Consider the following 57671-nt stretch of genomic DNA (forward strand, 5'->3'; position numbering starts at 1 on the left):
CGTGCAAGCGCTATCATCGCCGGATCGCCGTGGTGAGACAGAGTGCCCACTCGCGCAGAACGCCAAGAGAGGTGAGACAAAGTGTCGAGCACAACCGCGGTGAAGTATGGCCAATGGAACAAACTGTACCTTGGAGGAGAGTGGAGGCCTGGGACGAGCAGCAGGACGGTGACGGTTCGCAATCCGTACAATCAGGAGGTCCTCGCGGAGCTTCCGCTGGCATCGGTGCAAGATATCGATCTGGCTTATCGAAAAGCCCAGGCGGCACAGCAAGCGTGGGCTGAGGCGAGTGCATTCACGCGCGCCGAGGCGATGGAGCGCGCGGCCGCCATTCTCACGCAGAGGAAGGCCGAGATCGTGCGCTACCTGGTCGAGGAGACGGGAAGTTCCCATCTGAAGGCGAGCATCGAGGTGGATGCTTCCATCGGCGATATCAAACTGGCCGCCGAGTATGCGCACAAAATGACCGCTGTCATCCTTCCCTCGGCCATTCCGGGCAAGGAAAATCGCGTGTATCGCACCCCCGTCGGAGTCGTGGGCGCTATCACGCCGTGGAATTGGCCGTTTTACCTCAGCATCCGCGTGGTGGCCCCGGCCCTTGCGACGGGGAACGCCATCGTCCTCAAGGCGGATTCTCAGACGCCCATCACTGGCGGGCTTCTCGTGGCTGAGTTGTTTGAACAGGCGGGGCTTCCACCCGGGCTGTTGAGCGTGGTGGTAGCCGATCTCGACGAGATTGGCGACGCGATGGTCGAACATCCGATTCCGCGGGTGATCTCGTTCACTGGATCCACGGCTGCAGGCCGACATATCGCTGAGGTCGCGGCGCGATCGCTGCGCAAGGTAGCGCTCGAGCTCGGCGGGAACAACGTGTTCATCGTGCTGGACGATGCGGACGTCGACCGGGCGGTCGCCGCAGCTGTGTTCGGGAAATATCTGCACCAAGGCCAGATCTGCATTGCGACGAATCGCATGATTGTCCACCGCAAGGTGTACGATGAGTTTGTCGAGAAGTTCAAGGCAGCTACCGAAAAGGTGAAGGTCGGCGATCCGGCAGACTCCGAGACGGTGATTTGTCCCCTCATCAACGAGCGCCAGGCGAAACGGATCATGGGCCTCATCGACGAGAGCGTAAAGATGGGGGCGCGCCTCGTTTTGGAGGGGAAGCTCGAAGGCCAGCTCATGTACCCCTACATCCTGGCCGATGTGACGAACGACATGCCTATCGCGAAAAACGAGATCTTTGGTCCGGTGGCGGCGATTCTGCCTGTGGACAGCGAGGAAGAGGCCGTGAACGTGGCAAACGACTCGGACTATGGACTGTCGGGCGCGGTGTTCACGGGAGATCTCGAGCGTGGCATTCGCGTCGCCCAGCGCATCGTCACAGGGATGATCCATGTCAATGACCAGACGGTCAACGTGGAATCCAACGTACCGTTTGGGGGAGAAAAGGCTTCCGGCATCGGCCGTTATTGCGGCGAATGGGGCATCGAGGAGTTCACGACGCTGAAGTGGATTTCTGTGCAGAAGGAGCCCAGGGAGTATCCGTTTTCGTAAACCTGTGTGACAGGATGACGAAGCGGTAGAACGCGGACCGATGCTGTCGTGATGGCGCCAAGGCCGCCAGAAAAAAAGCCCTCATGTTTCTCGCGGCGTGGGGAAACCTCAAGGGCGATCACGAGGAGGTGTCCGACATGGATCTTCAGCGCGCGAAGGAAATCGCTTCGTCGCCCGTGATGGCCCACGTCACACACGAGGGCCATCAGGTGTACATTCAGTCGGTGGATGAGGAAACCCAGAAGGCCAGAGTGTATCATCTCAAGAACCCGGACCATCGCTACGAGGTACACGTGCGCGATTTGACGGAGCAACACGTGGTGCATTGACCTTCTGCGGAGCGCCGGCGTAGACTTAACAGCCGGCGCTCATCGCTTTGCATGGCCATCAGCTTAGCGCAGGAGAGATTTCACACGCTCCATCTCCTGCACGAGTTCCTGCACCCTTTTCGCTGCAGGCATGGGCTTGGCCATGGGGTAGCCCTGTCCCGCCCACAGCGACATTCGTTCGGCATCTCCCAACACAGCCGCGCGGCGGCGAATCGGCTGAGTCAGGGTGTTCTGAAGCGGGTACGGCGGAACCTGTATCCCTGCTCGTTCCACCGCTTCCATGAAGGCGTTGCGAATGCCTCGCGCAGGTCTGCCTGAGAAACTCCGCGTCAAAGCCGTGCCGCGATCCCGCCACTCCATGACGGCTCGTTTGTACGCCGGGTGGGCGCCGCTCTCGTCCGTCACCAGGAAACTTGTCCCCATTTGCACCGCGATTGCACCCAACGCGAGGCACGCGACAATGCCTCGGCCGTCCATGACGCCGCCCGCCGCGATGACCGGAATGCGGACGCGATCGACCACTTGAGGCACGAGCGCCATCGTCCCGATGAGCCGGGTTTCGTCGATGGGCAGGAAGGAGCCCCGGTGGCCACCGGCCTCATATCCTTGCGCGATCACGGCATCACAGCCTGCTTGCTCGAGCGCCGCGGCTTCCTCCGGCGTGGTGGCCGTGCCGATGACGCACGCGCCCGCTGCTTTCCACCACCGTATGGTGTCGGCGTCAGGACAGCCAAATGTAAAGCTTAGGATGGGCACGCGCTCTTCTAGGATGACGTCCACCTGAGCTTCGAACGCGGCGAGCGTTGGCATATGAGGGTCGATGCCGTCGATCTCGTCCGCCAGTGCCGGATCGTCCAACCACTCGCGCAGCCATGTCTTCATCGCCATGATAGTATGGTTCGCGTCTCCCTTGGGGTCCTCCGGGATAAACACGTTGACACCGAACGGGGCGTCCGTCAACGCCCGCACGCGGCGAATGGCTGCCCGCGTCTCTTCGGGGGACAGGTACCCCACGCCGAGGAAGCCGAGACCTCCCGCGTCGCTCACGGCCGCGACCAGTTCGGGTGTCGACGGGCCTCCGGCCATCGGTGCGGCGAAAATCGGGTGGCGCACGCCCAGAGCCCGAAGCCACTCGTTCGTTTGAGCCATGGAATCCCTCCTTCGCCCTGTGAGGCGCATGGAACCAGATGGTGTTCAGTGTATACCTCTCCGGCCGGCGGGGCAAAATGTGAGCACAGGAGGTTGATGTGCCGCGAGAACGGACGCATTGGCGTGGTTCGGTGGCGTGTCAACAGCCTTTGCAAAAGGGGCGGCCGAGAGGCTGCTCCTTTTGTCTGTGCACGGCCATCGCGCTCTGGTGCTAATCTTGCAACCTTCTCTACTTGTCGAAGAGTTCTGTCTGTTCTATGATGAGGGCGATCCGCCGCGTGAGCGGAACTCGGACAGACAAGGAGTGGAGAGCGTGGCAGAAGCACAGGTAGGCGTGATAGGTCTTGCGGTCATGGGCAAAAACCTGGCCCTGAATATCGAGAGCCGAGGCTTCACGGTTGCTGTGTACAACCGCACGGCCTCGAGAACACAGGAACTTGCGGAAGAGGCGAAAGACAAGAAGATGATACCGACCTACTCGCTTCAGGATTTCGTCGCCTCGCTTGAGCGCCCGCGGCGCATCATCCTGATGGTCCAGGCTGGACGCCCCGTGGACGAGGCGATTTCGCAACTCGTGCCGCTGCTCGAGCTCGGAGACGTGATTGTCGACGGGGGGAATTCGTACTTCGAGGACACGCGGCGGCGGCACAGGGAGCTCGAGGAAAAGGGCATTCTCTTCATCGGTACAGGCATTTCCGGCGGCGAAGAAGGGGCGCTGAAGGGACCTGCCATCATGCCGGGCGGCAGCCGGGACGCGTACGCGCTCGTCGAGCCCATTTTGACGGCCATCGCCGCGAAGGTGGGCGAGGATCCTTGCTGCACCTACATCGGCCCAGACGGCGCAGGCCACTATGTGAAGATGGTCCACAACGGCATCGAATACGGCGACATGCAGCTCATTTGCGAGGCGTATCACCTGCTGAGCGAGGTCCTCGGCCTGTCCGCCGACGAGCTCCACCACGTCTTTTCGGAGTGGAACAAAGGCGAACTCGACAGTTACCTGATCGAAATCACCGCGGACATCTTCTCGAAGCGCGATCCGGAGACTGGGCGGCCCATGGTCGACGTCATCCTCGACACGGCCGGACAAAAAGGAACTGGCAAGTGGACGAGCCAAAGCGCCCTCGATCTCGGCGTGCCCCTCACGATGATTACCGAAAGCGTCTTCGCCCGCTTTTTGTCGGCCATGAAGGAGGAACGCGTGGCCGCGAGCAGGGTGCTTCCCGGCCCCGAGCGGCCTCGGGAATCGCTCGATCGCGACGCGTTCATCGAGGATGTCCGCCGCGCGCTTTACGCGAGCAAGATCTGTTCGTACGCGCAAGGCTTCGCCCAACTGCGCCAAGCGTCGCAGGAGTACGGGTGGAATCTCAATCTCGGCGCCATCGCGATGATCTTCCGCGGCGGCTGCATCATCCGGGCCCGCTTCTTGCACAACATCAAGGAGGCTTACGACCGGAATCCTGATCTTCCAAACTTGCTTCTGGATCCTTACTTCCGGGCGTTCATTGCGTCGTACCAGGATTCATGGCGCCGCGTCGTGGCGACTGCCGTCGCTTACGGCGTGCCTGTTCCTGCGTTTGCGAGCGCGCTCGCGTACTACGACAGCTATCGCTCGGAGCGGCTGCCCGCCAACCTGCTGCAGGCGCAGCGAGATTACTTCGGTGCACACACGTTTCGCCGGACCGATCGCGATGGCGTGTTCCACTTCCACTGGCTGAGCGGCGAGCCCATGTTGACGGAAGTCTGAGCCTGCTCTTTCCACTCCGTGGATACACATCGGCCCGGTCCCTGTGGGTCTGCAAAAAAATCACCCACAGGGGCTTGCGTTTTCTCGAGAACCGTGATACATTACTCAACGTCGACTTCGTCAGTGACGCGATGAGCGGAGACGAGCGACAGAGACGCGTGCCCGTAGCTCAGTTGGATAGAGCGTTTGACTACGAATCAAAAGGTCGGGAGTTCGAATCTCTCCGGGCACGCCATGTGATTCCCGGAGTGGCGGAATTGGCAGACGCACACGACTCAAAATCGTGCGGGAAACCGTGCCGGTTCGAGTCCGGCCTCCGGGACCAACGCTTGACGGGGAGACCATGTGGGGCTATAGCTCAGTTGGGAGAGCGCCAGAATCGCACTCTGGAGGCCAGCGGTTCGAATCCGCTTAGCTCCACCACATTCCTCGATAGCTCAGCGGTAGAGCATCCGGCTGTTAACCGGAGGGTCGTAGGTTCGAATCCTACTCGGGGAGCCAACGCACTCCCCGTCAAGCGAGGCAATCTTCACATGTGGATACCCGCAATTGAGTGAGATGGGCGGTTAGCTCAGCGGGAGAGCACTCGCCTCACACGCGAGGGGTCGGCAGTTCGATCCTGCCACCGCCCACCATTTTTATGGGCTCATAGCTCAGTCGGCTAGAGCGCACGACTGATAATCGTGAGGTCGGTGGTTCGAGTCCACCTGGGCCCACCACATACCTACGAGAGAAACCCCGAAACTGCTTGCTATAAGCGGATTTTCGGGGTTTCTCTATACATCGTAGTGACAAGGAAGTTACAAGTCTCAATCAGACAAGGAATGCAAGCGGCGCGCTTGCATCATGGTCTTCAGTTTTTCCATCGCTTCACGTTGCATTGCGTCAGTGACATGAGCATAAATGTCGGCTGTGATGGTGATTGAACCGTGGCCTAGTCGTTCGCTCACGATCTTCAGATCCACGCCACTCTCGAGCAGCCACGTTGCGTGGGTATGTCGAAGTCCGTGAAATGAAACTGGCGGGAGTTGAAGCTCCTTTCTTGCGGTTTGAATTGCGTTATTCCAACTGTTTGGGGAAGGTAATGGCGTTGCAGGAAGACGAACAACAAATGGTAGTTAGGTTAAAACAGTGGACACAGCGAATCGAGAATGTAAGAATAAGTCGATTCGAGGTGAGCCACGTGACACAAAAGTACGACAACGACTTTAAACTCCATGCTGTTCAACTCGCTTTGGAAGGCCACAAGCCAGCAAGTGAAATCGCACGCGATCTCGGGATATCTGTGAAGAGTTTGTACGGGTGGATCGCGAAGTATCGCGAAGATCCTGAAACCCCGTTCGTCGGAAGCGGAAACCTGAGACCAGAAGCGAAAGCGATGCGCGATCTGGAGTGGGAAAATCGCCAATTGCGAGAGGAGAATGAGATCCTAAAAAAAGCCATGCGCATCTTCACCAACGACCGGAAGTAGTGTATGCCTGGATCCACAAGCACCGCTCCGAATTTCCGGTTCAGAAGATGTGCAAAGTCCTCGGTGTATCTCGGAGCGGCTACTACGCATGGCGCGGACGGCCCGAAAGTCTTCGGGCCAAGCGCAGGAAGCGACGGATTCGTCGCATTCATGAACTGTTCCTGCAATCTCGTCGATTGTATGGGAGTCCAAAGATCACAGCGCTCCTACGTCGGGACGGGGAACGCATCGCACAAAAGACGGTAGCGCGTCTCATGCGAGAGCACGGGCTTCGGAGTCGTACCGTACGCAAGTACAAAGCGACAACCGATTCGAAGCATCGTCATCCCGTGCATGAGAACGTCCTCAATCAACGCTTTGTGGCAGAACGGCCAGGACAGGTCTATATGGCAGATATCACGTACATTCCGACAGATGAAGGCTGGGTGTATCTTGCCAGCGTTGAAGATCTGTACAGCCGTAAGATTGTGGGTTGGAACGCAGGTGCGAGGATGTCCAAAGAGCTCTGCATCCGCGCGTTGGAGCAAGCACACAAACACAGGCAGCAACGCGACGGCGTTGTCCTGCACCATTCGGATCGTGGAAGCCAGTACGCGTCGCATGAGTATCAGAACCGGCTCAGAGCCTATGGGATGACGGCAAGCATGAGTCGGAAAGGGAATTGTTATGACAATGCTTGTATGGAATCATTCCACAGCGTGCTCAAGCGAGAACTCGTGTACCTAGAGAGATTCCGGACGCGAGCTGAGGCCATCCGACGGATCTTCGAGTACATCGAAATCTGGTACAACCGACAACGGATCCACGGTGCAGTTGGGTATCGGACGCCCGATGACGTCGAGCGCCAATACTTCGAGGCGAAGTTGAAAGGTGTCGGTGCAGATGGCCAAGTGAGTGCTTGACGTGGAGAGGCGGGCATGATAGCCTGGCCGGTCTTCCAAGGGCGAGCGTGGCTCGGCTGCGGTCAAACGCGACATCATGCCCGCGGAGGCTCCATGTCAAGCACGGCCGAGGCAGCGCATCGCGCAGGAAATCTTGTACATTCTCGGTTTTGATGTGTCCACTGTATTGACTCAATACCACTTCGGTATGAGCGGTTATCTCGTCCTCAACCCCGTATTCGCAAAATAACACCGCTCCCATTCGTCCGGGGTATGGTATCCGATGGATGCGTGGATTCGCTTTCGGTTGTACCAGACTTCGATGTACTCAAAAATCCGCTGGATGGCCTCCGCACGCGTTTTGAATCGCTCCAGATAGATGAGTTCCCGCTTGAGAACGCTGTGAAAGGATTCCATGCAGGCATTGTCATAACAGTTTCCCTTTCGACTCATGCTTGGCACCATACCATACGCTCGTAGGCGATCTTGATACTCGTGCGACGCGTATTGGCTACCGCGATCCGAATGATGGAGCGTGACACATCCTTCTCTGCGCCGTCCTCGTCGATAGGCCTGATCAAGTGCGTCCAAGCAAAGTTCTTTCGTCATGCGTGCATCCGCACGCCATCCGACGATCTTTCGAGTATACAAGTCCTCCACGCTCGCCAGATACACCCACCCCTCGTCGGTCGGGATGTACGTGATATCGGCCATGTACACCTGACCGGGGTGCTCCGTCACAAAGCGTTGGTCGAGCACGTTCTTGTGCACAGGATACGTGTGTTGTGACGCCGTGGTGGCCTTGTGCTTGCGCACCGTCCGGCTTCGGAGGCCGTGCTCTTTCATCCAACGCGCCACGGTCTTTTGAGCAATGCGTTCTCCTTCTCGACGAAGAAGTGCCGTAATCTTCGGACTGCCGTACAAGCGCCTGGACTCCACAAACAACTCGTGAATCCGTCGAATCAAGCGCTTGCGTCGCTTCGCACGTTGGCTTTCCGGGCGTTTGCACCAGGCGTAATACCCGCTCCGAGAAACCCGTAGGAGTTGGCACATCTTCTGAACCGAAAGCTCGGAGCGGTGTGCATGGATCCAAGCGAAGGCTACTTCCGGTCGTGCGTGAAGATGCGCACAGCTTTTTTTAGGATCTCGTTCTCCTCGCGCAAACGTCGGTTTTCCCGCTCCAAATCGCGTTGGGCTTGTGCATCCGGGCGCAGGTGTCCACTTCCAACAAAGGGGTGATCGGGATCCTCACGATACTTGGCGATCCACCCATACAAGCTCTTCGGGGAAATCCCGAGATCACGAGCCACTTCGCTCGCCGGTCTGTCACTCTCGAGCGCCAACTCTACTGCGTGCAGTTTAAATTCTTTGTCGTACTTCTGTGTCACAAGGGCTCACCTCGAATTCAACTTATTTTTACATTCTCGATTCGCCCTGTCCACAGTTTGATCCTAACATCAGTGAGCCAGCGATCGCTCCATCGAGATGAGCGAGCAAGTGTTGCTGTTGACGATTTCGATGTAGGACGAGGATGCTTCTTTTAGACAAAGGGATCACCACCAATCCGATGTGTTATACACATATAAGAATACCGTGAAATCGCCCAATGAACAATGACTTTTTCAGAGCTCTCGTCTTACCTGAGCGATATCGGCGGCGCTTACGCACGACCAACGGTGTCGAACGGCTCAACGAAGAGATTCGGCGCCGCGAGCGGGTCATTCGCATCTTCCCCAACCGGGAATCGGCGATCCGTCTGCTGGGGCGTTACTGATGGAAATCGACGAAGAATGGACGACAGGGCGGAAATATTTCAACATGGACGAGCACGAGGCATGGAAGAAGGCGCAACAGGCCTGGAGAGAATCAGCTCAGGCTTGTGCAGCAACGGCCTAAGCGCTCACCGCTCCATTCGCCAAAGAGGGCAATTTTACACACGATCTCGGACTTGACCTTCTGGCGTCGGCCTCGAGTGAACTTCCGTTTAAACACTGGAGAGGTGCGAAGGCACCCTCTAAGTTTATTGACGAAAAGATTGGGTATTGACATGCAGCTTTATACTTACCTATACTGTCAATAAGTAACCGTTTTCATGAAAGGAGGGTAACGGACCCGAATACATCGGAACTAGGTATTCTGTCAAATGTGGTCTCGAGTACACATGTGAGGGGGAAACGATATGCGTGCGAAGAAGATTAGATATGCCACAATGGCTGCGTCCGTAGCGGTGGCGGGAATAGTGGCTTCTGGATGTGGAACGAATGGCGCCTCGAACTCAAGTATTACGCAGACGCGACAGGAGAGCGCGTCAACTCACCAGCCTGTGACGATTACGGTGGCTGCGTGGAATGATGCTGCAGACTCCTTGAGAGCAGAGATTCCTGGATTTGAGAAGAAGTACCCATGGATTAAGGTGAACGTAGAATACGTGGATACGGCCTATCAGAAGGTCATTCCAGAGCTTGTTGCTGGGGACGCTCCAGATATTATTCAGGTACAGCAACGAGATTTTCAGACGTTTCTCCATAAGTTTCCTGGGGATTTTGTGGATTTGAGCCCCTATATGGGTTCAATTAAAAATCATATCGCTCCTGTCGCGCTGGATGTAACGCTGCAGAACGGTCAAATCTATGCCGCGCCGTGGGATCTGGGGCCAGCTGCATTGTATTATCGGAAAGATCTTTTTCGCGAAGCGGGCATTAATCCAAATTCAATCAAGACGTGGGCAGACTACCTCGCTGCAGGAAAGAAGTTGGTGGCTCATTTCCATGGGAAGGTCAAAATGCTAGCAGAGAACACATCGGAACCAAGTCAAGGTATACAGACCACTCTTATGATTTTGGTCAATGAGCTTGGTGGAAGCTATGTGAATCGTAATGGGGATATCGACTTCTTGAATCCTCAACTCGAGAAGGCCATGAGTGTGATTCAGCAATGGGGCAAGGCGGGTATTGTGGCGGATGCTCCAACTTGGAACGATGGTATCGCTGCCTTTGCAAATGGTCAGGTTGCCACGATTTTGTCAGCGGTGTGGTACGCAGGTACCATGATGAATAGCGCCCCCAAACAAAGTGGTCTGTGGGGGATTGTTCCGCTTCCGGCATTCACTCCGGGAGGGAACAATGAGGCTGACACAGGCGGATCTGTTTTGGCAATTACGAAGGATAGCAAGAATCCTCAGGCGGCCTGGGACTTCATCAACTATTGTTTGTATACCGTCCCAGGTGAGAACGTGCAATTGAAGTACGGGCTTTTCCCTTCATGGGAGTCGTATTATACAGCTAAGGGTACCGATTTTGATCAGAATTTCCCCTACTTTGGTATGCCCATTTATAAGTTCTTCGCATCCGTCTCTAAGCACATCCCGACCACCAATTATGGTGGATATTTTGAGGATTATTCCCAGCCGCTATCTCAGGCCTACATTTCGGTGTTTAAGGGGGCGAATATTACTCAAGCGCTTCAGACCGCCGAACAGAACGCCGCACGTATTTCCGGGCAGTCTATTTCCAACGGATGAAGTTCTATCTAACCAGTGGCACGATGGTGTGCCACTGGTTCCCCATTTTGCATCAAAGACGGACTTGAGGTGATCTGCGTGTCTGCTGTCGAACGGGAGTCTGTGATCGGAGAAAGAGAGAATCGCTCGATAAGAAGACGGGCGCGTTTCCTTCATCAGCCTGGGGTTCCGTTTTGGATTCCCTATGTCTTCATTACGCCGTTTTTCGTGATCTTCGCTCTCTTTATGCTCTATCCAATCGTGGACACCTTGGTTCTTTCCTTTGAAAACTGGTCTACCGTTCATTCCACATGGGTTGGAATCGAGAATTACAGACTGGTGATTACGGACCCGGCATTTTGGACTTCTCTTTTGAACGACGCGTTCATTTTGCTCATTCAAGTACCCGTTATGTTGTTCATTGCCACCCTTTTAGCGGTCGCTTTGAATGCCCGCTTTCTCAGACTGAAATGGTTGTTCAGGCTGCTGATCTTTTTCCCTGTCCTCGTTGACGCGGTAACGTACACGATTGCGTTTCAGCTGATCTTTAATCCTAGCTTCGGGATGATGAATTATCTATTACATCTCGTCGGTATTACGTCCATTAACTGGATAGGAAACTTGTGGGCTGCGCGTTTGGCGATCTTTCTTGTTGTGACATGGAGATGGACCGGATACAACGCGATCATTATCTTGTCCGGTCTTCAGAATGTTCCTGAAGAGGTATATGAATCTGCTGTCGTGGACGGAGCAGGACGCGTTCGGACGTTCTTCCAAATCACTTTGCCTTTACTTCGTCCGGTGATTCTCTTCTGTACCATCTTGTCCACCGTGGGCACTTTGCAACTCTTCACAGAACCATACATTCTGACGGGAGGCGGGCCCGGCGATGCTACAGAAACTCCAATGCTTTATCTCTATAATATAGGCTTCCAGAATTACAACTTTGGTCTGGCCTCAGCAGGAACGTACATTCTAACTACCATTATTGCGATACTCTCGTATTTTCAGATCCGCGTGTCTCGTGGGGGCGACTACAGTGCGTGAGAGCATTCCTGTAAAAGTTCTCATCTATGTATTTTTAATTCTCGCGGTTATTGTATCGATTTACCCGATTTACTGGATATATGTCGCTTCAACCTTGTCGGATGGGCAAATCTTTCATTTCCCACCGTCGAATTGGTTTGGAGATCATTTGTTGCAAAACGTGCATATGCTTGAATCCACCATGCCTGTGTGGAGGGATTTAGCGAATAGTATTGTCGTTTCAGGCATTACTACAATCAGTGTGGTGTTTTTCTCCGCAATGGTGGGCTTCGCCTTTGCCAAGTATCGCTTTTGGGCAAAGTCGTTTCTATTCTTTGTTGTGTTGATCACGATTATGATACCGATGCAAACCACACTCATTCCCCTATTCATTATTGTGACTAAGTTACACTGGGAAAACAGTTATCAAGGCTTGATAGTTCCTTTCCTCGTGAATGGGTTCGGTGTCTTTTTTATGAGACAGCAAATGCAGTCGTTTCCTTCTGAGCTCTTAGAAGCTTCACGAATAGATGGTGCGAGCGAGTTTTACACGTTCTTTCGCATCGTGATGCCGAATATGTTGCCTTCCATGGCGGCATTGGGCATCCTCACTTTCCTACAGCAGTGGGGCAACTTCATTTGGCCATTGATCGTGATCAACAGCAGAAACATGTCGACGATTCCACTTATGCTTGAGCAGCTCGATCAACCGGGGAATGTAATTCACTACGGACCCATCTTTGCTGGAGCAGCGATCGGGCTAATTCCCCTCATGATTGTCTTCATTGCTTTGCAAAGATATTTTATATCGGGAATGTATAGTGGATCTGTAAAGGGGTAACACACATCCTTTGCATCTGGAGGTAGGACGCATGGAAAAGAAATATATTGAAAGTTTCTATCCACCTTCGAGTCACCGGTTGCCAGCTCGCGCATTCTACATTCCTCATGCCACAGAACAAGAAGCGCTTGCAAGCGGGCTTTATCGCGCGTCCACACGAATACTGCCTTTGGAGGGTAAGTGGAAGTTTCGGTTGTTCGAAAGCCCTTACGTTGTCCCGGCGGAAGTTTCCTTGGCTGATTTCGACGACTCGTCGTGGGATGAGATACATGTGCCTTCTAACTGGCAGATGGAGGGTTACGGACGACCACACTACACAAACGTCATGTATCCTTATCCGGTTAATCCTCCAAAAGTTCCTTGGGAGAATCCTACAGGTTGTTATCGGACAAGATTTTTTCTGCAGAATCAAGATTTTGATAGAGTTCACTTGAGGTTTGAGGGAGTCGATGGACTGTTCCAAGTTTACGTTAACGGCCATGACGTTGGGTTCGGCTATGGAAGCCGACTACCTTCTGAATTTGATATCACCAATATTGTTCATGTTGGTGAGAACGTTATTGCAGTGGTCGTGTGTCAATGGTCGGCTCAGTCTTATCTAGAGGACCAGGATATGTGGTGGCTATCTGGAATATTTAGGGACGTATATATCTTGAAGAGGCCTTCAACGTACTTAGCCGATGTTCGGGTTACAGCGCTGTTGGGGACCGATGGACTGACCGGCCATTTACAGGTAGAAGTCGAGCTGGGCGGAGTTGGCTCAGCCAATGAAATCGTTCCCTTGCGACTTAAACTAATGGACAGTGATGGAAATCATAAGATGCTTGAACAGACTAGCTTCTGCGATGGTGTGGCTACTTACGAAACTGAGATCTCAAACGTACGTGCATGGACGGCCGAAACCCCGAATTTGTATACCCTGCTTGTATCAATCAATTCGGATACTTCGTGCGCGGAGCATGTCGCCCTACAGGTAGGCTTCAGGAGAGTTGAGATTGAAGATGGCCAGCTAAAGGTGAATGGTGTCCCTATCATACTTAAGGGTGTAAACAGGCATGAACATGATGCTCGTCTCGGCCGTGCTTTAACGTTGGACGTTATGGTGCGTGATATTCAAATGATGAAGCAGCATAATATCAATGCCGTTCGTACAAGCCACTATCCGCACCATCCCATGTTTTATGATTTGTGCGATCGATACGGTCTATATGTGTTAGACGAAGTCGATCTCGAGTGTCACGGCTTCGTGTTGACGAAAAACTGGGACAGGTTGAGTGACGATCCCGAACTAGAGAATGCCTATGTTGAGCGACTTGAACGAATGATTCGCCGGGACCGGAATCACGCCTGTGTCATTATGTGGTCCCTTGGTAACGAGTCAGGCTATGGCCGTAATCATCGGGCAATGGCAGAACGGGCGAGAACTATCGATCCGTCAAGACCCATTCACTATGAAGGTGAAACAAGAAGGCTGCTGGAACTTGGTTCTGATCTGCAGCTTGCTGTGATGGATGTGTACAGTACGATGTACACGCCCATCGATGAATTGAGCAAGCTTGGAGACATGGACCTTCCGAAACCGCACATTTTATGTGAGTTCGCTCATGCGATGGGAAATGGCCCTGGTGGGCTGAAGGAGTATGTCGAGTTGTTTTATCAAAAGCGACGGTTGCAGGGAGGTTTTGTATGGGAGTGGATTGATCATGGGATCCAGGCCTATACGGACGATGGAAGGCCCTACTTCGCGTACGGAGGCGATTTTGGGGATGAACCAAACGACTCAAATTTCGTCATAGACGGCTTGGTATTTCCTGACCGGACTCCGTCGCCAGCGCTGCTCGAGTACAAGAAGGCCATTGAGCCTGTAAGGGTTCTTGGATTCGACCGTTCTTCGGGTAAAATCAGGGTTCAGAATCGCTATGACTTTTTAAGCCTTGATTGTCTGGTCGCACATTGGTCGATTCAAGATGAACAGTCCGTATTAGCTAGTGGCATGCTGGAGTTGGAGCCGATAGCACCAAAATCTATCGGAGAAATTGAGGTGCCTTGCACTGAACTGCTACACATGTACGGAGACCGCTGCTTGACCCTAACTGTGAGATTTGTCCTTCCTCAATCGACAGATTATGCGCCAGCGTTTCATGAAGTCGCTAATTTCTGTGAGCATATGGAGCCAAGTGACTGGACTGCAGGGATTGACGTGTATCAATCGATTGGGAGATTTCAAGTTATAGAAACAGACACTACCATTCGCATTCGTGATGACTCGTTCTCCATTGACTTTGATGTTCATCGAGGCAAGATCGCTCTGTTGGGGTATCGAGGTTCGGCGATCATCACGTCTCCACTGTCGATGTCGTTTTGGAGAGCGCCTACGGATAACGACGACCCACCGAATCGAGACATGTTCTCAGTGGCCAACGTTTGGCGTGATTACGGTGTGAATCGGCTCTTAGAGTCAGTGTTAAATGTACAACTCCAGAAGAGTGATGACATCGTACGTGTTTCCGTTGTGTCGCGTGTCGCACCTGCTGGTTTGTCCTGGGGAATGGTCTTGCGCTACGAGTACGTTTTCACTCATGGTGGATTTATAATGATTCGAGTGTCCGGCATGCCAGAGGGAGCATATCCTCCAACGCTGCCTCGCATAGGACTATCAACAACTACGCATTTGGACTTCGTGCACGTTAACTGGTTCGGGCGAGGGCCTGGAGAGAGTTATCGCGATTCTAAAGAGTCGCAGCTTATCGGAAGATACCGGGCATCTGCTGATGACCTGTATACGCCATATGTACATCCGCAAGAGAATGGAAATCGCGCAGATGTATTCTGGGTTTCTATCACCAACAAGTACACGGAAGGTTTGTTGATCACAAGTCCAAGAACCCTTAACTTTCAGGTGAGCAGGTTCAGTGTGGAGGATGTTGAGCGTGCTCGGCATCCATACGAGTTGGAAGCTCGTCCTTGGAGATACCTGCGAGTTGACTTTTCTCATCACGGGCTTGGGAGCGCCAGCTGTGGACCTGGTCCCCTTCCCGAGTACCAATTGCGTACTGAGCCATTCGAGGGAACCGTGTACCTAGCACCTTTTGCTCGAAATGAGATTGATGAGTCTCTGTTGCGTAGAATGGTCACGGAACGGTTTGCTTCGTTCTAGGTAGTAGAGCGTTTTGCAGATTTCTAAGTCCTTGTAGGGCAAGGGATTTCGGGGTACAAAAAAAGGACTTCACCCCAAGCTTCGAGCCCACATTTCGCGCCCGTTTTTTGGGCTTGTGTTCATTTTCGACAGGAATTTTGACGTATTGGCTACCGCGATCCGAATGATGGAGCGTGACACATCCTTGTCTGCGCCGTCCTCGTCGATAGGCCTGATCAAGTGCGTCCAAGCAAAGTTCTTTCGTCATGCGTGCATCCGCACGCCATCCGACGATCTTTCGGTAAGCGTAAACTGAGACCCACATGGCTTTCATCCTCTCGTCGCTTGAAAATGTCATCATCAAGCCACGGGAGGGTTCTTGTATGCGAGAGCACATGTCTCACCAGGAGCGTCGTGAGCTTTGGCGTGAACGTATCGCTGCCTTCTACGACAGCGGCCAGTCCGCCAGTCAGTTTTGCGCTGAGCACGGTCTGAAACCCCATCAGTTCTGGTACTGGCTTCGCCGACTACGAAACGAAACCGCACCTGGCACGCATGACACGACGTTCGTGTCGGTCGTGACAACCTCTTCACCTTCGGACGCAGGCCGTTCGCCCCTGACCCTGCGCATTGGTTCGGTCGAGATTGACGTCCGTCCCGGCTATGACGCGTCGACACTTGCTGAGCTCATTCGGCTCGTGATGCATGTTTGCTAGCCTTCGACTGGACTTCGGATCACCGCGTGTATCTCGCCTGTGGCGCCACAGACATGCGCAAATCCATTGACGGACTCGCCGCACTCGTTCAGGCGTCGTTTCAACTCGATCCGTTTTCGCCATGCCTGTTTGTCTTCTGCAATCGGCAACGGGACAAGCTCAAAATCTTGCACTGGTCGCACAACGGCTTTTGGCTGTACTATCGGCGCTTAGAGCGCGGTCGATTCGATTGGCCAGAGACAGGAGATGCCAAGACCATGGTGATCACACGGCGAGAGCTGAACTGGCTCCTGGATGGCCTGCCGCTCGAGCAGCCGAAAGCGCATCGAGCTGTGCATGTCCGTTCTGCGATTTAAGTAGGCCACCTCAGCAGGAATCGGATCTAGGCCGTCGAATGCTTAGGGCATGACGCAGGAGAACGGCACCATCCTCATGACCGAACAAGAATACGAAGCCCTTCAGCGAGAAAAGGAGCAATTGCGCCAACAGGTGGCCTACCTGGAGGAGCAGATCCATCTGCTCCGTCATCGTCTGTTTGGGGCTTCCAGTGAAAAGCGGCGCAAGACCCCGGCTGAGTCGGACAGCGTCCAGCTCCCGTTGTTCAACGAAGCCGAAGTCGAGGCGGACGCCCAACCTTCGGAAGAGACCGGGGAAGCCGATGCAGAAGTGACGTCGGAAGGCGTGGAGACGGAGACCATCACGTATGAGCGCCGGAAGCCTCGTGCGGCACGGGAGCGTGACGCCTGGCTGTATCAGGGCGAAGCAGACGAGGTCGTCGAATACCGACTGTCAGATGACGAGCGAGTCTGCTCGAAATGTGCGGGTGAGCTTCACGAGATGAGCCGTGAGATCACGCGACGCGTGAAAATCATCCCGGCGCAGATGAAAAAAGTCGAGTACGTGCGGTACGTGTACGCCTGCCGGCACTGTGAAGCGCAGGACGTGGAGACCCCTGTGGTGCGCGCGCCGATGCCGAGGCCGGTGCAGGCGAAGAGTCTCGCGACGCCAGAAGCGGTGGCATACGTGATGACGAAGAAGTTCGTCGACGGGATGCCATTGTACCGGCAAGAGCAACAGTTTGCGCGGCACGGGTATCCGCTGTCCCGCCAAACGCTGGCGAATTGGGTGGTGCACGCGGCGGAGACGTGGTTAGAGCCGCTCTATGCGAAACTTCGCCAAGTGCTCCTGGCTCAGCGCTATCTGCATGCGGACGAAACGACTCTGCAAGTGTTGCATGAAGCCGGGCGCGCGGCGCAGACCCAGTCGTACATGTGGGTGTACCGGAGCGGTATGGACGGACCGCCTATGGTCCTGTACGACTACCAGGAAACGCGGAGCGCGGAGCATCCGCGACGGTTCTTGGCAGGGTTTCAAGGGTATCTGCACGTGGATGGATACGCGGGCTATGAGGGCTTGCCGGATGTCACCCTTGTAGGATGTTGGGCACATGCGCGGCGAAAGTTTGACGAAGCCCTAAAGGCAGTGCCTCCCAAGGAGCGAAAGGGCAAGACGGCTGCCGAAGAAGGATTGTCGTATTGCAACGCGCTGTATGCGGTGGAGAAGAAGCTGAAGAACGCAAGCGCCGAAGAGCGACAACGTGTGCGGATGGCCAAAAGTAAGCCCATCCTGGACGCGTTTTTGGCATGGCTTGAAAAGCAGGAACAGCAGATGTTGCCGAAGAGCGCGTTAGGACGGGCGGTGAATTATGGCCTGAAGCAGTGGCCCAAGCTGATTCGGTACGTCGAAGACGGGCATTTGGAGATCGACAACAACCGATGCGAGCGGTCATTGAAGCCGTTTGTGATCGGACGGAAGAACTGGCTTTTTGCCAATACGCCGCGAGGAGCACGGGCCAGTGCTGTGACATACAGCATCGTGGAGACAGCGAAGGAGAATGGACTGAATCCGACCGCGTATTTGACGTATCTCTTTGAACGGATGCCGAACATGGACCTCAAGGATGAAGCGGCGTTCGAGGCATTGTTGCCTTGGTCAGAAGGGCTCCCTGATGGGATTCGAGTGAGAAATTGAAAATTACAAAGGCCCTGCCCGATTGACGGCAGGGCGTCTTCGTGAATGCGATGCGTAAGGTGTGGTTCGGTTGACGCTTACATCTTTCGAGTATACAAGTCCTCCACGCTCGCCAGATACAGCCACCCCTCGTCGGTCGGGATGTACGTGATATCGGCCATGTACACCTGACCGGGATGCTCCGTCACAAAGCGTTGGTCGAGCACGTTCTTGTGCACAGGATACGTGTGTTGCGACGCCGTGGTGGCCTTGTGCTTGCGCACCGTCCGGCTTCGGAGGCCGTGCTCTTTCATCCAACGCGCCACGGTCTTTTGAGCAATGCGTTCTCCTTCTCGACGAAGAAGTGCCGTAACCTTCGGACTGCCGTACAAGCGCCTGGACTCCACAAACAACTCGTGAATCCGTCGAATCAAGCGCTTGCGTCGCTTCGCACGTTGGCTTTCCGGGCGTTTGCACCAGGCGTAATACCCGCTCCGAGAAACCCGTAGGAGTTGGCACATCTTCTGAACCGAAAGCTCGGAGCGGTGTGCATGGATCCAAGCGAAGGCTACTTCCGGTCGTGCGTGAAGATGCGCACAGCTTTTTTTAGGATCTCGTTCTCCTCGCGCAAACGTCGGTTTTCCCGCTCCAAATCGCGTTGGGCTTGTGCATCCGGGCGCAGGTGTCCACTTCCAACAAAGGGGTGATCGGGATCCTCACGATACTTGGCGATCCACCCATACAAGCTCTTCGGGGAAATCCGGAGATCACGAGCCACTTCACTCGCCGGTCTGTCACTCTCGAGCGCCAACTCTACTGCGTGCAGTTTAAATTCTTTGTTGTACTTCTGTGTCACAAGGGCTCACCTCGAATTCAACTTATTTTTACATTCTCGATTCGCCCTGTCCACAGTTTGATCCTAACATCACTTGCCGTGAAATTTCTCGTCCTCCGCGCGGTCATCCTCATGTCCCTTGTTCGCCATTCATACCTATCTAGAGAAAAGACGTCGTTCATGGGAGATGCCCAACTGGATTCGCAGCAACACGCCGTTTTTGTGAGCTGCCGTTGCCGGGGGTGAAGAGGTGGACTTTGCGTTCTCCGAAGAGCAAGTACAATGGCGCGAGGTCCTACGAGACTTCGCGCGGCGCGAACTGGCGCCGAAATACGCTCATTGGGACCGAACGGGTGCTTTTCCGCGGGATTTATGGAAGGCCATGGGCCGTCTCGGGCTCACGGGGCTACGGGTGTCGCCGAGGTATGGCGGTAGCGGGGCGGACTGTTTGACCACTGGGATCGCCGCCGAAGAGATCGCCCGCGGCGACTTCAACGCCGCGTACGCTGTCATGCTGAACGCGCTTTTGGCCGAGGTCCTCGAGCCGCACGCCTCGGAGGCCGTGAAGCGCGAGTGGCTCGCTCCCATGGCCGCAGGCGAGCGGCTCATCGCCATCGCCATCACGGAGCCAGGCGCCGGATCGGACGTCGCCCACATGGCTGCGCGCGCGGAGCGCGTTGGCACTGGATACGTCCTCACGGGGGAGAAGTCGGGCATCTCGCTGGCCTCCGTCGCCGATGCGTTTGTCGTGTTCGCCAAGACGCAACCGGACGCGGGCGCGAGAGGCGTGAGCGCCTTTCTAGTCCCGAGAGAGGCGCCGGGCGTGTCGGTACATCGCTACGACGATATGGGCAACGTGGCCATTGGCCGCGGGTCAGTGTTCCTGGAGCGCGTGGAGGTGCCCGTTGACCATCGCATCGGCGAAGAAAATCGGGCCTTTTACCAGCTAATGCGGGGCTTCGACCTGAGCCGCGTGCTCATCTGCCTGCAGTGTCTTGGCGCGGCGATGCAGTCGCTCGATGAGACGGCGGAGCATGTGAGGCGCAGGCGCGCGTTCGGTCGCTCGCTCGCTCAGTTTCAGGGTGTCGCGTTTCCTCTGGTGGAGTATCACACCCAGATCGAGATGATCCGCTGGTTCAGCTACCGGGCGCTGTGGTTGCGCGATCGCGGCCTTCCGCACACGAAGGAAGCGTCGATGTGCAAGTGGCTCGGCCCGCAGGTAGCGGCGCAGGCCATCCACGAGTGCATCCTGCTTCACGGCCACTATGGCTACACGAAAGATCTGCCGCTCGAGCAGCGGCTGCGGGACGTGATTGGGCTCGAAATCGGCGATGGCACGGCGCAGACGCAGAAGATCGTCATTGCGCGAGAGTGGCTGGGCAAAGACTACAAACCGTGCTGAACAGGGGGCGGGAGCGTGTCGTACACGGATATTCTCTACGAGAAGCGGGACGGGATCGCGAAGGTCATCATCAATCGGCCGGAGGTCTTGAACGCGTTTCGGTCGCTGACCGTGCGCGAGATGATCGACGCGTTTCGGGACGCGTGGGACGATCCGACCGTCGGCGTGGTGGTGCTCACGGGGGCGGGCGATCGCGCCTTTTGCACGGGCGGCGATCAGAAAGACCGCGACAGCGAAGGCTACACGGGTACGGGGGGCGATCTGGAAGAGGGCATTGGGCTCGAGATTGAGACGCTGCACGGTCTGATCCGGAGCATCCCGAAGCCGGTCATTGCAGCCGTGAATGGGTACGCGATTGGTGGGGGGCACGTGCTGCACGTCCTGTGCGATTTGAGCATCGCGTCGGATCGCGCGAAGTTCGGCCAGGTCGGGCCGAAGGTGGGGAGCTTTGACGCCGGCTATGGAACCGCTTACCTCGCGCGCGTGGTGGGCGAGAAGAAGGCGCGTGAACTGTGGTTTTTGTGCGAGCAGTACACGGCAGAGGAGGCGCTCGCGATGGGCCTCGTCAACAAGGTGGTGCCCCACGAGCGGCTGATGGACGAGGTCGAGGCATGGTGTCAGAAGATTCTCGACAAGAGTCCCACGGCGCTCAAGTTCCTCAAGTATTCGTTCAACGCGGACTCGGCGCATATCGAGGGCATCACGCGCCTGTCGATGGCATCCCTCGCGATGTACTACCGCTCTGACGAGGCGCTCGAAGGGCTTCAGGCGTTCAAGGAAAAGCGGAAGCCGGACTTTCGCAAGTTTCGGCGGCGAGATAGGTAGACGCGGGGAGGGGATGGGATGAAGCTGGAAGATAGGGTCGCCATCGTGACGGGAGGCGCGCGGGGGATCGGGCGGGCCATCTGCGAGCGCTTCGCGGCGGAGGGGGCTCACGTGGCCGTGGTCGATCTCGACCTGGACGCGGCTCGCGAGACGAGCGAGCGCCTCTGCGGGATGGGCGCCGAGGCGGTGGCGGTGCGCGCGGACGTCACGCGTCGAGACGAGGTCCAGGCGATGGTCGGGAAGGTGATGGAGCAGTTCGGGCGGATCGACATCCTGGTGAACAACGCCGGCTGGGACCGCATCGAACTGTTCCTCGACAGCCGGGAGGAGACGTGGGAGAAGATCCTTGCTACCAATTTGAAGAGCGTCCTGTACACGTGCCACGCAGTGTTGCCGCATATGGTGGCCCGCTCGTACGGCAAGGTGGTGAATATCGGCTCCGATGCGGCGCGGGTGGGATCCACGGGGGAGGCGGTTTACGCCGCGGCGAAGGGCGGCGTGATCGCATTTTCGAAGACGATTGCGCGGGAAATGGCGAAGCACCGCATCAACGTGAATGTGGTGTGCCCGGGGCCGGCCAGAACGCCTCTCTTTCAGGAGATTGCCGGGCAGAACGACAAATTGGCGAGCGCGCTGGAGCGGGCCATTCCATTTCGACGGCTCGCGGAACCGGAGGAAATCGCGAGCGCCGTGGCGTTTCTGGCGTCCGATGACGCCCGATTCATCACCGGGCAGACGCTGAGCGTGTCGGGCGGCCTGACGATGGCATAGGGCCCTGCGGCGCGAGGAGGAGAGCATGGATGAACGAGAGATGGGAGGCAAGCGTCGAGCGGCTGGTGTCGCGGGACGACGTGTGGCTGACGCGCCGACACATCGAGGAGCACCTGCGCGCGGGCCGCTGGACCGAGGAGACGTTCCTGGATCTTGTATCGCTGCACGCAGCGCAAAAACCTAACGCACCGGCCGTGATCGACGAGGACGGAGCCGTCACGACGTACGGCGAGCTCGAAAGGGCGTCGGACCAGTTCGCTCTCGGTCTTCAAGCGATGGGGGTGTGTCCAGGCGATCGCGTCGCGCTGCAGTTGCCGAACACGCACGAGTTCCTAGTGGCCCTCATGGGGACGGCCAAGGCGGGCGCGATTTCTGTCCTCTGCCACATGCCGTACACGGAGCACGATCTCGCCTATGTGCTCCAGCTGACACAGCCGAAGGTGGCTGTCGTGATGGCCACCTTTCGCAACCGGGACTATCTTGCGCCCATGCGGCGCGCCGCGGCGGACGCGGGGTGCACGTTGGCGCTTGTCGCCGTGCCGCAAGCCCCGGATGGGGACACCGTTTCCTACGCCGACTTGTTGCGTTCAGCTGCGGAGGGAGCAGGTGACTCGCTCCACGACACGCGCCCGGTCGCTGTGGATCCCTTTTTCATCATGTTCACCTCTGGCACCACAGGGCGGCCCAAGGCAGAACTCCACCTGCATGCCAACAACCTGTACTGGATACGGCAACTGAATCAGACGGCGCGGTTTGAACCAGCGGCGAAGTGGCTCGTTGTGACGCCCATCGCCCACCTCACGGGGCTCGGCATCGGGTGTCTTGGGGCCCTCTCTCGCGGCGCGCCGGTGGCGCTCTTGTCCCACTGGGACGTCCAGCGCGCCGTGTCCGTCATGCGGAGGGAACAGCCCACCTATCTGCTCGGTGCCACGCCCATGCTCGTCGATCTCGCGCGGGCGGACGATCTCACCGCCTCGTCAGTTCCGTCTCTCCGTGGCATCGTCTATGCGGGGGCGACGTGTCCCGCGGAGATCTTGAGGTCGCTCAACACCAAACTCGGCGCCGACATCTTCGCCTGCTATGGATACACGGAGGGGGCGTCACGCACATCACGCGCCCTGGGGACGGTATCGACGTCACCAGCGTGTCCTTCGGGAAACGGCTGGATGGACTCGAAGATCAGGTGGTGGATGAGCGCGGGCAGAGGCTCGAACCGCCTTGTGAAGGAGAACTCTGGGTGCGCGGCGCGAACATGATCCCCGGCTATTATCGGCAGCCGGAAAACACGCGCCGCATGTTTGATGATGAGGGCTGGTTTCACTCGGCGGACATTGTGCGGGTGGACGAAGCGGGGTATTGCACGTTTGTGGCGCGCCGCGACGACCTCATCAATCGAGGCGGCTACAAAATCGATCCCCGGGCCATCGAGGAGGTGCTGTACGCCCATCCGCGCGTGGGGCAGGCGGCGGTAGTGGCGATGCCGGACCCTCGCCTCGGCCAGCGCGCCGCATGTTTTATTGTGCCAAAGCATCCGGGCGACGTGCTGACCCTGGAGGAGGTCCAGGCGTTCTTGCGCGATCGCGGCGTAAGCAAGTCGCACTGGCCAGAGGCAGTTCAGATGATTGACAGCTTCCCCATGACGAGCACGGGCAAGTTTCAGCGCTTCGCCCTGCGCGAGCTCGCCGCGCGACTTCGCCCAGGGGCGGGCGGAGAGGGAGAGGATTCCCGCCTGTGACGTTCACCGGCGCCAATTTGACGGAGACAGCGCGTCCTCAGCCCACGACAGGCGTGCGCGTCACGGGCTGCGCTCTGCTGCGGCAAGCCATCACCAGAAGGGCACCCAGGACGCAGGCGAACGAAATGAACATCTGAATGTGCAGCCAGTACAGCGAAGGTGCGAATCGCGTCACATGGTTGACAAGAAACGTGACGGGGAGTGTCTGCAGGACGTATGCGGCGGCGAGCAGCCCCGCATACGTCCGGCGCGCCGGTGTGCGCGGGTGCCGCCGGATCAGGTGGAGCGAAGCCAGAAGCGCTGGCAGCGTGAGCACCATGTGCGGCTGTTCCACCAGCGGTGAAACGGCCACAGGTAGAAGCGCGGTCAGCCCCAGGCGACTTGCGTCGCACGTCCACGGCTTTCTCCGCATCGCGGCACCGATGACGAACAACAGCGCGACAGCGTACCCGTCAAACACGAGACCCAAGTCAGGAGACAATGGGCCGGCTCGCCCCTTGTCCCACAGAAGCTCGAGTACGCCAAGAAGCGATTGGTTGTAGGGAGCAGGGCCATTCGCCATGCTCTGTCTCCCGAACTGCAGAAAGTGCGTGGCGTACGCCGCCGTACTCTCCCAGCCTAGGAAGAGAAACGATGAGAGGACGCCCAATCCTAGGACCAGCAGCGTACGCGCCACGACGTTCCATCGCCCCTGGATGGCGAAGGCGAGCAAAATCGCAAGTGGCGTCACCTTGATGAGCGCCGCTGCAGCCAAGGCGATGGAGCCCAACGTCGGCTTGTCCAGGCGATAGACGGCGTAGAACGCGAGTGCCAGGAACGCAAACAGGATGGTATTCACGTTGCCGACGGCAAAGTCCAACTGAAAAGGCGTCAGTGTGAGCGTGGCCGCGACGGCGAGGAAGAGGTGTCCCCGCCGGATTCGCGGCCACAGCGTCTTCATGGTCCAGTAGACGCCGAATATCCCCGCCGCAATGGACATCACGCGCCACAAGGCGAGCGATGCGCCGAAGGGGAGAAGGGCCAGCCAGGCGAACATCCACGCGAACTGGGGCGGATACACGTAATGATTATGCGGATCCATCGGATAACCGTGGGCCGTCAAAAATGCGCGTTCCGCCGCCGGATCGTACAGATGGCGCCAGTCCGTCTGCCCGGCCATTACGTGCAAAAACGCGTTGTAAAAGAAGGCGTAGTCGTAGCCTAGAAAGTGGAGGCGGCCCAGTCCTTGCCATTCCTTCACGACGCAAACGCCGATCGCGATCAAGGCCATCGCAAGGGCGAGAGGTCGAATCGCATATCGGTCGGTGCGCGCGTGTGCGTCCAACCTTGATTTCCTCCCTGTAGGTTCGAAGTTCACCATGACAGCGCACCCAGCATACCACATGGTCTATCAAAATCGGCTTAGAGGGCGGCGAGCTTGCGGGATGGTCATCACGGAGCGATGTCGCGTCGCCGACGTCCATCGGCGGTCTGTCTCAAGAGATGTCTTGTTGATCGACACACAGATCTTCTAAAATGAAACTGATGTATAACAACTTAAAGGGCGATTGCGCTCCACGTGGCCTCGAGGCATCATCGAGGGATCGGGGCGTGATTGCGAGACTCCGGGGGGAATGACATGGCCACGAGGGTGGATGTGGCGCGAAGGGCAGGCGTCTCGCCGACCACGGTCTCGAGGGTCCTGAATGAAAACGGATACGTAGCGGCGGACGTTCGCGAGCGTGTGCTCCAAGCCATCAAGGAATTGAATTACGTGCCCAATCGCATGGCGCGCAGCCTGAAGATGAAGCGGTGCGGGCAATTCACCTGCATCATTTCCTCGTTGAGCAACCCTTTCTATCACGAGGTGCTCCTCGGCATCGAGCGGGCAGCCTTGGAGCGCGGCTACACGTTCTCGCTGTACAACGTGACGCGGGATCGCGAGGCGTACATGAAGCTCATTTTGGAGGGCTTTTACGACGGCCTCATGGTGCTGACGCCTTACGAAGTCATGAACGTCGTGGACCTGAAGGAGTTGTCGCACAAAATCCCCATTTGTATTTATAAGGACCGCAGTTCGGATTTCGGGCTGCCTCACGTGCACGTGGATCTGTACCGGGCCATGCGGCGGAACGTCGAATATCTGATTGAGCTCGGCCACCGCGACATCGCCTTCCTCGGCGAGTACGACGATCGCGAAGAGAATCCACGGTACGCGGGTTACTTGGACGCGATGCGCGAACATGGTCTCGTGGCCGGAGATCCCTTGGTGCAACTCGTTCCGTACCTGCGCGACACCATGTCGGCGGGGTACGAGCGAACCGCGTCGATGCTGGATCAAGGCATTCGCTTCACCGCGATTGCCGCTTCCAACGACCTGTTGGCACTCGGCGCCATCCGAGCGCTTTCCGAACGTGGGGTTCGGGTCCCTCAGGATGTCTCGGTGATTGGCATCGACGACGTGGAGCTCGCGCGCATGTCGACTCCAGCCCTGACCACGGCACGCATTCCGAAGGCGGATGTGGGCGCGAAACTGGTTCAGTTGCTCTTGGATCAGGTGGAGGGTTTGGCATCGGGCCCCCGAAGTGTCGAATTGCCGACGGAACTCATCGTCCGGGAGTCGACGTGTAGCGTACGAGCGTATAAAGTTTGAGTAGGGGGTGTTCTCGGGAGGATTTTCCGGGGACAAAGAGAAGAGACCTCACTGAGCACAAAAACAACCCGCGTTCGGAGCGCGGATGAAGAGGTGAGGTCTCTCATGTTGGATATTCGTGATGGCGCGGCGGGTTTCCTGCCGCTGTGGATGAATCTGTTGTGGTTGTCTGAGCATCCGTGCGACTTCGCGATTCTTGAAGAGAGGCTCATGAGGTCCTTCGGCGAATTCATGAGGGAAATGGTTCCGCGCTTGCTCGAAGCGTGGGACGAGAAGCTGGCGGCGGAGCGTGACCGAAATGAGTGGGAACTTATTCAGCGTAAACCACGGACGGTCGTGTCCACCCTGGGAGAGATCACGTATCGTCGGCGTTACTACCGCAATCGAAAGACGGGCGAACGTCGCTTCCTGTTGGATGAGGTAGCAGGGTTCGAACCCCGTCGTCGATTGAGCGGGAAGTTAAGAGACCAAGCTGTGGCGTTGGCTTTAGATGTGTCGTACCGGCGCGCGGCAGAGATTCTACAGACTTGGGTGCCGGACATCAGCGCGATGGCGATTTGGCAAGAAGTGCAAAGGCTCGGAGGGGAGAAGCGCGTCCGAGCGGAGCTGGAGCGGGAGAAGGTGTTCGAACAAGGAGACGCTCCGGGAGGGAGACGCAAAGCCGAGACACTCTTCGTGGAAGCGGATGGCGTGTATGTCCGAGGGCGCAGGGAGGAAGATGGCCAGTCACACTTCGAATTGAAGGTGGCCGTGGCGTATGAAGGCAAGCAGGAACAAGGGCGGGAACGGCGCGCCCTGATGAATCGACAGGTGGTCGCGGGGACTGAGGAAGCTGAACGCTTCTGGGAGGAAGCGGTGTCCTCTTTTGGCGCGTGTGGGATTGGGCCAGCGTGAAACGATGTTGGCTCGGCGCGGACGGGGCGGAATGGGCGAAGAAGGGCGTCGGAATGCTCCCTGGGGCTCGATATCGATTGGATCCCTTTCACCTGCGGCAGGCGATGGTTGCGGCCTTGGGACGGGAGACGCAGGCCTACCGGAAGGTATGGGATGCGGTGAGAACCGAGGAGTGGTCGCGGGTAGAAAAGGTGCTGACGAAGATGGAGAAGCAAAAGCGAAGGGGCGAAGAAGCAGCGTATCTCGAAGCTGAAATCATACATGGAGAAGAATTGGCAAGGCATTGTGGGCGATGATGATGTGGTGAGTCTGGGTGCAATTGAGGGCCAGGTGTTCCACCACGTGGCGCGACGGATGAAGCGCCATGGGGCACGTTGGAGCAAGCCAGGGGCGGATGCGTTAGTGCGGCTGATTGCAACGCGCGCCAATCACGAGCCTCTGCGGGCCAACACGCCTTCTCGTTCGGAAATGCAGGCGGAAGTGCCGGTGAAGACAAAGCCAGTGAACGAGGCGGAAATCGCGAGACGGGTCGAAGAAGCGGCGACTTGGCTGGAAAACACATGCCAGCATTGGTCGGTCCGCATGCGGACCGACCATGGGTGAAGTACGTGCTTCGTGAGCTCGCCAGAGTTTCAGCCACGGTTGCCTGACTCAACCTAAGCGGTGAGGTCCTCCCCTACGACAACTTGACACGGACGTAGCGTACGCGTGCCTTGACGCGCGCCGGGGGGCAGCGTATTGTAGACGTATCACGGTTGCTGAGCAGAGCACAGCCGAGCAGAGGGGGCCGAGAGGCCCGTTGAGATGAGGGGAGCGGAGGATAGCGATGCTGTTGATGATCGACAACTTTGACTCGTTCACTTACAACCTCGTTCAATATTGTTTGGAATTGGGTGCTGACGTCGTTGTGCGCCGCAACGATGTTTCCTTGGAAGAACTGAAGGCGCTGCGGCCCGCAGGGGTCCTGGTGTCTCCCGGCCCGTGTTCCCCGCGCGAAGCGGGTGTGTCGGTGGACGCCATTCGATACTTCGCGGGGCGCGTGCCTCTGTTGGGCGTGTGCCTAGGCCATCAGTCCCTCGGGTACGCATACGGAGGCAAAGTCGTCCGCGCGCGAGAACCCGTTCACGGAAAAACCTCGATGATTCTCCACAATGGCTCAGACCCCTTGTTTCGAGACATCCCCTCTCCGTTTCGGGCCACGAGATATCACTCCCTGGTCGTGGAACGCGAGTCGCTTCCCGACGCGTTCGTCGTCACGGCCGAGGTAGACGGCTACATCATGGCCATGCGCCACCGGCCGACGGGCGCGGTGGGCGTGCAGTTTCACCCGGAGAGCATCCTGACCGACCACGGGAAGACCATGATCCGCAACTTTTTGGCGGACGTGGCGTGATGGCGAGACGGAGGGGATTTCACGATGAGACAATCCAACCTTTCCGCGGAGATGAGCGTCGATCCGTATTATCTTTACCTCTCGCTCCGCGATGACCTCGGCCCTGGGCGCGTCTTTTTGCTCGAGGCTGGGCGAGAAGACATTCCGAGCGATTATCAGATGAGCCTCATCGGCATGGCGCCGCTCGTCGAGGTGCAGGTGCGCGATCACGTCGTCAGCGTGTTCACTCATCCAGATCTCGCGGCTCACCTGTTTTCCATCGCGCGGTCGGCCGGTGTCGAGGTTCCGCGCGCGCCGTATCCGTGGGAGAGCGTGGTCGGCGGGAACGTCATCCACGTGCAGGCCCAAGATCCCATGGCACTCCTCGACAGGATTCGCTCGGCGCTGTGCGAGCTCTTGTGTGGCCCGGACGGAGAGCCGTTCAGCGCCGGTTTTCTCGGCTACGTAGCGTATGACGCCATCCGCTACCTGGAGCGCGTGCCCATGACGGCCGAGGACGACCGCCATCTTCCCGAAATCCGCCTGCTCTGGCACGCGGCCGTCGCGCAGTTGTCGGGCAGCACGGTCACGGTGTTTCGCCAGGATGACGCGCCGGTGTTGCGCGCGGATCCAAAACTCGCTCAGGAACTGGACGAGACGGAGCGGCGCATCGCCACGGTCTGCCGTGAGGGGCTTGCGGTACCGCCCGTTCTGGACGAGATGGCGGAAATCGGTGCGGACGATCCCGTCATCACCTACGACGTCCCGAAGGACATGTACTGCCGGAATGTCGAGATCGCCGTCGAGTACATTCGGGCGGGCGACATTTTTCAGGTGGTTCCTTCCACCCGCATGCAAGTGCGCGGCGGCTTGCCGCCGCTCGCCGCGTACGATCGCCTGCGGCAGCTCAACCCGTCTCCCTACATGTTTGTGGCGGAGTATCCCGGCATGGTGCTCTATGGGGCGAGCCCGGAGGTGCAGTTCCGCGCGCTCCGCGGGCGGGCGGAGATGAAGCCCATCGCCGGGACGACGCGCGGCCGCGGATCATCTCCAGAGGAGGACGCTCGCCTCGTGGCGGAGTTGAAGCAAGATGCCAAGGAGAACGCGGAGCACGTCATGCTTGTGGATCTGTGTCGGAACGATCTCGGCCGCGTCGCCAAGCCGGGGACCGTCGCGGTGCCGGAGCTGATGGTGGTGGAGCGGTACTCCCACTTGTATCACCTGGTGTCCCGCGTTACCGCGGAACTCCGCGACGACGTGAGCGTGTTTCACGCGCTCCTGACCACCTTTCCAAACGGTACCTTGTCTGGAGCGCCCAAGATTCGGGCCATGGAGATCATCGACGAACTTGAGCCGTATCGGCGCGGGCCATACGGAGGATTCATCGGGATGGTCGACGCGTGGGCCAATGCCAACACGGCCATCTTCATTCGGAGCGTGGTGGCCATCGGGGACGTGCAGTACGTGCAGGTGGGTGCAGGCGTCGTCTACGACTCGGTGCCGGAGCGAGAGTGGGACGAATGCCATTTCAAAGCAGGGGCCATCCTAGACGTTTTGACCGGCCTGCGCACCAAACCCATTCCAGCAAAGTGACGCCCGAATCGCGCATGCGGATGGCGCGGGTGTGAGTTGACAATGAGTTCGTCGCCCGCGCCGCTTGGCTTGGTTAGTCCCCAACTCGCGCGAAAAGGGCTGTCCCAAGGCGCCTTTGCACCTTCGAGACAGCCCTTCTCCTTTGGCGCGTCCGGAGGGATTCGAACCCCCGACCTATGGCTCCGGAGGCCAGCGCTCTATCCACTGAGCTACGGACGCAAGCGACAATGTGTATCATAGCAGGGCGATGGGGAGAATGCAAGCCGTCCAGCGACAATCGCTGGACGGCGCGGTGGCGCTTCCACAGGGCTTGCCTTGGCACTCGCTTTAAAGGCTGCTCGATTCGTCGGCATCGTAGGGCTCATGGTATTCCTCGTGCATGACAGGGCCTTGTGCCATGGGGTGATGAGGGGCGTAGCCGTACATGGGACCCGTTTCGATGACCTCGTCATACTCGGTGTACGCCACGGTCGCGACCGGCGCGGGTGCGGGCGCTGTGTGGTACACGCCGACGCCCGCCGGCACGAGGAGAAAGAACAGCACGAAAATCACCAGGAACACCACAGCCCATCGGGTGTATCCGCCAAATGCACCCATGCGAACATCCCTCCTTGCGAAGTTACTGCATGAAATGATGGGACATCGGCCCGGCGATACGGGCATTCGCACAGAGCCCGCAATCTGGGCTCGAGTGTAAATTAACGGAAGTTGCCCTTCGAATCCTCCATTCGCTATACTGAATATCAATACAGAATGGAGGATGTTTATACATGTCGAACGTGCGGGTCGGGATCGTGGGTCCCACCGGATATGCCGGCATGGAACTGGTGCGCCTCGTCGCGGGACACCCGCGTATGACCTTGGTGTACTTGGCCGGATCGGGCGCTCGAACGGGTCCACTTGATGCGCATCTGCCCCATCTGCATGCGCTGGCTGACGCGCTGCCGCCTGTCGAGCCCCTGGATGTCCAAAAAGCCGCGGACTTGTGCGATCTCGTCTTCGTCGCACTGCCCTCCGGGGAGTCGGGACGAGTGGCGTGGGAGATTGTGCAGGCTGGACGCGATGGCGGCGTCAAGGTCATTGACCTGTCCGGGGATCTCCGGCTTCCGCCGGAGGAGTACGAAGCGTGGTACGGGAAGCCGCCTTTGCCGCGAGAGGCCATCGCGCAAGCGTGCTACGGCTTGCCTGAGCGCCATCGCGAGTCGATTCGGGAGGCGTCGCTCGTGGCGAACCCCGGGTGCTACGCGACGGCCTGCGCCCTCGCGGTCTTGCCTCTGGGGAATCTCCTGGCGGACCTGAAGGGGCCCATGGTGTTCGACGCCAAGTCCGGCGTCACCGGCGCAGGGCGTGCGCCGAAGGAGCACCTTCACCTCGGCGAGCTCGCGAACGACGTGTATCCGTATCGGGTGGGCCAACATCAGCACACGCCTGAAATCGAACGGGCGCTCGGCGGCGCGGTGCGCGTGCTCCTCACGACGCAGCTTCTGCCGGTCCCACGAGGGATTTTGGTGTGCGCGTACGTCCCCATTCCGCCGGACGCAGCCCCCGTGGTGTATGATCGGTATGTGTCGTTTTGCGAAGGCGAGCCGTTTGTACGGTTGCTGCCAGACGGCGAGATGCCGCACATCAAGGCCGTGAACGGGACCAACGAGTGCCACGTGGCCGTGCGCTGGGATGAGCGATCGCGACTGCTTCAGGTGTTCACGGCCATCGACAACCTCGGGAAGGGCGCAGCGGGGCAGGCCGTCCAAAACGCCAACTTGATGTTTGGTTGGCCTGAGCGAGAGGGTCTGAATCTCGTCCCGCTGTGGATGTGAGGTGAGATGGGCGTGATCGTCATCAAGCTCGGGGGGTCCCTCCAAGGGGGCGCCGACACGGCGCTCGCAGGCGCCGTGCAGGAGGCCAGGCGAAGAGGATGGCCAGTGGTGTTGGTGCATGGCGGCGGGCCGCGCATTTCCAAGCGGCTTCGGGACGCGGGCATTGAGCTCCCTTTTGTGAATGGACTGCGCCAGACAACCGACGAAGCCATGCCGCACGTGATGGCCGCGCTCGCCGAATGCAATCGCGACATCGCGGAAACGCTGGCCCGGCGCGGCGTGCCCGTGGCCGCGTTGGCGGATGGCGAGATCGTCGTGGCGAAGGACGTGGGGCGGCTTCGCACGGGGGACGTGGCCGGCGTGCGCGTCGATCCGATTCAAGCGGCGGTGTCATCGGGGCGCGTGCCGGTGATTGCGCCGTTCGGCCGCGACGCCGCGGGGCAGCCCTACAATATCAATGCGGACCATGCTGCAAGTCACATCGCGCGCGCACTCGGCGCGACACGGCTGGTGTTTCTGACCGACGTGCCGGGCATCTACCGCGACTTTGAAGCGGGCGATCTCCTGCTCGATACGACGCCGGATGAACTGGAAGATCTCCTCCAGGCAGGCGCGTTCAACACGGGCATGATTCCCAAGGTGAACGCCGTGCTACACGCTGTTCGGCACGGCGTGCGCGAAGTCTGGGTGGTCGACGGGCGGGACCCGGAGGCTGTGCAGATGGCCGCATTAGGAACGAGCGAGAGGCGAGCCCGTGGGACGAGGCTTGCCGTGCAAACCGAAGGAGTGACGGCATGAAGACGGCGTTGGGGCAGTTGGCGGACCAGGTCCTGTTTCAGAACTACGGCAAGCGAGATATCGCCCTTGTCCGAGGCGAGGGCGCGTATGTGTACGACGACGAGGGCAGGCGGTACCTCGATTTCACGGCGGGGATCGCCGTGTGCAACCTCGGCCACGCGCATCCGGGCGTGACCGAGGTGATAGAGCGGCAGGCGAGGACGCTCTTGCACGTCTCCAACCTGTTTCTCATTGAGGGTCAGGTCGAACTGGCGGAAAAGTTGACCCGTTTGGCGGATCGCGGAACGGGGCCGTATCGGGCCATGTTCGTGAACACGGGCACGGAGGCGAACGAAGGAGCCCTCAAGCTCGCCCGGCGATATCAGTACGTCAGCGGGCATCCCGAGAAGATCCGCGTGGTGGCGCTGCCCAACAGTTTTCACGGTCGAACGATGGGCTCCTTGTCGGTGACGTCCAACCCCAAGTACCGCGAGGGCATGACGCCGCTTGTGCCCGGCTTTGAGGTGGCGGAGACCTATGAGGGCGCCGTGGAGATGCTAGATGAGCACACGGCGGCGTGCATCGTCGAGGTCGTGCAGGGCGAGGCGGGCGTGCGGCCCGTCGACAACGGCGTGCTTCACAGGTTGGCGGCCCGCGCGAAGGAAGTGGGCGCGCTCTTCATCGTGGACGAGGTCCAGACCGGTGTCGGGCGAACCGGGCGTTTCTTCGGATTCGAGCACTTTGATCTGTCGCCGGACATCATCACCATGGCGAAGGGACTGGGCAATGGAATTCCCACGGGAGCCATTCTGGCCAAACAGCATGTGGCGGACGCGTTTACGCCTGGCATGCACGGATCGACCTTCGGCGGCAATCCGTTCGCGATGGCGGTGGCCAATTATGTGGTCGATGTGGTGCGCGATCCGGCCTTCCTCCAACGCGTCCAGCGGGTGGGCGAGGCGCTTCGACGCGTGCTCGAAGCGAACTTCGACGGCGTGACGGGCCTGGGCCTTATGTGGGGGTTTGACGTGGACGACGCCTCGACGTGGCGCAAGCGCGCCGCGGAGCGCGGGCTGCTCGTGACCGCGTGCGGGCCTCGGCGCATTCGCGTCGTTCCACCACTCATCATCGACGAACAGCACGTCGAAGAATTTGAGGCCATCGTCAAAAAAGTCGGCCGCGCCTGACGAGGGGCGCGGCCCACGTGGTTTGGTCTTTCGCAATTGCGCTGAATTTGCTATAGTATTCTTGCGTTGGCGCTGCAGGTGATCAGGCTTCCTTCGCCTGTTTCAACGGCTGGAAATGGCGCGTATAGTAAACCATCGCGACTTCATCGCAGTGATAGAACTTGTTACAGTAGATGCAATCCTTCCACACTTTATGCGGCAGCGTTTCCTTCCGCACGACGTGAAAGTTCAGCTTCTCAAAAAATCGGGTCTGATACGTCAGAGAGAGCACCTGCGCGATGCCGAGGTCTTCCGCCTCTTTTAACAGCGCTTTGACAATCTGACTGCCCACGCCTTTCCCGTGCGCTTCAGGCGCAACAGCGAGCGAACGGATTTCAGCGAGATCCGTCCACAGGACGTGCAATCCCCCAACACCGATGACGCGCCCATCTTCCACTGCGACCGTGAAGCACTGCAGATGCTCACAAAGCGATTTGATGGTGCGCGGCAGCATCAGTCCCATGTCGGCAAAGTGTTGAATCAGTCGTTGCATATCTTCGACGTCCGCTGAGGTCGCCTTCCGGATGTCCAACGCGGCTCCTCCTCTCCCGTTGCACTCATGTTATAACACGGGATGGCATGATTATTCAAGAAGTCGTATAATGTTTCATAGCCGTTTCGGATCGCCCGTTGCTCGTTGGCTGTACACGAAGACTTGACGCGCAGAGAGATAGAGTGTCAAAATATTGTGCTAAAAAGGAGTGGCACAGGTGGAACTGGAGAAGTTGACGACCGACCTGCAGCGCGAATACGATGCCTGCGGAATTTTTCGCAGATTGAGAAATCAGGACAACCCTCGTACGACACGGTTCGAAACGGATTGGACGCCCTTCGCGCTATGCGCCACCGGGCGGGATACGTCAATAACGAAGGAGACGGGTGCGGTCTCCTGTTGGACATTCCAAGAGCGCTGTGGGCTTCGCGGCTCGAGAGCCTCGGGCAATCAGGGCGGCTCGTCCACGAACCGGGCTTTTGGGTGGGTCACTTCCTGTTGGAGAAGGAAGTGTCTCAGGAGCCCATTCTGCGCGTCTTGACTCATCATGGCATGGAGCCGGTCGCGGTTGTCGAGGATCATGTGGATGAATCCGTGCTCGGCCCGCTTGGCAAGAAGGTCAAGCCGCACTTCCTTCAGATGGCGGGGTGCCTGCCTCATCGGGACGACGCGCGCGTGTTTGCGGCGTTTGCCGAGATCGACGAGTTGCCGGGCGTCCACGTCGCCTCCCTTTCACATGATCAGGTCGTGTACAAGGTCGTGGGCAACGACGAGACGCTGTATCGCTTCTACAAGGATCTGCAAAATCCGCTTTGCCGATCCGCATTCGTGATTGCGCACACGCGGTATTCCACGAATACGACGACGTCCTTCCCGCGCGTGCAGCCCTTCTCTTGCCTCGGACACAACGGGGAGATCAACACGATTGCGCGGTTTTACACGGAGTCGAAGATGATTGGCGTGCCGGTGCGGCCAGAGTTCAGCGATTCGCAGATGGTCGACAGGACGCTTTGCGCACTCGTGGCGACGCGCGGCTGGTCGCTGTTCGAAGCTGCGGAGCTGCTGTTTCCGCCCATCATTCATGAGATCAAGTCGATGCCAGAAGAATTGTCGGACTTGTACATGTATTACCGGTCGCTCTGGGGGCCGTTTGCGCAGGGACCCGCGGGCGTCATGATGCGCTACGGCAACGCCGCGGTGTTCAGCGTTGACGCGCTCGGCCTCCGGCCTATGTGGCAGCTCGAATCGGACACGGCGTATTACTTCTCCTCGGAGCAGGGCATTGTCCCGCTCGACATCTGGACGGCTGAGCCTAAGCCGCTCGCGCCAGGGGAGAAGGTGGGCGTGCGGTGGAGCGAGACGGGGGTCAAGATCTACACGTACGACGAGCTGCAGCTCGAGGTCTTGGAACTCGCGAAGCAGCGATTCAACTTTCGCGGCGAGCACCGCAATCTCCATTTTGCCGTGCCGTACGGCGTGAGTCAGGACGTCGCGCATGCGAAGCGGGACGCGAAGCCGCTCGATATTCGCATGCTGGCGTTTGGCTTCCGCGACGATGATCTCAAGCTCATGGATCAGGAGATCCAGAGCGGGGCAGAGCCCATCAAGTCGCTCGGTTTCGACAGCCCCATTGGCGCGCTGTCGGAAGAAGCGACCCTGCTCTCCGATTTCCTGCATGAAACCGTCGCCGTGGTGACGAACCCGGCCATCGACCGCGAGCGCGAGATCGAGCACTTCAGCACGCGTTGCGTCCTGGGGCGTCGGCCCTCGTTCGATGGGCTGTATCAGGAGGCGCCGCGCGTGGAGGTTCAGGCGCCCATCCTGCTCGAGGGTTTGCCCGAGTCGTACGGCGTAGCGTACGACGAGATTCAAAACCTGGCGCACCGGTTCGGCACCGTCTGCTACGAAGACGCGTTGGCCATGCTGCGCACGAGCCCGAACGGGACGGCGGAGATCTTGATTCACCGCCGCGACGGCGAAAGCGTGCCGGAGGCGTTGGAGCGCTTTTCACTCGAGGCGCTGGAAGCGGTACAGGCGGGGGCCAACGTCATTGTGTTGGATGATCGCCTGCAATTTCGCCGCGGGCCGCACATCGACCCGTTCCTGGTGGTGTCGGCGGTTCACCGCGCGCTCTTGCGGCCGGCGGCCAAGGAGAAAGGCGAGCATTTGCGCCGGCGCACGAGCCTGATCTTGCGCAGCGGCGGCATCCGCAACCTGCACGACATCATGGTATCCCTCGGGCTCGGTGCAGACGCGGTCGTGCCGTATCACATGTGGGAATACGCGGCGAACAAGGGCGGACTGCACGCCATTGAGAACTTGTACAAGGCGCTGACAAAAGGCATCGAGAAGGTCATCTCGACCCTCGGCATCCATGAGGTCCGCGGGTACGAGCGCCTGTTCAGCGCCATCGGCTTGGCGGACGAAGTGGCCGAGCACCTCGCCATCCCGAACTTCTGCGGCTCGCAAAAGGCTGGATTGACGTTCGCGCGGATGGAGGAGATGTCCGAGCTGCGGCGCACCTGGTACGAAGCGCAGGACCGGAAGAGCATCCGGCCCAACCGGTTGTTCCAATTGTATCCGCGCATCTGGAAGACAGCGGGTTCCGTGGCGGACGGCGAATTGCCGTACGAGGAATTTGTCGCCAAGCTGCAGCAGTTTGAGACGGATAACCCGATTTCCATTCGCCACCTGCTCGGGTTCCGGGAGGACATCGAACCGGCCGAGGGCGAGATCGACACAACCATTGACGGCCACGCCTATCCGATGGTCATCAGTTCGATGTCGTTCGGGTCCCAGAACGAGACGGCGTACCGCGCGTACGCGGAGGCGGCGTACCGCATGAACATCGTCTGCCTGAACGGCGAGGGCGGCGAGATCAAGGACCTGCTCGAGAAGTATCCGCGCAACCGAGGCAGACAGATTGCGTCGGGCCGATTCGGCGTCAACGCGGACCTTTGCAACAACGCGTACGTGCTCGAGATCAAGATTGGCCAGGGCGCGAAGCCGGGCGAAGGCGGACATCTGCCTGGCTCCAAGGTGACCGCGCAGGTGGCGGCGGCCCGCAATGCGACGCAGGGCGTCGACCTGATTTCGCCGTCCAACAACCACGACATCTACTCCATTGAGGACTTGGCGCAGGTCATCTACGAGCTCAAGGAGATCAACCCGCTTGCCAAAGTGGCGGTCAAGGTGCCTGTGGTGCCGAATATCGGGACCATCGCCGTTGGCATTGCGAAGGCCGGGGCGGACATCATCACGCTGTCCGGCTTCGACGGGGGCACGGGCGCGGCACGGGCGCACGCCATTCGCCACGTCGGCCTGCCGATGGAAATTGGCGTCAAGCTGGCGCATGAGGCGCTCTGCGAAGCGGGACTCCGCGAGTACGTGGAGCTCTGGGCGGATGGCGGCATGAAGTCGGGGCACGACGTCATGAAGGCCATCCTACTCGGCGCCAACCGGGTGGGCTTCGGCACCATGGCGATGGTCGCCATCGGCTGCACGGCTTGCCGCGCTTGCCACAAGGACACGTGCCACGTCGGTATTGCGACGCAGATGCACGATCTCGCCGAGGCGCAGGCGAAGGGGCTGAAACAGTTTGAGCCCCAGGATTTCGACCGCGCGGTCTCGCAACTGGTGCGCTTCTTCTCCGAGGTGGGCAAGCATGTCGAGGTGCTCACGCGCAAGCTCGGCGCGAAGCGCACGCAGGACCTCGTCGGCCGGAGCGATCTGCTGGTGAACCTGCGCGAGGACGCTCGGCTCGACACGTCGTGGCTGCTTCGGGTCCGCGAGGAATACCTGGGTCAGGGTTGTCACATCCGCTACCGCACGTTTGAAGAGGCGTATGGCGACGTCATCCAGGACGTGGCAGCCGTTGGGGCGGCGACGGGTACGGACGGCGTCGTGACGGCAGTGGGATCCAGAGTGACGTCCATCCGAGCCGTGCCGCGTGCGCTCGGCACGAGGCTGTCCGGGGAGAGCATCCGCCAGAAGCGGCGCGGTGAGGTGGGCCCCATCGTTCACGAGGGCGTGGCGGGCGCCGGATTCGCGGCTTACCACACCGAAGGCATGGTGTCCGTGGCTTTGGGTGGCGCGCAGGATGGCGTGGGCAAGGCCGCGTTCGGCGGCAAGATTGTCGTCCTGAAGGGCCAGTGTGCCGATGGCGTCTGGCGTGGCGGCTCGGTCGGCAAGGGCTTGGCGTACGGTGCGGCCAAGGGGCTCTTCATCATCCAGGGCAACGCAGACGCGCGAGCCTGCATCCGGTTGTCTGGCGCAGACGTCGTCATCGGCGGCGAAATGGAGGCCCCGGTGCGCGGCGACCTTTCGCACATCGCCAACCGCGCGAACATCAAGGGGTTCGCCTTCGAGTACATGACGGGCGGCCGCGCGGTGGTGTTGGGCGATCCCGGCCCGTGGATCTGCTCGGGCATGACGGGCGGGCGGGTGTACCTGCGGCACGATCCGGAGATGGGCCTGGACGAAAAGGCGCTTCGGCGGCGCATTGCCAAGGGCGCGAAGGTCGCGCTCCGCGTGATCGACGCGCAGGGCCGGAACGACATCGTCGAGCTTTTGGGCGCATACCAGCTCGAATTGCGCCGTTACGGCCAACACGAGGAGGCGCGCCGGCTCCAGAAGCTCATCGACAACCCGTCGCTCCACTTCCTCATGGTCGAGCCCGCGCACGAGATCACGGATCAGGACATCGCGACGGAATAAAGATTGATGCATGGGCGGCCGTCCCTCTGGGACGGCCGTTCGACTGTCCGGAGGCCTATGCGGATACGCGCCATAGCCGGAGTTGATAGATATACAGATTCGTGTATAATGATGCAAGGACGATCAACTGACGCTTCCTTGACGGTACACGGACGCACAGAAATACATCGCTCGCGAAAGAGCGGAGAGGAGTTTCGGCTGTGGCAGTGTGGGATATGAAGAACGCCCTTGGACGCGGATCGTCGACTGTCGTGCCGCTGGGTTCCAACTATCTGTCGGTTCGGCTGCAGAATGCGCTCTGGTCCTGCCATCGCGTCATGGCGGGCAAGGACCTGCTTCATTTCAGCGATCTGTCCGGTGACGATTTGCGCAATCTCGTGCATCTCGCCGAGTTGCTGAAAGAAGCGCAAAAGTCGCGGTTCACGCACACCCTTCTCGCCGGCAAAACGCTCGGCATGATCTTTGATAAATCGTCGACGCGAACCCGAATCTCGTTTGAGGTCGGCATGTTGCAGCTCGGAGGCCACGCCCTGTTCCTGCCCGGGAACATGCTGCAGACCGGGCGCGGCGAGCCGATCTCCGACACGGCGCGGGTGATGTCGCGTTACCTGGACGGCGTGATGATCCGGACGTTCCGCCAGCAGGACGTCGAGGAGTTCGCCAAGTACGCGGATATTCCTGTGATTAATGGATTGACTGATGAATTCCATCCGTGCCAGCTGCTCGCGGACGCGCTGACCATCCTCGAGCACAAGGGGCGGCTCGAAGGCATTACGGTGGCGTTCATCGGAGACGGCAACAACCTCGCTCATTCCTGGCTGCAGCTCGCGCCGAAGCTCGGCATGAACATCCGCGTGGCGACGCCCCCAGGCTATCAGCCCATGCAGTGGGTCGTCGAAGAGGCGAAGTTGCACGCCGTCCAGCAGGGGACGGAGGTGCTCGTCACGACGGATCCGGAGCGGGCCATCGAGGGCGCGGACGTGGTATACACCGACACTTGGGTGTCGATGGGCGATGAGGAAGAAGCGGAAGAGCGTCTGAAGCACTTCGAGGGGTATCAGGTGAACGAGAAGCTGTGCGCCCTCGCGAAACCGGACTATGTGTTCATGCACTGTCTGCCCGCGCACCGCGGCGAGGAAGTGTCGCCGGACGTGATCGACGGGCCGCACTCCATCATCTTTGATCAGGCGGAAAATCGGCTACACGCGCAGAAGGCGGTGCTCGCCGCCACCATGGCGGATGCCAGCGCGTTTGGGGAGGATATGTGATGGCAGAAAAGCTCGTGCTCGCCTACTCGGGCGGACTGGATACCTCGGTCTCCATCCCGTGGATTCGGGATCACTACGGCTATGACGTGATTGCGATGTGCGTGGACGTCGGCGAAGGCAAAGATCTGGACGCCACGCAGGCGAAGGCCATTCAGGTGGGCGCAATCAAATCGTACAAGATTGATGCGAAGGCGCAGTTTGCGGAGTCCTTCATTCTGCCGGCGCTCAAGGCAAACGCCCTATACGAGGGCAAGTACCCGCTCGCCTCGGCCTTGTCGCGCCCTCTGATTTCGAAGCTGCTCGTGGAGGTGGCCGAACGCGAAGGCGCGGTGGCGGTTGCGCACGGCTGCACGGGCAAGGGGAACGATCAGGTCCGATTCGAGGTGTCCATCCACGCGCTGAATCCGAACCTGAAGGTGATTGCGCCGGTGCGCGAGTGGGGGTTCACGCGGGACGAGGAAATCCGCTATGCGAAGGAGCACGGCGTCCCCATCCCGGTCGATCTCGACAATCCCTACAGCATCGACGCGAACCTCTGGGGCCGCGCGATTGAGTGCGGCGTGCTCGAAGATCCGTGGCAGGAGGCGCCGGAGGGCGCGTTTTTGTGGACCGTCTCGCCGGAAAAGGCGCCTGACGAGCCCGAGGAAATCGTGATCTCGTTCGAGCAGGGCAAGCCGGTGGCCTTAAACGGCGAGCCGCTTCCGCTCGTCGACCTGATTCACCGGGTGAACGAGATCGCCGGGCGGCACGGCGTCGGCCGGATCGATCACGTCGAAAACCGGCTCGTCGGCATCAAGTCGCGCGAGGTGTACGAGTCGCCCGCGGGCAAGGTGCTCATCATGGCGCACCAGGAGCTGGAGCACCTCACGCTGACCAGGGAAGTGCTGCAGTACAAGATGGGGCTCGAGCTCGAGTACGCGAAGCTCATCTACAACGGGCTCTGGTACTCGCCGCTCAAAGCGGCCTTCGACGCGTTCATCGACGAGACGCAAAAATACGTGACGGGCGATGTGCGCGTGAAGCTGTACAAGGGCCACGCGCAGGCGACGGGCCGCAAGTCGCCGTATTCGCTCTACCGGCACGATCTCGCCACGTACGAGACGGGCGACAAGTTCGATCACGGCGCGGCGGTCGGGTTCATCCGCCTGTACGGGCTGCCGACGACGGTGTACGCCACGCTGCATGCGGGCGAGGAAAAGCCGACGAACCTGGGCGATGACGCCTACTCCGTGCTCGGCGACGAGGTGGAGGCCAAGGCATGAAGCTTTGGGGCGGACGCTTCAACGAAGACACGAACCAGCTTGTGCTCGAGTACACGGCGTCCATCTCGTTCGACAAGCGCCTGTTGCCCTACGATATCCGCGGTTCCATCGCGCACGCGAGGATGCTCGGCCAGACCGGCATCCTCGCGCCGCATGAGGCGCGCGCCATCATCGACGGGCTCGAATCGCTGCTCGCGGACTACGAGGCGGGCAAGCTCGAGTTTCGCCTCGAGGATGAGGACGTGCACATGAATGTCGAACGGCTGCTCACGGAGCGCATTGGCGACGTCGCGAAGAAGCTTCACACGGCGCGGAGCCGGAACGATCAGGTGGCGCTCGACATGCACCTGTGGGCTCGCGACGCGGTGGACGAGCTTTTGGCGGGGGTCAAGCGCCTCGAGCGCGCGCTGCTTAGCGCGGCCGAACGCCATTTGGACGTGATTGTGCCTGGATTCACGCACCTGCAGCGGGCCCAGCCCGTGCTCTTCGCCCATCACCTCCTGGCGTACGTGTGGATGCTGGTGCGCGATGAGCGGCGACTGCTGGCGCTGAAGGACGAGATCGACATGATGCCCCTTGGCGCCGCGGCGCTCGCGGGCACGACGTTTCCCATCGACCGGGAGATGGTTGCGGAAGAGCTGGGCTTTACGCGGCTCTACGAAAACTCGATGGATGCGGTCTCGGATCGGGACTATCTGCTGGGCCTACTCTTCAACTGCGCGACCCTGATGACGCACCTATCCCGCCTCGCGGAGGAGATGGTGCTCTGGTCGAGCGAGGAGTTTGGCTGGATTGAACTTTCGGATGCCTACGCGACGGGTTCGAGCATCATGCCGCAGAAGAAAAACCCGGACGTGCCGGAGTTGGTGCGCGGGAAGACGGGCCGTGTGTACGGGCACCTCATGGGCCTCCTGACCGTCCTCAAGGGCTTGCCGCTTGCGTACAACAAGGACCTGCAGGAAGACAAGGAAGGCGCCTTCGACGCGGTCGACACGGTAGTGCCGGCGCTCGAACTCATGGCGGGCACGGTCGAGACGATGAAGGTGCGCCGAGAAAGGCTTCAGCACGCGTTCGCGCGCGATTTCTCGAACGCGACCGATCTCGCCGACTACTTGGTGCGCAAGGGGCTTCCGTTCCGGGAGGCCCACGAGGTGGTCGGCCGGCTCGTGTCGGACGCGCTCGCGAAGGGGACGAATCTGGCGGGATTGTCCCTCGAAGAGATGCAAGCGAGATCGCCTTTGATTGACGAGGACGCGTACGAGGCGCTCGATATCGCGCGCGTCGTGGAGGCTCGCCAGTCGCGCGGCGGCACTGCGCCGTCTGCGGTGCGGTTGCAGCTCGTGCTCGCCAAGGAGGCCGTCGAAGGGCAAGGCTGAGGGCGTCTTGGCCCTCGTGGCGCTCGCAGCCGCGGAGCGTATAAAGTTTGAGTAGGGGTTGTTCTCGGGAGGATTTTCCGGGGACAAAGAGAAGAGACCTCACTGAGCACAAAAACAACCCGCGTTCGGAGCGCGGATGAAGAGGTGAGGTCTCTCATGTTGGATATTCGTGATGGCGCGGCGGGTTTCCTGCCGCTGTGGATGAATCTGTTGTGGTTGTCTGAGCATCCGTGCGACTTCGCGATTCTTGAAGAGAGGCTCATGAGGTCCTTCGGCGAATTCATGAGGGAAATGGTTCCGCGCTTGCTCGAAGCGTGGGACGAGAAGCTGGCGGCGGAGCGTGACCGAAATGAGTGGGAACTTATTCAGCGTAAACCACGGACGGTCGTGTCCACCCTGGGAGAGATCACGTATCGTCGGCGTTACTACCGCAATCGAAAAGACGGGCGAACGTCGCTTCCTGTTGGATGAGGTAGCAGGGTTCGAACCCCGTCGTCGATTGAGCGGGAAGTTAAGAGACCAAGCTGTGGCGTTGGCTTTTAGATGTGTCGTACCGGCGCGCGGCAGAGATTCTACAGACTTGGGTGCCGGACATCAGCGCGATGGCGATTTGGCAAGAAGTGCAAAGGCTCGGAGGGGAGAAGCGCGTCCGAGCGGAGCTGGAGCGGGAGAAGGTGTTCGAACAAGGAGACGCTCCGGGAGGGAGACGCAAAGCCGAGACACTCTTCGTGGAAGCGGATGGCGTGTATGTCCGAGGGCGCAGGGAGGAAGAGGGCCAGTCACACTTCGAATTGAAGGTGGCCGTGGCGTATGAAGGCAAGCAGGAACAAGGGCGGGAACGGCGCGCCCTGATGAATCGACAGGTGGTCGCGGGGACTGAGGAAGCTGAACGCTTCTGGGAGGAAGCGGTGTCCTCTTTTTGGGCGCGTGTGGGATTGGGCCAGCGTGAAACGATGTTGGCTCGGCGCGGACGGGGCGGAATGGGCGAAGAAGGGCGTCGGAATGCTCCCTGGGGGCTCGATATCGATTGGATCCCTTTCACCTGCGGCAGGCGATGGTTGCGGCCTTGGGACGGGAGACGCAGGCCTACCGGAAGGTATGGGATGCGGTGAGAACCGAGGAGTGGTCGCGGGTAGAAAAGGTGCTGACGAAGATGGAGAAGCAAAGCGAAGGGCGAAGAAGCAGCGTATCTCGAAGCTGAAATCATACATGGAGAGAATTGGGCAAGGCATTGTGGGCGATGATGATGTGGTGAGTCTGGGTGCAATTGAGGGCCAGGTGTTCCACCACGTGGCGCGACGGATGAAGCGCCATGGGGCACGTTGGAGCAAGCCAGGGGCGGATGCGTTAGTGCGGCTGATTGCAACGCGCGCCAATCACGAGCCTCTGCGGGCCAACACGCCTTCTCGTTCGGAAATGCAGGCGGAAGTGCCGGTGAAGACAAAGCCAGTGAACGAGGCGGAAATCGCGAGACGGGTCGAAGAAGCGGCGACTTGGCTGGAAAAACACATGCCAGCATTGGTCGGTCCGCATGCGGACCGACCATGGGTGAAGTACGTGCTTCGTGAGCTCGCCAGAGTTTCAGCCACGGTTGCCTGACTCAACCTAAGCGGTGAGGTCCTCCCCTACGACAACTTGACACGGACGCAGCCGCGCTCCGGCTTCCGCCCTGGCTCAGAGATCAGGTAAGATAGACGAAATGGCGCCATCATGGAGATAAGGAGTGGAGAAGGTGCTCGTCGTACAGAAATATGGCGGCACGTCCGTGGGATCGACGGAGCGGATCCGGGCCGTGGCGGACCGCATCGCCCGGACCCGCGCCGAGGGGCACGACGTGGTGGTGGTGGTCTCCGCTATGGGCCACACCACCGACGAGTTGGTCGATCTCGCCGGAGCCATCGTGGACAGGCCGGATTCTCGGGAGATGGATCAGCTCCTCGCGACAGGGGAGCAGGTGTCAGCGGCGCTTTTGGCCATGCGGCTCATCTCGCTCGGCGTGCCGGCGAAGTCGCTCACAGGTTGGCAGGCCGGGATTGCCACCGAGCCGGTGCACGGCAACGCCCGCGTGGCGAGAATCGACACGGCGGCGCTGAGGGCGCTTCTGGCGCAGGGCGTCGTGCCGGTGGTGACGGGATTTCAGGGCATTGCGGACGGCGAGGTCACGACGCTCGGGCGCGGCGGATCGGACACCTCGGCCGTGGCCATCGCGGCAGCGCTCGGCGCGGATCTCTGCGAGATCTACACCGACGTCGAAGGCGTGTACACGACGGACCCGCGCGTCGTGAAGACTGCGCAAAAGCTCGCGGCCATCTCGTACGACGAGATGCTCGAGCTCGCCAACCTCGGTGCCCAGGTGCTGCACCCGCGCGCCGTGGAAAACGCCAAGCACTTCGGCGTGAAGCTCGTCGTGAGGTCCAGTTTTACGGAAAGGGATGGGACACAAGTCGTGGCGGAGAATCAGCTGGAAGGCCGCCGGGTAGTCACCGGCATCGCGTTTGAACGCCAGGTGGCGCGCATCGCCGTCGTCGGCGTGCCCGTTGAGGAACACGCGCTTGCGGCCATCTTCTCGGCGCTGGCCGATCGCGGCGTGAACGTGGACGTGATTGTCCAGAGCGTGGTGGACGAGCAGGCGGTGGACGTGTCGTTCACGGTGCACGAGAGCGATCTCGACAAAGCGGAGCAGATTGTGGCGGAGTTGCAGCCCAAGATTGGCTTTAAGCGAATCGAGAAGGAGTCGCCGCTCGCGAAGGTGTCCATCGTGGGCGCGGGCATGATCTCGAACCCGGGCGTGGCGGCGCAGATGTTTGTGGCGCTTCGCGATGCCAAGGTGCCGATTCACATGGTGACCACCTCGGAGATCAAGGTGTCGTGCGTGATTCCGGCCGACTTGGTCGAGGTGGCGGTGCAGGCGCTGCACCGGGCGTTTATCGAGGCGGAAGCCGTGACGCCCTTGACCCATGCGCGATAGTTTTTATAGTCAGAACTGTGAGCCAAGATGATAGAGAAGCTGTCGCATGACTGGCGGATGACGTGGGTGACCACGGGGGAGTGCGACAGTGGAAGAGCCGGCCGCCTGGGCACTTGTACGCGCGTCTCGCGCGGAGTGACTAGGGGCCGTTCATTGTACTTATGGAGTGGTGAGAGAGAACATGGCGACCAAGATCTTGGTGACGGACGACATCTCCCAGGCGGGCATCGACATCCTCTCCGGCCTCGAGGGCGCGGAGGTCGTCGTCAGGACGAACCTCACCCCGGACGAGCTGAAGGAGGCCATTGCCGACGCGGACGCCCTCGTGGTGCGTTCGCAGACGCGCGTGACGGGGGACGTGATCGAGCGTGCGAAAAAGCTCAAGGTCATCGGCCGCGCGGGCGTCGGCGTCGACAACATCGACCTCGAGGCGGCCACCCGCCGTGGCATCCTGGTCATCAACGCCCCAGATGGCAACACCATTGCGGCGGCGGAGCACACCTTCGCGATGATGATCAGCCTTGCGCGGCACATCCCCGCGGCCCATCGGGATCTCCTCCAGGGCAACTGGAACCGCAAGAAGTGGATTGGCGTCGAGCTTCGCGGCAAGACGCTGGCCGTGCTCGGCATGGGCCGCATTGGCACCGAGGTCGCGAAGCGCGCGAAGGCGTTCGGCATGACCGTCCTCGGGTATGATCCGTTCCTCACGGAGGAGCGCGCGCAGAGCCTCGGCGTGAAACGGTGCGATCTCGACACCGCCATTCGCGAGGCCGACTTCATCACCGTGCACACGCCGCTCACGAAAGAGACGCACCACATGATTGATGCAGGCCGGATCGCCCAGATGAAGGAGGGCGTGCGGATCATCAACTGCGCGCGCGGCGGCATCATCGACGAGATGGCGCTCGCGGAGGCGCTCGAAACAGGGCGCGTGACGGGCGCGGCCATCGACGTGTTTGAGCAGGAGCCGCTGCCGATGGATCACCCGCTTCGCCGCTGCCCGAACGTCGTGTTGACGCCGCACCTCGGCGCGTCGACGGTGGAGGCGCAGGAGAACGTGGCGATTCAGGTGGCGGAGGAAATCGTGCAGGTGCTTCGCGACGACACCTTCGAGCACGCGGTGAACCTGCCGAGCTTGAGCCAGCGCCAGAAGGAGCGGCTCGCACCGTACCTCGCCCTCGCGGAGCAACTGGGACTTTTTGCGGCGCAGCTCGCGCAGGGCGCGCCTTCGAGCATGACCGTGCGCTACGCCGGCGACGCTTCCGATCCGGACGGCGGCTACCTCACCCGCACCGTGTTGAAAGGCTTCTTCAGTTTCCAGTACGACGGCGAGGTCAACTACGTCAACGCGCTGCGGTACGCGGAAGACGCGGGCCTGCGCGTGCAGGAGGTGCGCGAGTCGCGCGGCCGGGTGTACACGAACGAGGTGGAGATCTCGGTCGCGACGGACAACGGCACCCACCGCGTCACGGGCACGGTCCTCGGGGAGTATGGGCCGCGCATTGTCGAGCTCGACGGGTATCCCATTGACACGCCCATCGAAGGCATTCTCATTTACACGCGGCACGAGGACCGGCCCGGCATGATCGGCCGCATCGGCACGCTCTTGGGCGATCGCGACATCAACATCGCGGGCATGCAGGTGGGCCGGCGGGAGACGGGCGGAGAAGCGGTGATGCTCCTGTCGGTCGACAAGCGCGTGCCCCAGGACGTGATCGACGAGATCGCGAAGCATCCCGGCATTCGGCTGGTCAGGGCCATCGAACTGTGACAGGCGGGCGCAGGCGCACATCGGCGCCCTTGAGAGAGATCTGCTGAAGGAGTGGAGACCGTGAGGCGGGTGGACAACTTCAATCCGGGCCCGGCGGCGCTGCCGCTCGAGGTGTTGGAGCAGCTGCGCGAGGAGCTCATCGACTTCCGGGGCGCGGGCATGAGCGTCATGGAGATGAGCCACCGCAGCAAGGAGTACGAGGCCATTCACAACGAGGCGCAGGCGCGGCTTCGGCGACTGCTCGGTATTCCCGACGATTACCGCGTGCTCTTTCTACAGGGCGGCGCGAGCCTGCAGTTCGCCATGATCCCGATGAACTTTTTGCGCGCAGGCCATCGCGCCCTGTACGTGCTGACCGGCGCGTGGTCAGAAAAGGCGCGGGACGAGGCGGTGCGATTCGGCGAGATTGCCGTGAACGACTGGGCGACGAAGGGCGGCTATCGGGACATCCCCGAGGCGATTCCGGAGGACGACGGCTCGTTCCGCTACGTGCACATCACGTCGAACAACACCATCTACGGCACGCAGTGGCCTGCGCTGCCGAAGACCGCCTCCCCGCTTGTGGCGGACATGTCGAGCGACATCCTCTCGCGGCCGATTGAGGTGTCGGATTTTGCGCTCATCTACGCGGGCGCGCAGAAGAATCTCGGGCCGTCGGGGGTCACCGTCGTGATCGCGAAGGACGCGTTTTTGGCGGAGGCCAACTCGGATCTGCCCGCGATGTTGCGCTACAGCACGCACGTGAAGTCGAACTCACTCTACAACACGCCGCCCACGTTTGCCATCTACGTGATGGAGCGGGTGCTCGCGTGGGTGGAAGAGATGGGCGGGCTCGCGGCCGTGGCGGAGCGCAACCGGAAGAAGGCAGCGCTCGTGTACGAGGCCATCGATGGTCATCCGCACCTGTACCTCGGCCACGCCGAGAAGCGGGCGAGATCGCAGATGAACGTGACGTTCCGGCTCCCGAGTGAGGAGTTGGAGCGCGCGTTCTTGAGCGAGGCCGCGGAGAAGGGGTTTGTGGGCCTGAAAGGCCATCGGAGCGTGGGGGGCTGCCGCGTGTCGCTGTACAACGCGGTGCCCATCGAGGCCGCGGAGCGGCTCGCGCAGTTCATGGACGACTTTGCCCGCCGGCATTGAAGCGAGGAGGACGGGATGTTCAGGACGATTTTGTTCGATGTGGACGGCGTCATGCTGAGCGAGGAGCGGTATTTCGACGCGTCGGCGCTCACCGTGCATGAACTCTTGACGAGCCCGCGATTTCTCGGCCTGTCCTCCGTTTCGCCGGCCTTCTCCCCGGCGCCTGCCGAGGAGGCCATCCGCGCCATTCGCCGCGACGTGTTTCGCGACGATGCGGTTCTCGAGGGCCTGAAGAACATCGGCGTGAATGCCAACTGGGACATGGTGTACTTCGTGTTCGTGGCGGAGTGGGTCGCGGCGCTCGAGCACGCGCGGGAGGCGTCCGCGGAGGTGGTCGATCGCGCCCGGTCCGTTCTCCGGGAGGGCTTTTCGGAGGCCTCGCTTCGCGCCATCGGGGAGATGCTGCGGGAGGCGCTGCCCGGGTACGTGATCGCCTGGAAGGGATACGACGCGCTGTACGAAGGGGCTTCGTCGCGGTCGGATTTGATGGAGCGGGCGCGGGCGGCGCTCGCACGGTATGCCCCGGAGGCCGACGCGCACGCGCTCTGGCAGGTCGGCCAGGAGACGTTCCAGGAGTGGTATCTCGGCGACGCGTACACCGGCAAGGCGACGGGCAAGGCGGGCTTTCTCACGAGCGAATACCCGATTGTCGATCCGGCCGCGTTCGCCGCGCTGCTCGCGGATCTGAAGGCGGCGGGCGTGACGCTCGGCATTGCCACCGGGCGGCCGGAGATTGAGACGCGCGTGCCGCTTGAGCACTTCGGCTGGCTCAAGTATTTCGATCCGGCACGCGTCACGAACGCCTCGGACGTGGTGGCGGCGGAGGAGCGCGCGCCGCACGCGCGGCCGCTGTCCAAGCCGCACCCGTTCTCGTACCTCCGCTCGCTCATGGGCGAAGCGGACGTCGAGAAACTCCTACAGGTCGAGCTTCCCATTCCGGGCATCCGTGGTGAGGTGCTCGTAGTAGGGGATTCCATCGCCGACAAGCTCGCGGCGGACAGGCTCGGCGCCTCGTTTGCCGCCGTGCTGACGGGGCTCGAGGGCCAGGCGGCGCGGCCGAAGTTCGAGCGGCTCGGCGCGGACTTCATCCTGAACGACGTGCTGGAACTGCGCCGGGAGTTGAGCCTCGCGCCTGTGGAGTGACGGCCCGGTCCCGCCCACGGTAAGGCGAGGAGGCGGCGAGCAGGTGGCGTCGCCCTTTTTACGCGACGGCCTACTCGGGGCGGGGGCGTGTGCAGACGGCAGTGTTTTGCATTCCGGGAGACGCCTCCTGCGGGTGTGGCTTGGGCGGTGTGGCGTTTGGGCGGGGCGGCCGCTGCGTGGGGTGTCGGGCCCGCCCAAGCCCGGACCCGGAGGCGCGCAGCGAGCGTCGTGCGCCGATACAAGAGGGGGCGCACATTGAGAGTGTGGATGACATCCAGCGGACCTCTCAGTCTGCGCCCGATGTCCCAAATGAGAAATGAGCGTATAAAGTTTGAGTAGGGGGTGTTCTCGGGAGGATTTTCCGGGGACAAAGAGAAGAGACCTCACTGAGCACAAAAACAACCCGCGTTCGGAGCGCGGATGAAGAGGTGAGGTCTCTCATGTTGGATATTCGTGATGGCGCGGCGGGTTTCCTGCCGCTGTGGATGAATCTGTTGTGGTTGTCTGAGCATCCGTGCGACTTCGCGATTCTTGAAGAGAGGCTCATGAGGTCCTTCGGCGAATTCATGAGGGAAATGGTTCCGCGCTTGCTCGAAGCGTGGGACGAGAAGCTGGCGGCGGAGCGTGACCGAAATGAGTGGGAACTTATTCAGCGTAAACCACGGACGGTCGTGTCCACCCTGGGAGAGATCACGTATCGTCGGCGTTACTACCGCAATCGAAAGACGGGCGAACGTCGCTTCCTGTTGGATGAGGTAGCAGGGTTCGAACCCCGTCGTCGATTGAGCGGGAAGTTAAGAGACCAAGCTGTGGCGTTGGCTTTAGATGTGTCGTACCGGCGCGCGGCAGAGATTCTACAGACTTGGGTGCCGGACATCAGCGCGATGGCGATTTGGCAAGAAGTGCAAAGGCTCGGAGGGAGAAGCGCGTCCGAGCGGAGCTGGAGCGGGAGAAGGTGTTCGAACAAGGAGACGCTCCGGGAGGGAGACGCAAAGCCGAGACACTCTTCGTGGAAGCGGATGGCGTGTATGTCCGAGGGCGCAGGGAGGAAGAGGGCCAGTCACACTTCGAATTGAAGGTGGCCGTGGCGTATGAAGGCAAGCAGGAACAAGGGCGGGAACGGCGCGCCCTGATGAATCGACAGGTGGTCGCGGGGACTGAGGAAGCTGAACGCTTCTGGGAGGAAGCGGTGTCCTCTTTTTGGGCGCGTGTGGGATTGGGCCAGCGTGAAACGATGTTGGCTCGGCGCGGACGGGGCGGAATGGGCGAAGAAGGGCGTCGGAATGCTCCCCTGGGGCTCGATATCGATTGGATCCCTTTCACCTGCGGCAGGCGATGGTTGCGGCCTTGGGACGGGAGACGCAGGCCTACCGGAAGGTATGGGATGCGGTGAGAACCGAGGAGTGGTCGCGGGTAGAAAAGGTGCTGACGAAGATGGAGAAGCAAAGCGAAGGGGCGAAGAAGCAGCGTATCTCGAAGCTGAAATCATACATGGAGAAGAATTGGCAAGGCATTGTGGCGATGATGATGTGGTGAGTCTGGGTGCAATTGAGGGCCAGGTGTTCCACCACGTGGCGCGACGGATGAAGCGCCATGGGGCACGTTGGAGCAAGCCAGGGGCGGATGCGTTAGTGCGGCTGATTGCAACGCGCGCCAATCACGAGCCTCTGCGGGCCAACACGCCTTCTCGTTCGGAAATGCAGGCGGAAGTGCCGGTGAAGACAAAGCCAGTGAACGAGGCGGAAATCGCGAGACGGGTCGAAGAAGCGGCGACTTGGCTGGAAAAACACATGCCAGCATTGGTCGGTCCGCATGCGGACCGACCATGGGTGAAGTACGTGCTTCGTGAGCTCGCCAGAGTTTCAGCCACGGTTGCCTGACTCAACCTAAGCGGTGAGGTCCTCCCCTACGACAACTTGACACGGACATGAGAAATTTTGTGCTTGCAGAGTCGGCAGAATGCTGCTATGATAACAATCGTCGTTTGGCTCCATTGAGCGAATTGCGGAGAGATGTCCGAGTGGTCGAAGGAGCACGATTGGAAATCGTGTAGGCGGTCAACGCCGCCTCGTGGGTTCGAATCCCACTCTCTCCGCCACGATTTCCGCGGCGGCGTAGCTCAGTTGGTCAGAGCACACGGTTCATACCCGTGCTGTCGGGGGTTCGAATCCCTCCGCCGCTACCATATGCCACCTTGGCTCAGGGGTAGAGCAGCTCACTCGTAATGAGCAGGTCGTCGGTTCGAATCCGACAGGTGGCTCCATAAGAAGCCGCAGGCGCGGCAAGGGAGCGAGGCTCCGAATCCGAATGGGTCGGGGCCTCGATTTGTATTTGGATAGCTTATGGAGTCTGCCCACGTCTCAAATCGCTTCGCTCTAGGGGCTTCGTGTCCGGGATGGTGAATGGTCACAATTGTGAGCGGTTGCGAGACACTACCCTGAATCCGTGACAGGGCCGATGGAAAGAGGCTGATGTGTGTTCTCGCAAGCCCCTTCACTGCGATTTCACGGATGTACATTCAATTTTCTTAGGGATTGTGAATATCGGTTGGAGCCAGTGCGGCGAAAAGGCAGATGTCCCCCCTGGACTCGTGAATGGTTGGGTTCGGTTTCCATGTCAGGTCATATGCAGTGTCTTTGCTCGACACAGTTCACGTTACGCAAAGGCCAAGTACAATCGCCGAAATGCCGGGAGCCATCGATTCCCGTACCCCAATTTCAGCTTGGTCTGTCTGGCGTGTCGCACCATCTTCGCAGCCAGTGTCATCAGGTTCTGAATCACAGTCCGGATCCGGCGACGTTCTGCCTTTTTTCGTAGCGGCGCATCATTTCGCTTCAGACTCTCCTGGCCGATCACTCGCAGCAGATTGTACGCCACGCATACAAAGTGCAATACCAAGTTGTTCGTGGCGAATTTACCCGAGGGCAGCCGCTCGGCGTCCAGATCCGTCTTGATTTCGCTGTGGAACTGTTCCATCACGGCGTGGTCGTGATACAGGCGAATGATCACAGCCGGGTCATCCGGCAGTGAGGTCCAGTAGGCGCTGACCTCAATGTCCGGTACCAATAAGATTTGGCCGTCGGCCGTCATGGTCCGTTCGATAACTTCGAACACCATGCGAACTGGTTCGGATACACCCTTGACGGGACACATCAGCGAACCATGATATACCTTCTTGCCGGGACGAGGTTCATGACATGTCCCGTGTCGCTGGGCAATCACAAGCCAGGCCTCGGGGCTCTCCTTTCGCAAGTTGCGCTTGATGATGAACTCGGCCCTGCTGTCCTGGGAGCGACACACGGCGATGTTTTCTGCACTGTCATTGCCGGCATCCAGACGAACCAGAAGCGGGAGGTCCGTCACCTGCCTTGCATACTGAATACTCTCCCGCAGGAAAGTCGACGTGCCCTTTTGTACGTGGGTACTGCCTTCACGCAACTGGACATTGACCACGTAGCCCTCTTGGCCAAGGTAAGCAAAGATGGGAGCATATCCGTCGTGCCCCTTGTATGTACGGGACACGCCTTCCTTCTTCGTGCCGGAATTATCAAAGGGACTGACGTCGATATCCAGCGGGATGTAAGTTCGACGCTCTGCAGGCACGCCCAGTTCAATCGGATGCAGAGTTACATCGAGGGCTCTCAGGAGCCTTGCGGACTCTTCCCGGAGAATGGACTCCCAGCCGGATTTTCCGGCAACCATGTCCAAACGCTGGCGCAGCGTCGGGCTCGAAGGCACGTTGTCTACTTGCAGTGCGATCATGAAAAACTCGTCATCTCGAAACGCTTCGATGTGGTCGAAGTCGGTCTTGCCTTGGCAAAGCAGCCCGATGTATGAGTATGCCACGTCCCGGTTTGAAATATCCGGTTTGCCCATACCAGGCAGGCGGGTCTGATTCAACCGCTCGCCGATTCTGGTTTTATCAAGCAACACGCCGACAAGGGTCATTCCCGAATGCGTGACGATGACTTCATCGGATTCTTCAATGATGAAACGCAAGTGGTTCACCCCGATGGTGAAGAGGGATTGAATACAGCCGATATCCGAACTATCTCAATTCTACAGGACCAACCACGAGCGCTTCAGCAATTTTCGCACCTACTCGTCACGGATTCAGGACTACTTTACACTAGGAACTTGTGGCAAATTACTTTGTGGAGAATTGCAGCGATGGTTCATGTAAATTCGCAAATCGCTTAGGACGAGGTTCGACTCTTGAAGTGACGGTCTAAGGAAGGAGATAGTGAATCTGATGTGGCGGTTTTCTGATGCGTTCCGTCGGTGGCTATGTGTGGGATGGATGACGCCGTTCCTCGCGCCATTGACATCCGGATTGACACTGCTCCCACGAGAAAGCAATACATAGAAGATGGGGGGATAAGGGTTGCTTCGACTGGAACACATCAAAAAGGATGCCGTAGTGGAAGGACTTGTCCCCCATGAAGCGGTGAGGATTCTCAGTGCGGAGCCGATTGGTCCGGATGCTGTGCACGTGATGTTTCGAACGGCAAGCGGGACGCTGCAGGAACAAACTCTGTTCCGTAGTCATGAACCATCCCTTCGTTTGGCGGAGGCGGGGTTGCCGTGGTCGTTCGAAGCCTATGGAGAGGACTTCAAGCTGGCGGCTGAGGCATACCGAATTCATGTCGCCCACCTGTTCGATCCGATGATGGCCGTGCACACGTCGAATGTTCAGCCGCTTCCGCATCAGATTACGGCGGTCTACGAGTCGATGCTTCCGCGCCAGCCTTTGCGCTTTGTGCTCGCTGACGATCCCGGCGCTGGAAAAACCATCATGGCCGGGTTGTACATACGAGAACTGATGATCCGGGCGGATGCGGTACGGATTCTCATTATCGCGCCCGGCAGTCTTGTCGAACAGTGGCAGGATGAGCTGTACGAGAAATTTGATCTCGAATTTGAGTTGTTTTCACGCGAGATGGAGCAGTTGAGCCGCACGGGAAACCCGTTTGAGGAACGGGATCGCCTCATCGCAAGGCTCGACCAACTCAGCCGCAACGATTCCCTGCTCGAGAAGTTGGGGCGTACGCGCTGGGATCTGGTTGTCGTCGATGAGGCGCACAAGATGTCCGCCAGTTGGTACGGGAACAAAGTGAACGAGACCAAACGGTTCAAGCTTGGCAAGCTGGTCGGTAGCATCACGCGCCATTTTTTGCTCATGACGGCGACACCGCACAATGGGCGGGAGGAGGACTTTCAACTCTTCCTTTCCTTGCTGGACTCGGATCGATTTTATGGAAAATTCCGCGATGGCGCGCATCAGGTTGACGTCTCGGACCTGATGCGGCGCATGGTGAAAGAAGAGCTTGTTAAGTTCGATGGAACGCCATTGTTCCCCGAACGGCGCGCGGAGACCATCTACTACGAACTGTCAGATCTCGAGGCGGCATTGTACCAGCAAGTGACGGAATACGTGCGCGAGGAGATGAATCGAGCGGACAGGCTGGAGGTTGGGAGAAAGGGCACGGTGGGCTTTGCCTTGACCACCTTGCAGAGAAGGCTGGCATCCAGCCCAGAGGCCATTTACCAGTCGCTCAAGCGCCGGCGCGAGCGCCTGCAGCGGCAACTCGATGAAGCGAAGATCGAGCACCGGGGCCGACTCGCGTGGGTTCAGTTGCACGATGTGCCAGATGACATTTATGAATCCGACGAGGAACTACCGGGTGGGGAATACGAAGAGTTAGAGGACGAGATCGCGTCCCAGGCAACGGCGGCCCAGACCATCGCCGAGCTGGAGCAGGAGATCCGCACGTTGGAACGGCTGGAGGCGCTCGCTTACCAACTGGTCCTGTCCAACCAGGACTCGAAGTGGACACAGCTGTCGACGCTGCTGCACGACGAACCGGAGATGCGGGATAAGTCAGGCAACCGTCGCAAGCTTATCATCTTCACGGAGCATCGTGACACGCTGAACTATCTGCAGCGCAAAATGGAAGGCTTTCTAGGGCGTCCCGATGCCATCGTCGCGATTCACGGCGGCACCAAGCGGGACGAACGCCGAAAGATCCAGGAGAAGTTCTGGCACGATCCCGATACGCTGATTCTCTTGGCGACCGACGCGGCTGGAGAAGGCGTCAATCTTCAGAATGCGAACCTGCTCATCAACTACGACCTGCCGTGGAACCCAAATCGTCTGGAACAACGGTTCGGGCGCATTCACCGCATTGGCCAGACGGAAGTCTGCTACATGTGGAATCTGGTGGCGTCGAAAACCCGTGAGGGTGAGGTTTTTCAACGCCTGTTTGAAAAGCTGAAGGTGGAACGCGAGGCGTTGCAAGGCCGGGTCTTTGACATCCTCGGCCAAGTGTTTGAGGAAAAGCCGCTCAAGGAGCTGCTCATCGAAGCCATCCGACGGGGCGATGATCCAGAAGTGCGCGCACGGCTTGAGCGTGAGGTCGATGGCGCGCTGGATCGGGAACATCTCAAAGCCATCCTGGAGCGTAACGCGCTCTGCGAAGAAGTGATGAGTCCGGAGCGCCTGTATCACGTGAAAGAGGAAATGGAGAAGGCGGAGGCGAGACGGCTTCATCCGTATTTCATCCGTGCGTTCTTTCGTGAAGCATTCGCGCGACTTGGCGGTGAATTGAAAGAGCGGGAACGGGAGCGTTACGAAATCACCCACGTCCCCGCCGTCATCCGCGAACGGGATCGGCAGATCAGCGGGCGGGATCGGGGTAATCGCAAGCCCGTCTTAAAACGCTACGAGCGCGTTTGCTTCGAACGCGAGTTAGTCCGAGTTCCCCACAAACCTGTGGCGGCACTTCTTCACACCGGTCACCCGTTGATGCAAGCTGTGACCGATTTGACTCTGGAACGCGGGCGAACTGCGCTCAGGCAAGGTGCAATTCTCGTAGACGACCACGACGACAGTGACCGTCCCTACATGTTGTTTTTGATAGAACACGCGGTTCGGGAGCAGCCTTTGGGAGGCCAGACGCGTGACGTTTCTCGTCGCGTTCAGTTTGTTGCCGTGTATGAGAATGGTGAGGTCGCGCTAAAGGGCTATGCACCACACCTGGATCTGCGCGGGGCCACGGACGAGGAACGCCATCTGGTGCGAGAAATCCTGCGTCAGCCGTGGTTGTCGGGCGATCTCGACGCCTTGGCGCAAAAGCACGCTATTGCGCTCATTGGAGGTCCGCATTATCAGGAAATCCAAGAACGTAGGAACCGTGAAGTTACCCGTGTGAGGGACGAGGTTCACAAGCGGTTGTCGAGTGAAATCCAGTATTGGGTAGACCGGCACGAGAAGTTGAAGGATGACATTGCCGCCGG

Annotated in this window: 41 protein-coding genes, 10 tRNA genes, 4 pseudogenes and 1 riboswitch (1 of these 56 running past the window's edge); of the genes and pseudogenes, 44 read left to right on the forward strand and 11 right to left on the reverse strand. The window is 59.5% G+C overall.

Going from position 1 to position 57671, the window contains the following annotated elements; all coding sequences use genetic code 11:
- The first annotated feature begins 81 nt into the window (after positions 1 to 81).
- Together TC41_RS05025 and TC41_RS05030 are read left to right on the forward strand one after the other, a co-directional pair.
- Positions 82 to 1557, forward strand: coding sequence for an aldehyde dehydrogenase family protein (locus TC41_RS05025; RefSeq protein WP_014463936.1), 1476 nt, complete (start codon positions 82 to 84; stop codon positions 1555 to 1557).
- A gap of 137 nt (positions 1558 to 1694) precedes the next feature.
- On the forward strand, positions 1695 to 1886 hold the full coding sequence (locus TC41_RS05030) for an H-type small acid-soluble spore protein (protein ID WP_041695711.1): 192 nt from the start codon (positions 1695 to 1697) through the stop codon (positions 1884 to 1886).
- A gap of 63 nt (positions 1887 to 1949) precedes the next feature.
- On the opposite strand, the gene TC41_RS05035 is transcribed toward TC41_RS05030, so the two are convergent.
- On the reverse strand, positions 1950 to 3035 hold the full coding sequence (locus TC41_RS05035) for an NAD(P)H-dependent flavin oxidoreductase (RefSeq protein WP_014463938.1): 1086 nt from the start codon (positions 3033 to 3035) through the stop codon (positions 1950 to 1952).
- Between the two features lie 313 nt (positions 3036 to 3348).
- Between TC41_RS05035 and gndA the strand changes: the two genes are divergently transcribed.
- From gndA to TC41_RS05070, 7 genes are all read left to right on the forward strand, one after another.
- Positions 3349 to 4782: an NADP-dependent phosphogluconate dehydrogenase gene (gndA, locus tag TC41_RS05040; protein WP_041695712.1), complete on the forward strand. Its 1434-nt coding sequence runs from the start codon at positions 3349 to 3351 to the stop codon at positions 4780 to 4782.
- 158 nt (positions 4783 to 4940) lie between these two features.
- Positions 4941 to 5017 (forward strand) — tRNA-Arg (locus TC41_RS05045).
- A gap of 7 nt (positions 5018 to 5024) precedes the next feature.
- Positions 5025 to 5107 (forward strand) — tRNA-Leu (locus tag TC41_RS05050).
- A 22-nt stretch (positions 5108 to 5129) separates the two neighbouring features.
- A tRNA-Ala gene (locus TC41_RS05055) sits at positions 5130 to 5205 on the forward strand.
- A gap of 3 nt (positions 5206 to 5208) precedes the next feature.
- Positions 5209 to 5283 (forward strand) — tRNA-Asn (locus TC41_RS05060).
- A 59-nt stretch (positions 5284 to 5342) separates the two neighbouring features.
- A tRNA-Val gene (locus TC41_RS05065) sits at positions 5343 to 5417 on the forward strand.
- A gap of 7 nt (positions 5418 to 5424) precedes the next feature.
- Positions 5425 to 5501: transfer RNA gene (locus TC41_RS05070), tRNA-Ile, on the forward strand.
- A 90-nt stretch (positions 5502 to 5591) separates the two neighbouring features.
- Here TC41_RS05070 and TC41_RS15680 read toward each other — a convergent pair.
- Entirely contained in the window at positions 5592 to 5837 is a 246-nt protein-coding gene (locus TC41_RS15680) for a tyrosine-type recombinase/integrase (protein ID WP_081462247.1), read from the reverse strand.
- A gap of 128 nt (positions 5838 to 5965) precedes the next feature.
- Between TC41_RS15680 and TC41_RS05080 the strand changes: the two genes are divergently transcribed.
- Positions 5966 to 7155, forward strand: a protein-coding gene (locus TC41_RS05080; protein ID WP_202797562.1) for an IS3 family transposase whose coding sequence is annotated in 2 segments (ribosomal slippage) — positions 5966 to 6212 and positions 6212 to 7155 — 1191 coding nt in all. Because the reading frame shifts where the segments join, the coding sequence is not laid out codon by codon here.
- Positions 7156 to 7350: 195 nt separating this feature from the next.
- Here the strand turns inward: TC41_RS05080 and TC41_RS05085 are convergent.
- A protein-coding gene (locus tag TC41_RS05085) for an IS3 family transposase (protein ID WP_258165038.1) occupies positions 7351 to 8522 on the reverse strand; the annotation gives its coding sequence in 2 pieces (ribosomal slippage) (positions 7351 to 8264 and positions 8264 to 8522; 1173 coding nt in all).
- A gap of 224 nt (positions 8523 to 8746) precedes the next feature.
- Here TC41_RS05085 and TC41_RS15685 point away from each other — a divergent pair.
- The 5 genes and pseudogenes from TC41_RS15685 to TC41_RS05110 form a co-directional block, all read left to right on the forward strand.
- Positions 8747 to 9030, forward strand: a pseudogene (locus TC41_RS15685) (transposase); the annotation flags it as partial.
- 283 nt (positions 9031 to 9313) lie between these two features.
- Positions 9314 to 10654 (forward strand): ABC transporter substrate-binding protein, encoded by a 1341-nt coding sequence (locus TC41_RS05095; RefSeq protein WP_041695072.1) that lies wholly within the window; start codon positions 9314 to 9316, stop codon positions 10652 to 10654.
- Between the two features lie 78 nt (positions 10655 to 10732).
- Positions 10733 to 11680, forward strand: a complete 948-nt coding sequence (locus TC41_RS05100) for a carbohydrate ABC transporter permease (RefSeq protein WP_049784332.1) — start codon at positions 10733 to 10735, stop codon at positions 11678 to 11680.
- Entirely contained in the window at positions 11673 to 12500 is an 828-nt protein-coding gene (locus TC41_RS05105; protein ID WP_041695073.1) for a carbohydrate ABC transporter permease, read from the forward strand. Before TC41_RS05100 ends, TC41_RS05105 begins: the two co-directional genes overlap by 8 nt.
- A 31-nt stretch (positions 12501 to 12531) precedes the next feature.
- Complete coding sequence (locus tag TC41_RS05110) at positions 12532 to 15657, forward strand: glycoside hydrolase family 2 TIM barrel-domain containing protein (RefSeq protein ID WP_014463950.1); 3126 nt, start codon at positions 12532 to 12534, stop codon at positions 15655 to 15657.
- Here the strand turns inward: TC41_RS05110 and TC41_RS17220 are convergent.
- Entirely contained in the window at positions 15632 to 16033 is a 402-nt protein-coding gene (locus TC41_RS17220) for a DDE-type integrase/transposase/recombinase (RefSeq protein ID WP_148260126.1), read from the reverse strand. The genes TC41_RS05110 and TC41_RS17220 overlap by 26 nt on opposite strands.
- Here TC41_RS17220 and tnpA point away from each other — a divergent pair.
- From tnpA to tnpC, 3 genes are read left to right on the forward strand one after another with little or no spacing between them, the layout of a single operon-like run.
- The gene (gene tnpA / locus TC41_RS05115; protein ID WP_014463249.1) at positions 16032 to 16352 is read left to right on the forward strand and encodes an IS66 family insertion sequence element accessory protein TnpA; all 321 of its coding nucleotides are present in this window, start codon (positions 16032 to 16034) and stop codon (positions 16350 to 16352) included. The genes TC41_RS17220 and tnpA overlap by 2 nt on opposite strands.
- 53 nt (positions 16353 to 16405) lie before the next feature.
- The gene (gene tnpB, locus TC41_RS05120; RefSeq protein ID WP_049784400.1) at positions 16406 to 16708 is read left to right on the forward strand and encodes an IS66 family insertion sequence element accessory protein TnpB; all 303 of its coding nucleotides are present in this window, start codon (positions 16406 to 16408) and stop codon (positions 16706 to 16708) included.
- Positions 16709 to 16757: 49 nt separating this feature from the next.
- Positions 16758 to 18383, forward strand: a complete 1626-nt coding sequence (tnpC, locus tag TC41_RS05125; protein WP_014463251.1) for an IS66 family transposase — start codon at positions 16758 to 16760, stop codon at positions 18381 to 18383.
- A 77-nt stretch (positions 18384 to 18460) separates the two neighbouring features.
- Here tnpC and TC41_RS05130 read toward each other — a convergent pair whose 3' ends face one another.
- Both TC41_RS05130 and TC41_RS05135 read right to left on the reverse strand, forming a co-directional pair.
- On the reverse strand, positions 18461 to 18919 hold the full coding sequence (locus tag TC41_RS05130; protein ID WP_237700090.1) for an IS3 family transposase: 459 nt from the start codon (positions 18917 to 18919) through the stop codon (positions 18461 to 18463).
- An 11-nt stretch (positions 18920 to 18930) separates the two neighbouring features.
- Positions 18931 to 19218, reverse strand: coding sequence for a transposase (locus tag TC41_RS05135; RefSeq protein WP_014463954.1), 288 nt, complete (start codon positions 19216 to 19218; stop codon positions 18931 to 18933).
- 229 nt (positions 19219 to 19447) lie between these two features.
- On the opposite strand from TC41_RS05135, the gene TC41_RS05140 reads away from it, so the two are divergent.
- Genes TC41_RS05140 through TC41_RS17015 form a run of 5 tightly spaced genes read left to right on the forward strand, consistent with a single transcriptional unit; the run spans position 19448 to position 23930 of the window.
- Positions 19448 to 20599, forward strand: a complete 1152-nt coding sequence (locus TC41_RS05140) for an acyl-CoA dehydrogenase family protein (protein WP_014463956.1) — start codon at positions 19448 to 19450, stop codon at positions 20597 to 20599.
- A 15-nt stretch (positions 20600 to 20614) separates the two neighbouring features.
- Positions 20615 to 21424 (forward strand): 1,4-dihydroxy-2-naphthoyl-CoA synthase, encoded by an 810-nt coding sequence (gene menB, locus TC41_RS05145; protein WP_014463957.1) that lies wholly within the window; start codon positions 20615 to 20617, stop codon positions 21422 to 21424.
- An 18-nt stretch (positions 21425 to 21442) separates the two neighbouring features.
- The gene (locus TC41_RS05150) at positions 21443 to 22195 is read left to right on the forward strand and encodes an SDR family NAD(P)-dependent oxidoreductase (RefSeq protein WP_014463958.1); all 753 of its coding nucleotides are present in this window, start codon (positions 21443 to 21445) and stop codon (positions 22193 to 22195) included.
- 29 nt (positions 22196 to 22224) lie between these two features.
- Positions 22225 to 23451, forward strand: a complete 1227-nt coding sequence (locus TC41_RS05155) for a class I adenylate-forming enzyme family protein (protein WP_014463959.1) — start codon at positions 22225 to 22227, stop codon at positions 23449 to 23451.
- Complete coding sequence (locus TC41_RS17015; protein ID WP_041695074.1) at positions 23433 to 23930, forward strand: class I adenylate-forming enzyme family protein; 498 nt, start codon at positions 23433 to 23435, stop codon at positions 23928 to 23930. The genes TC41_RS05155 and TC41_RS17015 overlap by 19 nt, the downstream gene beginning before the upstream one ends.
- A 37-nt stretch (positions 23931 to 23967) precedes the next feature.
- Here TC41_RS17015 and TC41_RS05165 read toward each other — a convergent pair whose 3' ends face one another.
- The gene (locus TC41_RS05165) at positions 23968 to 25170 is read right to left on the reverse strand and encodes a glycosyltransferase family 87 protein (protein WP_237700036.1); all 1203 of its coding nucleotides are present in this window, start codon (positions 25168 to 25170) and stop codon (positions 23968 to 23970) included.
- A 378-nt stretch (positions 25171 to 25548) separates the two neighbouring features.
- Between TC41_RS05165 and TC41_RS05170 the strand changes: the two genes are divergently transcribed.
- From TC41_RS05170 to TC41_RS05190, 4 genes and pseudogenes are all read left to right on the forward strand, one after another.
- Positions 25549 to 26562 (forward strand): LacI family DNA-binding transcriptional regulator, encoded by a 1014-nt coding sequence (locus tag TC41_RS05170; protein ID WP_014463962.1) that lies wholly within the window; start codon positions 25549 to 25551, stop codon positions 26560 to 26562.
- A gap of 105 nt (positions 26563 to 26667) precedes the next feature.
- A pseudogene (locus TC41_RS15690) lies at positions 26668 to 28106 on the forward strand (ISLre2-like element ISAlac1 family transposase).
- Positions 28107 to 28282: 176 nt separating this feature from the next.
- Entirely contained in the window at positions 28283 to 28849 is a 567-nt protein-coding gene (locus tag TC41_RS05185) for an anthranilate synthase component II (RefSeq protein ID WP_014463965.1), read from the forward strand.
- 24 nt (positions 28850 to 28873) lie between these two features.
- The gene (locus TC41_RS05190; RefSeq protein WP_014463966.1) at positions 28874 to 30421 is read left to right on the forward strand and encodes an anthranilate synthase component I family protein; all 1548 of its coding nucleotides are present in this window, start codon (positions 28874 to 28876) and stop codon (positions 30419 to 30421) included.
- A 143-nt stretch (positions 30422 to 30564) separates the two neighbouring features.
- Here the strand turns inward: TC41_RS05190 and TC41_RS05195 are convergent.
- Positions 30565 to 30640 (reverse strand) — tRNA-Arg (locus TC41_RS05195).
- Positions 30641 to 30748: 108 nt separating this feature from the next.
- Entirely contained in the window at positions 30749 to 31018 is a 270-nt protein-coding gene (locus tag TC41_RS05200; protein WP_014463967.1) for a hypothetical protein, read from the reverse strand.
- 173 nt (positions 31019 to 31191) lie between these two features.
- Here TC41_RS05200 and argC point away from each other — a divergent pair, with 173 nt between their 5' ends.
- The 3 genes from argC to TC41_RS05215 are packed head-to-tail and all read left to right on the forward strand — an operon-like array spanning position 31192 to position 34202.
- Positions 31192 to 32238: an N-acetyl-gamma-glutamyl-phosphate reductase gene (gene argC, locus TC41_RS05205; protein ID WP_014463968.1), complete on the forward strand. Its 1047-nt coding sequence runs from the start codon at positions 31192 to 31194 to the stop codon at positions 32236 to 32238.
- A 6-nt stretch (positions 32239 to 32244) separates the two neighbouring features.
- Complete coding sequence (gene argB / locus TC41_RS05210) at positions 32245 to 33036, forward strand: acetylglutamate kinase (protein WP_014463969.1); 792 nt, start codon at positions 32245 to 32247, stop codon at positions 33034 to 33036.
- On the forward strand, positions 33033 to 34202 hold the full coding sequence (locus tag TC41_RS05215; protein ID WP_014463970.1) for an aspartate aminotransferase family protein: 1170 nt from the start codon (positions 33033 to 33035) through the stop codon (positions 34200 to 34202). The genes argB and TC41_RS05215 overlap by 4 nt, the downstream gene beginning before the upstream one ends.
- An 82-nt stretch (positions 34203 to 34284) precedes the next feature.
- Here the strand turns inward: TC41_RS05215 and TC41_RS05220 are convergent, their stop codons facing one another.
- A complete protein-coding gene (locus TC41_RS05220; RefSeq protein ID WP_014463971.1) occupies positions 34285 to 34773 on the reverse strand; it encodes an N-acetyltransferase in 489 nt (162 codons plus the stop codon).
- 306 nt (positions 34774 to 35079) lie between these two features.
- On the opposite strand from TC41_RS05220, the gene TC41_RS05225 reads away from it, so the two are divergent.
- The 13 genes and pseudogenes from TC41_RS05225 to TC41_RS05295 all read left to right on the forward strand — a co-directional run bounded on the left by TC41_RS05225 (position 35080) and on the right by TC41_RS05295 (position 52638).
- On the forward strand, positions 35080 to 39450 hold the full coding sequence (locus TC41_RS05225; RefSeq protein WP_308727038.1) for a glutamate synthase-related protein: 4371 nt from the start codon (positions 35080 to 35082) through the stop codon (positions 39448 to 39450).
- Positions 39451 to 39650: 200 nt separating this feature from the next.
- Positions 39651 to 40718: an ornithine carbamoyltransferase gene (argF, locus tag TC41_RS05230; RefSeq protein ID WP_041695076.1), complete on the forward strand. Its 1068-nt coding sequence runs from the start codon at positions 39651 to 39653 to the stop codon at positions 40716 to 40718.
- The gene (locus tag TC41_RS05235) at positions 40718 to 41980 is read left to right on the forward strand and encodes an argininosuccinate synthase (protein WP_014463975.1); all 1263 of its coding nucleotides are present in this window, start codon (positions 40718 to 40720) and stop codon (positions 41978 to 41980) included. The genes argF and TC41_RS05235 overlap by 1 nt, the downstream gene beginning before the upstream one ends.
- On the forward strand, positions 41977 to 43356 hold the full coding sequence (argH, locus tag TC41_RS05240) for an argininosuccinate lyase (RefSeq protein WP_014463976.1): 1380 nt from the start codon (positions 41977 to 41979) through the stop codon (positions 43354 to 43356). The genes TC41_RS05235 and argH overlap by 4 nt, the downstream gene beginning before the upstream one ends.
- A gap of 156 nt (positions 43357 to 43512) precedes the next feature.
- Positions 43513 to 44955, forward strand: a pseudogene (locus TC41_RS17020) (ISLre2-like element ISAlac1 family transposase).
- Between the two features lie 133 nt (positions 44956 to 45088).
- Positions 45089 to 46324 (forward strand): aspartate kinase, encoded by a 1236-nt coding sequence (locus tag TC41_RS05250; RefSeq protein WP_041695715.1) that lies wholly within the window; start codon positions 45089 to 45091, stop codon positions 46322 to 46324.
- Positions 46325 to 46360: 36 nt separating this feature from the next.
- A riboswitch (ZMP/ZTP riboswitch) is annotated at positions 46361 to 46442 on the forward strand.
- A gap of 63 nt (positions 46443 to 46505) precedes the next feature.
- Positions 46506 to 48095, forward strand: a complete 1590-nt coding sequence (gene serA / locus TC41_RS05255; RefSeq protein WP_014463979.1) for a phosphoglycerate dehydrogenase — start codon at positions 46506 to 46508, stop codon at positions 48093 to 48095.
- Between the two features lie 60 nt (positions 48096 to 48155).
- Entirely contained in the window at positions 48156 to 49232 is a 1077-nt protein-coding gene (gene serC, locus TC41_RS05260) for a 3-phosphoserine/phosphohydroxythreonine transaminase (RefSeq protein WP_041695716.1), read from the forward strand.
- Between the two features lie 15 nt (positions 49233 to 49247).
- Positions 49248 to 50375, forward strand: coding sequence for an HAD family hydrolase (locus tag TC41_RS05265; RefSeq protein ID WP_014463981.1), 1128 nt, complete (start codon positions 49248 to 49250; stop codon positions 50373 to 50375).
- Positions 50376 to 50815: 440 nt separating this feature from the next.
- A pseudogene (locus TC41_RS15695) lies at positions 50816 to 52255 on the forward strand (ISLre2-like element ISAlac1 family transposase).
- A gap of 126 nt (positions 52256 to 52381) precedes the next feature.
- Positions 52382 to 52473, forward strand: a tRNA-Ser gene (locus tag TC41_RS05285).
- A 10-nt stretch (positions 52474 to 52483) separates the two neighbouring features.
- Positions 52484 to 52560, forward strand: a tRNA-Met gene (locus TC41_RS05290).
- Between the two features lie 3 nt (positions 52561 to 52563).
- Positions 52564 to 52638 (forward strand) — tRNA-Thr (locus TC41_RS05295).
- A 392-nt stretch (positions 52639 to 53030) separates the two neighbouring features.
- Here TC41_RS05295 and TC41_RS05300 read toward each other — a convergent pair.
- Positions 53031 to 54383: an IS1380 family transposase gene (locus TC41_RS05300; RefSeq protein ID WP_014463112.1), complete on the reverse strand. Its 1353-nt coding sequence runs from the start codon at positions 54381 to 54383 to the stop codon at positions 53031 to 53033.
- A gap of 376 nt (positions 54384 to 54759) precedes the next feature.
- Here TC41_RS05300 and TC41_RS05305 point away from each other — a divergent pair, with 376 nt between their 5' ends.
- Positions 54760 to 57671: the 5' portion of a helicase-related protein gene (locus TC41_RS05305; RefSeq protein WP_014463986.1), read on the forward strand. It continues 601 nt past the right edge of the window; only the first 2912 of its 3513 coding nucleotides appear in the window; the start codon lies at positions 54760 to 54762; the stop codon falls past the right edge of the window.

Origin of the sequence: Alicyclobacillus acidocaldarius subsp. acidocaldarius Tc-4-1 (assembly GCF_000219875.1) — a bacterium.
GTDB lineage: Bacteria > Bacillota > Bacilli > Alicyclobacillales > Alicyclobacillaceae > Alicyclobacillus > Alicyclobacillus acidocaldarius_A.

Bases quoted from the DNA above. Each gene is read 5' to 3' on its own strand.
- TC41_RS05030 (WP_041695711.1), top strand. From the start codon at position 1,695: ATGGATCTTCAGCGCGCGAAGGAAATCGCTTCGTCGCCCGTGATGGCC.
- TC41_RS05035 (WP_014463938.1), bottom strand. From the start codon at position 3,035: ATGGCTCAAACGAACGAGTGGCTTCGGGCTCTGGGCGTGCGCCACCCG.
- TC41_RS05095 (WP_041695072.1), top strand. From the start codon at position 9,314: ATGCGTGCGAAGAAGATTAGATATGCCACAATGGCTGCGTCCGTAGCG.
- TC41_RS05110 (WP_014463950.1), top strand. From the start codon at position 12,532: ATGGAAAAGAAATATATTGAAAGTTTCTATCCACCTTCGAGTCACCGG.
- tnpA (WP_014463249.1), top strand. From the start codon at position 16,032: ATGTCTCACCAGGAGCGTCGTGAGCTTTGGCGTGAACGTATCGCTGCC.
- TC41_RS17220 (WP_148260126.1), bottom strand. From the start codon at position 16,033: ATGTGCTCTCGCATACAAGAACCCTCCCGTGGCTTGATGATGACATTT.
- tnpB (WP_049784400.1), top strand. From the start codon at position 16,406: ATGCGCAAATCCATTGACGGACTCGCCGCACTCGTTCAGGCGTCGTTT.
- tnpC (WP_014463251.1), top strand. From the start codon at position 16,758: ATGACGCAGGAGAACGGCACCATCCTCATGACCGAACAAGAATACGAA.
- TC41_RS05150 (WP_014463958.1), top strand. From the start codon at position 21,443: ATGAAGCTGGAAGATAGGGTCGCCATCGTGACGGGAGGCGCGCGGGGG.
- TC41_RS05155 (WP_014463959.1), top strand. From the start codon at position 22,225: ATGAACGAGAGATGGGAGGCAAGCGTCGAGCGGCTGGTGTCGCGGGAC.
- TC41_RS05170 (WP_014463962.1), top strand. From the start codon at position 25,549: ATGGCCACGAGGGTGGATGTGGCGCGAAGGGCAGGCGTCTCGCCGACC.
- TC41_RS05185 (WP_014463965.1), top strand. From the start codon at position 28,283: ATGCTGTTGATGATCGACAACTTTGACTCGTTCACTTACAACCTCGTT.
- TC41_RS05190 (WP_014463966.1), top strand. From the start codon at position 28,874: ATGAGACAATCCAACCTTTCCGCGGAGATGAGCGTCGATCCGTATTAT.
- TC41_RS05200 (WP_014463967.1), bottom strand. From the start codon at position 31,018: ATGGGTGCATTTGGCGGATACACCCGATGGGCTGTGGTGTTCCTGGTG.
- argC (WP_014463968.1), top strand. From the start codon at position 31,192: ATGTCGAACGTGCGGGTCGGGATCGTGGGTCCCACCGGATATGCCGGC.
- argB (WP_014463969.1), top strand. From the start codon at position 32,245: ATGGGCGTGATCGTCATCAAGCTCGGGGGGTCCCTCCAAGGGGGCGCC.
- TC41_RS05215 (WP_014463970.1), top strand. From the start codon at position 33,033: ATGAAGACGGCGTTGGGGCAGTTGGCGGACCAGGTCCTGTTTCAGAAC.
- TC41_RS05225 (WP_308727038.1), top strand. From the start codon at position 35,080: ATGCGCCACCGGGCGGGATACGTCAATAACGAAGGAGACGGGTGCGGT.
- TC41_RS05235 (WP_014463975.1), top strand. From the start codon at position 40,718: ATGGCAGAAAAGCTCGTGCTCGCCTACTCGGGCGGACTGGATACCTCG.
- argH (WP_014463976.1), top strand. From the start codon at position 41,977: ATGAAGCTTTGGGGCGGACGCTTCAACGAAGACACGAACCAGCTTGTG.
- serA (WP_014463979.1), top strand. From the start codon at position 46,506: ATGGCGACCAAGATCTTGGTGACGGACGACATCTCCCAGGCGGGCATC.
- TC41_RS05265 (WP_014463981.1), top strand. From the start codon at position 49,248: ATGTTCAGGACGATTTTGTTCGATGTGGACGGCGTCATGCTGAGCGAG.